Origin of the sequence: Haematospirillum sp. 15-248, assembly GCF_012102665.1 — a bacterium.
GTDB lineage: Bacteria > Pseudomonadota > Alphaproteobacteria > Rhodospirillales > Rhodospirillaceae > Haematospirillum.
This window is the reverse complement of the sequence record NZ_JAAVTF010000004.1, coordinates 56,448-114,118: the sequence shown is the minus strand read 5'-3', so window position 1 is coordinate 114,118 and position 57,671 is coordinate 56,448. Positions and strand designations below refer to the sequence as shown.

Here is a 57,671-nt window from a genome sequence, read left to right as displayed (position 1 = left end):
GACGGACACGGGCGGGACCGCCCACAGGGAAACCGCACCCTTTTCGCGGTGGGGGACCGCAAGCAGTCCATCTACTCTTTCCAGGGGGCGGACCCGGATGAATTCGACCGCAGCCGCGCCCTTTTTGCCTACATGGTCCCGCAATCCGGTTATCCGTTCGAGGATATCACCCTGGATGTTTCTTTCCGTTCCACAGCAGCTATCCTTCAGGCTGTTGATGCGGTCTTCCGGCAAAGCCACGCAGTCGATGGTGTTGCCGCAGCCGGGGAACCAGTCAGCCACCATCCGTTCCGGACGGGACAGGGGGGATTGGTGGAACTCTGGCCGCCTGTCCCTGCAACAGCCTTGGAAGAGCCTCCACCATGGAAACCGCCTGTCGAACGCATCCGGGGCGAGAGCGCACCATCCCGGCTGGCCCGGTTGCTGGCACGACGTATCCAGCGGATGACCAATGGCAGCGACACGCTGGAAAGCCAAGGACGGCCGGTTCGCCCCGGTGATATCCTGGTTCTGGTACGACGGCGCAGTGGGTTTGTTGATGATCTGGTCCGTTGCCTGAAAGATCTGGATATCCCGGTGGCGGGCGTCGACAGGATGGTCCTGACCGAACAGATGGCGGTCATGGACCTGATCGCACTGGGATACAGCCTGCTGTTGCCCGAAGATGACCTGACCTTGGCCTGTGTACTGAAAGGCCCTATTTTGGGCCTGACAGAGGAGCAGCTGTTCACGGTTTCCCACGGACGCCAACGCGGTGTCAGCCTGTGGCGATCCCTGCGCGAACACCGTGACCAAGATCCGGCCTTTGCATCGGCCTGGGCAACCCTGCGTGGATTGATGGAGAAAGCAGACTTTCTGCCGCCCTTCGAACTATTCAGCCACATTGTGGGGCCGTTGGGCGGTCGCAGCAAACTACTGGCCCGGTTGGGACCCGATGCCGCCGACCCGATAGACGAATTCCTGAACCTTGCCCTGGCCTATGACCGCGGCCACCCTCCGAACCTACAAGCCTTCCTGCACTGGCTGGAAACCGGTTCCCAGGATATCCGCCGCGATCTGGAGGAAAATGACAACACTGGCCCAGGTGCGGTACGCATCATGACCGTACACGGCTCCAAGGGCCTTCAGGCCCCGGTTGTTTTTCTGCCGGATACCCGCCAGATACCGACCCGGGTACCAGCTCTTCTCTGGGACGAGTCAAGCAATGACGAACACCCCGTCATGCTCTGGCCACCATCCGCAGCATTCCGAGAGCCTGTGACCGAGGCCCTGGTTACAGCAGAACGAACGGCCGCAGCCCGGGAATACCGTCGCCTGCTTTACGTGGCCATGACACGGGCTGAGGACAGACTCTACATCTGCGGCTGGGACACCCGGCGCGAATCCCCGGAAGACAGTTGGTACAACCTGATCCAGAGTGCCCTGGCCCCGCTGGCCGAAACAGTCCGGGACCCGTTCCTGGAAGCGGATGGAACCCTTGAGACACCAACCGTGCTGCGGTTGTCCTGCCCACAGGTTGTTCCCCCGCGAACACGGGAACACAGGGCCGAAGCCCTGGCCACGGTTTCCAAAGTTCCGTCCCTGCTGCGCATCCTGCCTGCTGCAGAACCGGTGCCCTCACGACCCCTGATGCCATCACGTCCCCCGGTCGCCGACCCACCGGCCACCTCACCCCTCCTGCATGGACCACAAGACGAAAACCGTCGGCAGCGGGGCAAGATCATTCACACCCTCCTGCAATACCTGCCGGAACGGGAACAGGCTGTCAGGGAACACGCGGCCGGAATCTTCCTGTCCCGTCCGGTCTGGAGGCTGGATCCGGCTGAGCAGGATATCATCCTGCAACAGGTCATGACCGTCCTGAACACACCCTCTTTTGTACACCTCTTTGGCCCAAGGTCCCTGGCCGAGGTTCCTGTTTCGGGTGTCATCGGAAAGACCAGTATATCCGGGGTGATTGACCGCCTTCTGGTCGAAAACGATATAGTGACAGCGGTGGATTTCAAATCCGGCCACCATCCGCCACGACATGTTCATGACGTGCCGGAAGCCTATTTGTTCCAGATGGCTGCCTACCGGGCTGTTCTGCGCAAGATCTGGCCAGAGCGTGACATACAATGCGCGCTGTTGTGGACAGAGGGCCCGTGGCTTATGCCCCTGCCCTGCGATCTTCTGGATGCAGCCCTGCCAGCCGACCCGGCGATGAACCAAACAACTTGATTGCCGGGCACGAACAGTTCACTCTGTCGCCCCCGTTTTCCCGCATGTCACCAGGACAGGCTTGTTCATGACCGAAACCATACACCATACAGATGCCCTGATCGTAGGAGCCGGCCCCGTTGGTCTGTTCACCGTCTTCCAGTGCGGTATGGTCCGCATTCGCTGTCATGTTGTGGACGTTCTCGATACCGTGGGCGGGCAGTGCACTGCGCTGTACCCGGAAAAGCCTATCTATGACATCCCGGGCTTTCCATCCGTTATGGCCGGGGATCTTGTCGATCACCTGCAACAGCAGGCGGCACCCTTCAATCCGGTCTTTCATCTGGGGCAGCAGGTCACCGGCCTGACCCGTGGGGAAAACGGACGCTGGCTGGCGACTACAAGCAAAGGGACACGGATCAGTGCTGCCGTGGTAATTATAGCCGCCGGTGCCGGTGCCTTTGGCCCCAATCGTCCGCCCCTGGAAGGGATTGAGCAGTACGAGGGGCATTCCGTTTTCTACTTTGTAGCCAAGCGGGAACACTTCCGGAACAAGCGCGTGGTGATCGCCGGCGGGGGGGATTCTGCCGTGGACTGGGCCCTGTCACTGTCAGATATTGCCGCCCGTGTCCACGTTGTCCACAGGCGGCCCAAATTCCGCTGCGCCCCGGAAAGCGCCGCCCGACTGCAGTCTTTGGCAGAGACCGGAGCCATTGATCTGGTTGTGCCCTGCCAACTATCTGCCCTGCATGGAGAGAACGGCGTTCTCCACCGTGTTGATGTTGTTGATATGGATGGACAGACCCGAAGCCTGGAAGCCGATGCGTTGCTGCCGTTCTTTGGCTTGGCGACCGAGCTGGGCCCGATTGCCCAGTGGGGCTTGGGTATGGAACGCAACACAATCCGTATCGATCCGACCACAGCGGCAACAAATATCGAGGGGATTTTCGCCGTCGGCGACGTCTGCAGTTATCCGCACAAGCTGAAGCTGATCCTGACCGGGTTTGCCGAGGCAGCACAAGCCGCGCATGCAGCCTATCCGCTGGTCTTCCCCGGTGAGGCGCTGCACTTCCAGCATTCCACATCCGGCGGAATCCCGGCACTGGCAGGAAGCTGAGGGCGGTCAGTTCAGCCGCAATTCCGTATCAACACCTCGCCATTCTCCCGGGGTAATGAGCTCGCAGCCGGAAACCCGTACAGAATGGAGGCGCCCCTCGATCTCCCGCTCCCAGAAATGAAGGAAACGGTGGAGTTCGGGGTAGCGGGGTGCAACATCGTAGAACTGCCAGACAAACTCCTGCAGGACGGAGGGGTGGTCTGGCAGGTGATACAGGATAAACGCCGTGGTCAGCCGGTAGTCCTGAAGCTGAAGACGCAGGGACATGAAGAACCTCCCGTACTGTGGGAAGACACACATGCGGCCCGCGCTGCCGCAGAATTCATTGTTCCGGATAGAACGGCAAAGTCAACGATCTGATCTGTCAGCACTCAGTCAGCTTGGCTGCCAAAAGACAGACAACAAGGACTAGCCAAGATAAAAAAGGCTGAGCAGGGCTGCCACACCGGACAGGAACAAAAGCCCGCCTGCACAAAGGTTAAGCCGCGTCAGCCACACAGGGCTAAAGCGGTGCCGAACAGCCCCGGCCAGCGCCGAAAGCGTAAACCACCACAAGGCTGACCCGGCAAAAACCCCGGCAACAAGGGTAAAGGCCCGGGCTGGGCTTTCACCGGCCCGGACCGAACCAAGAGAGGCAAACACAGCCATAAAGGCCAGAATTGTGGCTGGATTTGTCAGGGTCAGCAACAATGTGGCTGTGAAGTCACGCCAGAGACCGGGGTGAAGTCCGGATTCAGCCCGTAACTCCGGCGGTGGCTGGCGCCATGTCCTGATGCCCAGAACCAGAAGAACGGACCCGCCAACGAGCGACAACGCCTCGCGGTATTCCATCAGGAAGCCGGAAACCAGTGACAGGCCGAAACCGGCAACCGCGCCATAGAAGGTATCAGCCACAGCAGCCCCGAGACCGGCGACAAAAGCGGCGGCACGACCGTCATTCAGGGCCAGGCGGATGCACATGATCCCCACAGGTCCAACCGGAGCTGCGATCAGAAAACCAACGATCATACCTTCCAGAAACAGCATCAGGGATCGCCATTCTTCCAGTAAAAGACATGGGCTGTGGCCCAAATCGAAAAGAAGCGGGACCATATCAGCCCCATCTTACAGAAGACAGGCAAAATCAGAACGTTGTCAAAAGAAATACCAGCCGGAACATCAGGCAGGCCGGGTCCGGCGCGATTCAATGGCATCCCAGACAAGAGAGGCGATATCTGTCCCGTCAAAACGCCGAATCTCCTGGATCCCGGTCGGGCTGGTCACGTTGATCTCTGTCAGCCAGTCCCCGATCACATCAATACCGGCCAGAATCAGGCCCCGTGATTTCAGCTCCGGTCCAATGGTCGCACAAATGTACTCTTCACGTGGGGTCAGTTCAGCCGGAACAGGTTTGCCTCCCGCATGCATGTTGGACCGGGCATCACCATCAGCCGGGATACGGTTCAAGGCACCGACAGGCTTGCCATCCACCAGAATAATACGCTTGTCGCCCTTGCGTACCTCGGGCAGGTAGCGCTGGATCATCAAAGGCTCGCGGGACTGCTGGAAGAACATGTCAAGAAGTGATCCCAGATTCTCGTCATCAGGCTTCAGATGAAAGACACCCGCACCGCCATTGCCATACAGCGGCTTGAGAATAATGTCCCGGTGCTCGGCCCGGAAGGCCCGGATAGCATCTGGATCAGCAGAAACAAGGGTCGGCGGCATCAACCCCGGGAAACGGGTCAGGAACAGTTTCTCCGGGGCATTGCGCACTTCTACCGGATCATTGACGACCAAGGTGCGGGGATGAATTTTCTCCAGTAAGTGAGTATTGGTAATGTAACTCATGTCAAACGGTGGATCCTGACGCAGCAGAACCACATCCACAGCAGACAGGTCCAGGGTCTCGGCAGGCCCCAGGGTAAAGTGGTTCCCCCGCTCGCGGCGCACGATCAGGGCACGGGCACAGGCCGTAACCACCCCATCACGGAAGCTGAGATCACGTGGCTGGTAGTGCCACAGCCGATGCCCCCGGGACTGGGCGCATTCCGCCAGGGCAAACGTGGTGTCCCCATCGATGGAAACAGACTCCATCGGATCCATCTGAACGGCAACAGCAAGACTCATGTAGGCAACATCCATTCTGAACAGGACGCAAAAGGGTCCACGGTAAAAAGTGCCCCCATACTCGGCTCAAGACCGCCCCTGACGCAACTCTTCCATCACACGGGCAATACTGTCCCGGTCCGGTCCCGGAGGGGCAATACCAAGATAACGTTCCAGAGCTGTCAGGGCGCTGTCCAGGTCACCAAGACGCATATGCATCAAACCGCCTTCCCGCCACAGACGAAAATCGGACGGGGCAATCAGAAGCATTCTCTGGACCGCAGCCAAGGCTGTTGGATAGTCCCCCTCCTGCAGGGCACGCAGACGGATGTTCCCCTGTAGGCGCAACAGGATCTCGCGGTTGGTAACCGGAGCATAGGCCTCGGGGGCCAGCTCGGCTCCCTGCCCCTTGACGCTTTTGTACAAGGCTCGCAAATCAGCCGGTGAAATCTCGACACCATCGTGGAACGGATCCATGATGACACGGTCCCCGGCATTACCGCACACACGGATCAGGAAGTGCCCCGGGAACGCCAGGCCATCGGCATCCCAACCCAGTTTGCGGGCCACATGCAGATACAGGATCCCCAAGGTAACCGGCAGTCCCTTGCGCCGGTCTATCACCTGCATCAGGTCGGCATTGTCCAGATCTTCGTACGTTTCGACATCACCGTGATAATGCCAGCGGTCAACCAGAACAAACCGCAGGATCTCGCTCCGCCGGCGGGCACCCTCCGGCATTGACGCCCGGCCAGCTTCGCGCAGGGCTTCCGCAACCAGGATACCAAGATGGGTGACATAAGACTCAAAGCAACGTCCGGGCCGGGCTGTGTCTGCCAAGGCAAGGGCCGCCATGGCAAGATCCAATGCATGATCATCAACCGCCGACAAGGTGTCGAGAATATGGTCCGTGACCGGATTTGCCATCAAAGCCCTCCCTCGGGGAAATCCGTCGCCAAACGGGTTCCGGATGCAAGACGACGCCCGTCCGTACGCAGCACCGCAAGATTGACCACATCCCGCACATACCCTGCTGAACGGCACCAGTCCAGGACCCGGGACAACTCTTCCTGATTCTGGGCAATGCCCATCAGGTAGACAACGCGATCCACGACATCGACCGAGAAATTGATGGCGCGGATCTGGGCATCAAACATAAGTGCAGAGCGGATCTCTGCCGCAATCAGTGTATCTCTCAGGGTCACGACAGGGCGCAGGTATTCGGTATCCTCATCCGGAGACAAGCGGCGGATACGATCAATAACCTCGATGACCGGGCGGGGTGATGCAGCCAGACGCACAGCAACACGGGCCTTTTTGGGATCTTCGGTCATACCGGTCAGAAGCACACGGCGCTCGAAGACTGTTACATCAATGTCGGTTATCAGCGCGTGGTCCTCCTCCAGAAACAGACGCTGGATCTCTGTATAGATCCAGGCATCCGTGGCGACGCCTTCAATCCCGCGCTCTTCACGCGCCGCAGAAACAAGGGACGAGGCCGCACCAACAAGAACCCCCTGCTTGGTACACCCCGGTGTCAAAAACAGGGCAAGCAGGAGAAAAAAGACCGGGACCAAGCCGTTATACCCGCGTGCTTTTTGCCTCATACAGGCATTGTGCAGCGAATAAGAATCAAAAACTACCCCCAAGGGCGCCAAGCATCCGGAACATGTTGCGGGCATCCGGACCGCGGGACAACAACATCAAAGCGAACCCCCTGACAGGATACATCCCCATGGCAGGACATCCACATTTCTGCCGCACGCTCAAGGCGACATCGCTGACGGGATGACAGCGCCTCCAGGGCATCCGGCACGTGATCCCTCGCTTTCACCTCGACAAAGGCAACAAGGTTCTTCCGGCAGACAATCAAATCAAGCTCACCGACCCCGCTGCCACGCTCACCACGGATATTCCGGCCCAGAACGCGCCAGCCCATCAGCTCCATGAACACAGCCGCAACCTGCTCGGCCTGGCGACCACGGACTGATGACCCGGAACAGCCCTCAGTCACCATGCATGTGTCCCGGCGTTGTCAATTCCAGGGCCCGCGCGTAGACATCACGCCTCTTTACACCGGTCTGCCCCGCAACCAAGGACACTGCATCCCGTATCGACAGGGTTTGCAGCGACTGCCGCAAAAGGGCATCGATATCGTCTGCGGAGACAGGCTCGCCGGTGTCGGACGGAGGCCCTACGACTACCACAACCTCGCCACGCGGTGCCCCCTCCTGCTCATACAGGGCGGACAGCTCCGGCAGGGCCCCACGCCGTACATCTTCATACAGCTTTGTCAGCTCACGACAGACTGCGGCCGGGCGATCACCCAGAACAGCCGCCATATCGGCCAGACTTTCGGGCAAGCGATGAACGGACTCGTAAAAAACAAGTGTTGCCGGAACCGCTGCCAGGGAAGCGAACAGGTCCCGTCTTGCCTTTGAACGGGACGGCGGAAAACCGGCAAAAAGAAAACGGTCCGTCGGCAGGCCGGCAACCATAAGCGCTGTCAGCAACGCCGAAGCACCGGGAACCGGAATGACAGACAGGCCCTGATCGGCAGCGCTGCGGACCAGTTTGTATCCGGGGTCGGAAATCAGCGGTGTTCCAGCATCGGAGACAAGGACAACAGCCTCGCCACCGGCCACACGAGCCAGAAGCTGCGGACGGATCCGGTCCGCATTATGCTCGTGATAAGCCAGAAGAGGCACAGACATACCCAGCCGCTTGAGCATGGCCCCGGTGACCCGGGTATCCTCGCACGCAACAACATCTGCGCCCGCCAGAACACGACAGGCCCGTTCCGTAATATCGCCCATATTGCCAATCGGTGTGGCAACAATATACAGGCCGGCAGACAGCGTCCGTTCTGGCACAGGTTTACTAACGGCATCATGACCGCTAGCATGGCCTTCTCTTTTTCCAGTGGCACCGGAGGTTAACCGTGCACCTTTCTTCTTTCCCGGGGAGTCGGGTTTCACGTTATCCTGCCTGTCTCAAGCGGCTTGTGGCACTGGCCAGTATCATGACCCTTGCTCTTGTTGCCGGTTGCAAAGGCATAGACCTAGCATCCCCACCGCACGGGGAGAAGACCCCGTCACAGACAGAGAGCGGAAAATCTGTCACCCGGCAGGATCTCCTCCAGGGAAAAACAAAGGTCGCCATTCTGGTTCCCCTGAGTGGTGAAACCGGAAAGACCGGAGAGTCCATTGTCAATGCGGCCCAGCTGGCTCTGTTTGACATGGGCGGCGATTCAACATCCCTGCATCCCTATGATACAGCCGGTACACCTGACGGTGCCAGACGGGCTGCCGAACGCGCGATTACCGACGGGGCATCAATCCTGATCGGCCCCCTGTTCTCTTCTGAAGTCAAGGCTATTGCCACGCAGGTTCAGAGTGCCGGCGTTCCGGCCCTGACCCTGACAACAGACCCCACAGCAGCTGAACACGGCATATATGTTGCTGGTTTCCTGATTCGGGAACAAGCCACACGCGTTGTTTCCTACGCCCGTGAACAAGGGCTGACCCGCTTTGCGGTCCTGTCCACCGACACACCATTCGGACGGGCAATGGCCGGTGCCTACGAGCAGGCTGTCATGGAAGCGGGCGGCACACTGGTCAATACCCTGCTGCGCACAACGGGGGAAGATGCCCGGTCCAGAATCGCCACGCTGACATCTTTCCAAGCCCGGGTTGCCGAGCGGAACCGACAACTGAAGAGTCTGGAAAACAAGACCGATCCGGAGTCCGTAAAACTTGCCGCCGCACTGCAAATCCGTGAAACAGCGGGGGCCCTGCCGTTCGACGCCCTTCTGATGACATCTTCGGGCACAGACCTGATGGAAGATCTTGCCCTTCTGGCCAGCGTTGATGTCACATCCTCCAACGTTCGTATGATCGGCCCCATGCTGTGGAACGAAGGTACCACCCGGACAGACCCAGGCCTGCGCGGGGCATGGTATCCGGCTTCGCCTCCTGCGGCGCGGGGGCTTTTTATCAACCGCTACCAGGAAGCCTTTGGCAAGCCGCCATCGAGCCAAATTGCCAGCCTGGGCTACGATCTGACCGCACTGGCAGCACGCCTGTCCGCCATGGCAGCACACCCCGGGCAAGCCTTTCGTCCCGAGAAACTGACAGATCCGTCTGGCTTTGAAGGATGGGATGGCCTGTTCCGCTTCCGCCCCGACGGAATTGTCGAACGTGGACTGGCTGTCATGGAAATCCAGCCAGCGGGTCCACAGGTTGTTTCACCGGCCCCGGGAACCTTCAACCGCAAAAGCCCGGGAAGCTGAGGCAGGCAACATACAACGTCAGAGAATAAGCCCGGAATTGGCAGAAGCTGGTTCCGGGCATAGCGGGCATTCCGGATCACGATGCGCCGTGATTGTTCTCATCCGGGCGCACAGGGCGTCATACACAAGGACCCGGCCACACAACCCCTCACCAATCCCCAGAAGCTCTTTCAGAATCTCAGTCGCCTGCAACGTTCCCAGCACACCTGCCACAGCCCCCAGAATACCGGCCTCGGCACAGGAGGGACCGTCTCCGGCAGGGGGCGGCTCGCGGAACAGACAACGACAACACGGCCCCTCCCCACCGGGACGAACCGTCCACAACTGCCCTTGAAACTGCAGCACCGCAGCACTGACCAATGTTTTGCCGCCACGCACAGCCGTATCGTTAACCAGGAAACGGGTTTCAAAATTATCGGAACAATCGGCAATCAGGTCATAGCCGGAAAACAGATCCTGAACGTTGTCCGGCAGCAATCGTTCAACAACCGCTTCAACCCTCACATCCGGGTTCAGGTCCCGGATGGTCCGGCACGCGCTGTCAACCTTGTGCTTCCCGACACGGTCCGTTGTATGGGCGATCTGACGCTGCAGATTGGACAGGTCAACCCGGTCATCATCAACAATCCCCAACGTCCCCACACCGGCGGCAGCCAGATACATCAGGACAGGAGACCCAAGCCCCCCTGCCCCCACCACCAGGACACGGGATGACAAAAGGGCATCTTGTCCCCTGACCCCGACCTGGGGCAGGAGGATGTGTCTGGCATAACGACGGACCTGTTCTTCGGTAAAATCCATGAGAAGAACCATACAACGGCAGGAAAAAGGAAGGGCACACACGCCCGGTACAGATATGGCCCAGAGTCCTGCCCCTGTCGAGGATCAACTGTCCTCGAACAAGGCTGTTGACAGATAACGTTCGGCAAAGCTTGGCAGAATGACGACGATCTTTTTCCCGGAAAAGGCCGGGCGAGCTGCAACTTCCAGCGCAGCAGCCAATGCGGCTCCACCGGAAATACCAACGGGGACCCCTTCCAGACGGGCAACCTTGCGCGCCATGGCAAAAGATGTCTCGTTACCAATTTGCAGGATTTCATCATAAGCTGATGTGTTCAGGATAGACGGCACAAAGCCGGCACCAATCCCCTGAATCTTGTGTGGACCCGGCATACCGCCTGAAAGGACCGGGCTGTCTTCCGGTTCAACGGCAACAATATGGATCCCGGAACGCCGGGCTTTCAGAACCTCCCCGATACCGGTTATGGTCCCGCCGGTTCCAATGCCGGAAACAACAACATCGACCTCACCCGCCGTATCAGCCCATATTTCCTCGGCCGTTGTCGCCCGGTGCACGGCAGGGTTGGCCGGGTTGTCAAACTGGCGCAGCATAACAGATCCCGGGATTTCCTTCAGAAGTTCCACCGCACGGGCAACGGCCCGCTTCATTCCTTCTGCGGCCGGCGTCAGCTCCAGCTTCGCCCCCAGATGCCGCAGCATCTTGCGCCGCTCCACAGACATACTGTCGGGCATGGTCAGAATCAGGGGATATCCCTTGGCCGCAGCAACAAAAGCCAAGGCGATGCCCGTATTGCCCGAGGTCGCTTCTATCAGGACAGTCCCCCTCCGGATATGCCCCTCGGCCTCCAGGGCTTCCACCATGGCCACGCCAATGCGGTCCTTGACTGATGCCAGAGGGTTGAAGAACTCACACTTGCCCAGAATATCGGCATGAACACCGGCATCAGCCGCCAGACGCCTCAGACGAACCAGCGGCGTGGCGCCAATTGTATCGAGGATACTGTCGTAAATACGACCACGGAACGAAGCTGTCACGGATGTCATCAATATCCCCCTTGCTGTACAGTATTTCAGGTACCGTCATCACAACTCTCAGATTGTGAAATCGATACCGTGTCCCGCCTCGGGGAAAAGACCTTCCCGACGCGCACGCAAACACAAGTCATCAATAGAAACAGCCTCAAGACGCTTCATCAGGGCATCCTGCATATCATCCCAGAGCGGGCGCACCACCATCTGCCCAAGAGCTGAATCCGGAAGAGTATCGTGTGTACCTTCTTCTTCCATTTCCTGAACAGCACGCAGGACGGCACCAACCGTAATACGCCGCCTTTCAAGGGCCAGACGATACCCGCCACGAGGTCCGCGAACCCCCTGCAGCAAACCAGAACGCACCAGGTGCTGCAGGGATTTTTCCAGATAACGGCGGGGAATGCCCTGCCTGTGATTGATATCCTGGCTTTGAACAGGCTGCCCGCCCGCGTGACAGGCAATGTCGAGAACAGCCACAAGGGCAAACCACGCTTTGCGTGATGGCTTCAACACGACAGAACGACCCTGTCCTCCTGTGCACGGGTACCGGTTGACCCAAAACCACCTTCACCCCGGTCTGTTGCGGGAAGCGTTTCAACCTCGGCCCATACGGCACGGGTCACAGGGGCAAAGATGACCTGCGCAATACGCATGCCGTGTTCAATAACAAAGGGCTCATCACCCAGATTGACCAGAATAACCTTTACCTCGCCGCGATAGTCGGCATCGATGGTGCCCGGTGTATTCAGGACCGTCACGCCGTGTTTGGCCGCCAACCCGGAACGCGGGCGAACCTGGGCCTCGAAGCCAGCCGGCAACGCAAACGCAAGACCGGTCGGCACCAGGGCGCGCTTGCCGGGTTCAAGTGTCACGGCACTCTCCAAGGCCGCAAACATATCCATACCGGCAGACAGCTCCGTCGCACACGCTGGCAGGGGCAGGTCGGATCCATGCGGCAAACGAACCACGGAAACGCGAATGGTCGGAGCAGATGTTGTCATTGTCAGGAAACCTTCTCGGCAGAAGAGGAAACAGATGGGGCGCATCCAAGGGCAGAGGCAACAGACCGGGCCAGACGGGCCGCCACCTCGGTCTTGTCCATGGCAGGCCAGGATTCTTCAGTTGTTTCAGTAACAAGATACACGGTGTTGCGCATGCCCCCGAACGTACCGGTCCCCGGGGAGACATCGTTCGCACATATCCAGTCGCATCCCTTGCGTTGCCGCTTGGCGCGGGCCTGCTCAACCAGACCACCGGTTTCAGCCGCAAAGCCGATCACCAGACGTGGCCGATGTGGACCCGGTCGGGACAAGGTCGCCAGAATATCCGGATTGGGGTGCAAAGTCAGGGACAACGGCGCAGGGTCCTGCCCCTTCTTGATCTTGGACGATGTGTAATGTGCGTACCAGTCTGCAACAGCAGCCACACAAACGGCAACATCAACCCTGCCCTCCTCGATCACGGACAGGCAGGCCTGCAACATCTCGCGGGCAGACTGGACAGGCACAGCGGATACCCCAGACGGGACCGGAAGGGAGACCGGTCCGTGGACCAGGGTCACATCAGCCCCCAACGCTGCCAGAGCCGCAGCGACAGCATGGCCCTGACGCCCGGAAGAATGGTTGCTGATGAAACGCACCGGATCAATGGCCTCTATCGTTGGCCCACTGGTCACCAAGGCTCTCAGGCCCGCTAGAACAGACCTGGATTCATGCAGCCGGAAATGAGCCTCCACCGCCGCGACAATTCCGGGTACTTCGGCCATGCGGCCAACACCATACTCCCCGCATGCCAGTTCACCGACACCGGGTTCAATAATACGGATCCCACGCTCCAGAAGCGTACTGCGGTTCGCCTGCGTTGCCGGGTGTTCCCACATCCTGGTATTCATGGCTGGCGCAATCATGACCGGCTTGTCCGTCGCCAGAAGAACCGTAGACGCCAAATCATCTGCCAGGCCAGTTGCCATGCGCGCCATCAAGCTTGCCGTGCAGGGGGCAACCAGAACCAGATCTGCGTCCCGCGACAAGCGGATATGGCCCATCTGGGCTTCATCTGTCAGGGAAAATAAATCCTGGTACACCGTATCACCCGAAAGGGCCGAGACGGTGAGTGGCGTAACAAACTGGGCCGCTGCCTGGGTCATCACGCACCGCACAGAGAACCCGCGCTCACGCAGGCTCCGTATCAGGTCTGGTGCCTTGCAGGCTGCAATTCCGCCCGACAGGACAAGCAGAATGCGCCGACCACAAGCCGTTTGTTCTGGTGTGCCCACGGCACTCTCCCCGAAAAGACACGTGCGTCTTGTAGATACGGCCTTTTAACCACCGTTTCAACCGCTGTTCCGCCTTCACGCCAACCGGAACAGGGCGCATGCTGCAAAGCGGGGAGCAATACCACCAGCAACGAACCGTAGCAATCCGCCACTCTCATGCCACCGGGAGCACCAGAACACACCATGCCCACTGAACACCATGAACAAGGCCCGACCAACACGAACAGCAAGCCGACACCCAGCAACTGGGAAAAGGAGTGGGAGAAACACCAGCACCAGAACCGGACACTGCGCGCACAGCGTCCACTGTGGCGCTCTGTCTGGCGGGGGCTGAACCTGCGTTGCCCTTGCTGCGGCAACCATCCCCTGCTTGCATCCTATCTTGGTGCTGTTCCGTCTTGCACCGGATGTGGCGAAGTCTTTGACCACATCCGAACCGACGACCTGGCCCCATGGGTCACCATTCTTTTTCTGGGACATGTTCTGTTGCCCGCCGTCATTTCCGTGGAAAAACTGTTTGAGCCACCCCTCTGGGCCCACTTCCTGATCTGGATGCCGATCGGGGCCGAAATGGTCCGCACAGCCCTGCCCCGGGCCAAGGGTGCCGTGCTTGGCTTGATGTGGTCGCTGAACCTGCAGGGCGACGAGCACCAGCACTGAATTCCGTTGTCGTGATTGACAGGAGCAGGGCAGACCGCCATCCTGTCGCTGTTCCGAGGGGTGCCCCCGTCCGTTTTTCACATCCGGGCCAAGGCGCTGAGATCTGGCTGACTGGCCGGAAACCCTTTGAACCTGATCCGGGTCATACCGGCGGAGGGACAGGAACAGCAAGGAGCTGACACAGCTTCCGTGCCCCCCTGCTTCGCGTGTATCCGGTTGTGTCCGAAACTATCCGCAGGGGGAGACCTGATGAATTCTGTCCTTCAACCTTTCCAGAGCGCAGCCATTACCGTCGGACCACTCCCGGGGTCCCGGAAAGTCCACGTTCCTGGCCCATCGGGAAGCCGCATCCCGTTCCGGGAAGTCGCGCTCGACCCCTCGTGCCATGAACCCCCGGTACGGCTGTATGACACATCGGGCCCCTACACCGATCCGGATGTCCAGATTGCCATCGACAAGGGCCTGCCCGATATCCGCAGCGGCTGGATCGAGGCCCGCAAGGATACCGAAAGCTATACCGGCAGATCTGTCCTTCCCGAAGACAACGGGCATGCCGCCGGCATCCACAGCGTGCCTGAATTTCCTCACAAGCGGGCACCCCGTCGCGCCTGCAACGGACATAACGTCACCCAGATGCACTACGCCCGACGCGGCATCATCACCCCGGAAATGGAATTTGTCGCCATCCGGGAGAACCTGTTGCGCCAACAGGCCCGGGAAACCATCGACCGGCTTGGACCCCGTGACGGTGTGCCCTGGGATTCCGCCATCCCCGATGACATCACGCCTGACTGGGTGCGACAGGAAGTTGCGGAAGGACGGGCCATCATTCCGGCCAACATCAACCACACCGAACTGGAACCGATGGCTATCGGGCGGAACTTTCTGGTCAAGATCAACGCCAACATCGGTAACTCTGCCGTAACATCGGGCGTGGCCGAAGAAGTGGAGAAGCTGGTCTGGGCCATCCGCTGGGGCGCTGATACGGTCATGGACCTGTCAACCGGCCGCAACATCCACAACATCCGCGAATGGATCCTGCGCAACAGCCCGGTTCCCATCGGAACAGTCCCCATCTACCAGGCTCTGGAGAAAGTAGGTGGCATTGCGGAAGACCTGACCTGGGATATTTTCCGCGATACACTGATCGAGCAATGCGAACAGGGCGTGGACTACTTCACCATTCACGCCGGCGTGCGCCTGGCTTACATCCCGATGACCGTTGACCGCGTTACCGGCATTGTATCGCGCGGTGGTTCCATCATGGCAAAGTGGTGCCTGGCCCATCACCGCGAGAACTTCCTGTACACGCATTTTGATGACATCTGTGCGATCATGAAGGCCTATGACGTGTCGTTCTCTCTCGGAGACGGGCTGCGTCCGGGATCAACAGCCGATGCCAATGACCGGGCACAGTTTGCAGAACTGGAAACACTGGGCGAGCTGACCCGCATTGCATGGGACCACGATGTCCAGGTCATGATCGAAGGTCCCGGCCATGTACCCATGCACAAGGTGCAGGACAACATGGTCAAACAGAAGCAATTCTGCGGCGATGCCCCGTTCTATACCCTTGGCCCCCTGGTCACCGATATTGCACCCGGATACGACCACATTACCTCGGCCATCGGAGCGGCCATGATCGGCTGGTTCGGGACATCCATGCTGTGTTACGTCACCCCCAAGGAGCACCTTGGCCTGCCCGACCGTGAAGATGTACGTTCCGGCGTTGTAACCTATCGTATTGCGGCCCATGCGGCTGACCTTGCCAAGGGCCACCCGGCGGCCAGGGTCCGTGACGACGCCCTGTCACGGGCACGGTTCGAATTCCGCTGGATGGACCAGTTCCACCTGTCTCTGGATCCGGAAAAGGCGAAGGAATTCCACGACCAGACTCTTCCGAAGGAAGCGCACAAAACAGCCCACTTCTGTTCCATGTGTGGTCCGAAATTCTGTTCGATGAAGATTACACAGGATATCCGCAACGAAGCCCGACGGGAGATAGAGCAGGGCATGCAGACCATGAGCCAGACATTCCGCGAACATGGTGCGGAACTGTACACACCGGCAGACAGCTGACGTCAGGCAGGGAAGGCTCTGGACAGCAGGAGCCTTCCCGTCAGCGTGCAGGCAGCATGGCCCAACGGTCCCGACGTATCCAGCGGACCATCAGCATCAGGGCAACACATCCCAGGCCAATTGCCAACCCATACCATATTCCAGCCCCCCCCAGACCAAGGGGGAACGCCATCAGGGCAGCAAGGGGAAGACCAAGCACCCAGAATCCTGTTCCCATGCAAATCATCGGGACCGTTGCATCCTTGAGGCCACGCAAAACACCCGACGAAACACTCTGGATTCCGTCAAAGATCTGGAACAGGGCACATATCTGCAAATACGCCGTTGCAAGGCCAAGAACCTGTTCCGACCCACGTGTGTTTTTCCCCATAAACAGGGCTACAATCACATCGGGAAACAGAACAACACACGCTGCACACAGGGCCATGAAAGCCATACCCATGGACAGGGGAACCCAGCCTGCGCGGGTTATGGCCGCTGTATTCAGGGCACCACGAGCCAGACCAACCCGAACAGTTGCCGCCTGTGACAAACCCACGGGCACCATGTACAGAACTGTGATGGCATTGATAACAATCGCGTGTGCCGCCAGCTCCAGTGGCCCCACAAGGCCCATCATGAATGTCGCTGTTGTAAAGGCACAAAACTCAAGACCGTATGCTGCCACAACGGGTACAGCAAAACGGAGAAGTTCAAAGAAACGAGACCAGTCATGCCTCCAGATCTCAACAAACAAACCAAAGCGCCGCAGCCTTGGATGAAGAAGAACATACAACAACAACGCCAGGCACATCAGGATATCCACGGTGACCGTCGCCAGGGCAGCCCCCCTGATACCAAGCGGCTCACAGCCTGCATTGCCATAGATCAGTATCCAGTTGAGTGCTGCATTCAAGGGAATAGCCACCGCTGTCACCACCATGGACACAAGTGGATACCCCAAGGTCGTACACAAGGAGCGCAAAACCAGAAAGCCCCATAGCGGCAACATACCCCACAGGCTTACCTGAACATAGTCCGCAGCCATCACGGCCAATAAGGGCTGCTGCCCGATCGCAAGGAAGAAGTTCTCAGCGTAACTCATACCGAACCAGACCGGTATGACAGACAGCACGACAATCCAGAATGCCTGGCGCGCTGTTCTTCGGGTTTCACGAATGCGATGGAGTCCCCTTCCCAAGGCAATGGCAACCATGGCTGATACCGCAGCACCAAGACCAAAACCGACAGGAATAGCCAGACAGAGAAAGCTGGTGGCAAGAGAAGAGGCTGCGACAGCATCGGGCCCCAGGCGTCCGATCATCATGACACCGACAGTGCCCATGACAACCTGGGTCAGCCCGCCCAGAATCAGGGGCCAGGCAAGAACCGAGGTGGCAACCAGCTCGGACCGCCATGATACAGGCAGCATGCAGACACCCTCCGGACCCATATGAAGAGTTGTACGTGTGCCACGAAACCGTGTTGATGTACAGCACCCCGGTCCATTCATGGAGCCGTGCACGATTCTATGCTTGGCGATCCATCACACCAGAAAAGACAGAAGAGCCCGCTTCCGCCCCATCAACCGGCAACCCGGATGACAACATCCACACCGACAATGCGGCATCCGTCTGGCGGATCAGGCAGCTGGGCCAGAACAACCTGGTTCCACTGGACGTCGCGCAATTCACCGGACTGTTCAAAATAAAAGTGATGGTGCGCACCAGTATTCGTATCAAAACAGGACCGTCCGGATTCAACCGTTATTTCCCGCAATAACCCCGCATCCGTAAACTGGTGCAACGTGTTGTAAACCGTTGCCAAGGACACACGAACCTGATGGTCCATGGCTTCTGTATGCAGCTCCTCGGCGGATACATGGCGATGGCGGGAACCATCTCCGAACAGAAGCCGGGCAAGGGCCAGACGCTGACGGGTCGGCCGAAGCCCCGCAGCCCGCAGCTGCTCCGACAAGGCGGGGCGATCTGTCTGTGCTTTTATCGGCATGCCATTACTCTTGTCCACATCCTGCAACCCTTCCGGCACCGGGGTACACCCCGGCACCGGAAGATCTGCAATCAGTCGCCAGCCAGGATCCGTTCCACAAGCTGGGAAACTGTTGGTATGAACCCATTCTGGTAGAACGGATCCTCCCCGAAACGATACGCATTATGCCCTGCAAACATCAACTCATGTTCTGGATCTGCCCCATGAGCAATGCTCTGCAGGGTTTTCTGTATACAGAAGCTGCGCGGATCTGCCGGCCTGCCCGTTGAGTACCCGTCGCCATGCTGGGACCAGTTGGAGAATGAACAGGCAGAAAGACAGCCCATACAGTTCTTCTGGTCTGTCATGATCTGCCGGGCATCAGCCTCGGTCACAAAAACCATTGTATTATCGGGGGTTCGTATTCCCTGCGTAAAGCCTTGCTCCACCCATTCAAGAACCTTGGCGCGATCTTGGGGCGCAACATAAATGTCACGCCCACGGGCACCAACTTGAACCGCCTCGCTGAGGCCCTCAGCAGCTTCACGGGCATAAGAAATCTGCCGCCCACTGCGCACTTCCAGATCCTGCAGGAATGGATTGCGAACAGCCGATGAATAGAAGCCCGTTGGACTGAAGCGATGCAAAAGGATATCGCCCTGCTTGAGGGTCAGCAAGCGACGCTTCCAAGCATCGGATATCGGGCTTTCACGGGTCAACAGAGGCCGGGTCCCGAACTGGAATGCAACCGGCCCGATCTCTGGATTATCAAGCCAGTCCGCCCATTCCCGCAGGAACCAGACACCACCCGCCATGAAGACCGGAACTTCAGGAGCTCCAAGAGAACGCATCATATCCCGCAGCTCCCGTACACGGGGGTACGGATCCTGGGGTTGCAGCGGATCTTCAACATTGGAAAGACCGTTATGACCACCAGCGAGCCACGGATCCTCGTAAACAACACCGCCCAGCCATTCGGGGATCTTGTGATAGCTGCGCTTCCACAGCGCCCGGAACGCACGGGCCGACGAGACAATCGGGTAGTACCAGACCTTGTGGGCTGCGGCAATTTCGGCAACCCGATAGGGCATACCCGCACCACACGTTACGCCGTGTATCAAGCCGGACGCACCAGCCAGCGCCCCTTCCAGGATACGCTCTGCCCCACCCATTTCCCACAGGACATTCATGTGCAGCCGTCCTTGGCCACCTGATATGTCGTGGGCTATACGCGCCTGGGCAACAGCACCACGTATTCCCATGGCAACCAATTCTTCGTGACGTTCAGCACGAGTCTTGCCGTTGTAGACAGCGGGCACAAGCTTCCCGTTCTCGTCATAGAAGTCAGCATTGACACCAGAGAAAGTGCCAACCGCCCCGGCTGCGGCAAAAGCCCCGGCGGAGGTTCCGGTTGAAACGGCAATGCCCTTGCCGCCCTCAACAACGGGATGAACCTCACGCCCCGAAATAACAACGGGGTTTACAGGTTTCACAGTTCTTACTCCCATGCTTCGGATGCCTCAGACTGAAAACGGATCGCATGCCTTGACGGTCCAGTTATTCAACACTGCTACACCCAGGGGCCTTCGTGGTCCCTTGTTATGATAAGTCGGAACAACCCGGCCACAGCGCATACAACGCTTGAGCCGAACTGACCCGGGAGAATAACGGGGAATCAAGGGGACCCTACCCCTTTACCCCAACCCCGGCACGCAAAAGCGCACCCGGATCATCGCTGATGATGGCGGAGACACCGCTGCAAAGCAACTCTTGTGCACGAACCGGATCATTTACCGTCCAGATGGCAACCTCATACCCGACCTTGCGAACGGTTTGCACTGCCGCCATATCCAACCCCTCATACCCAAGATTGACAGACTTCAATCCAAGGTCACGGGCCAGCGCCAGCCAGTCATCCGGCAAACGGTCCGCAATCAACCCCAGAGGCCACCCCGGTGCAAGGTCAGATGCATATTCCAGGATCGTGCAGTCAAAGGAAGAAAGAAGAGGCAACAAACGATCGGAAGGCCACATGGACTCCAGAACAGAAACAACAGCCCGGACCATGTCAGCCTCATAACCCGGGGAAGGCTTCAGCTCCAGGTTAAGACCCACTCCCAGCTCCAGAAGAAGATCAATGGTCTCTTCCAGAGTTGGAACAGACTCACCCCGAAAATCGGAGGAAAACCAAAGACCCGCATCCAAAGCAGAAAGATGATCAAGGTATGCCGAAGAAACCGGCCCGCAACCGTCTGTTGTCCGGTCCAGGGTATCGTCATGCAAGAGCACACAGCGCCCATCTGCCGTCAGCCTGACATCAAGCTCGACCATACCAGCCCCGTCAATCGCCGCACGGCGTATGGAGGCGAGGGTGTTTTCAGGGGCAAGGGCACAAGCCCCCCGATGCCCGACAACACGGGGGAAAGCATATGCCGGAGAAGGTACAGGGGTCATGGCTGTGACAAAAACTCCCTCCCCCGGATTAGACTACAAACAGAGGGGTGGGAACGCAGCAGCCTTCCCACCCCGTTACACGGGAACCAAATCAGCCCGACGTTTCTTCCGTCGCGCACACCTTGGCCTTGCCTGTTACTTGATCAACCTGCTTCATCGACAGCTTGATCTTGCCACGGTCATCAAAGCCGATGCACTTCACCCAGACCGAATCACCCTGATTGACATGGTCAGACGGCTTGCTGCCGCGCTGATCCGACATCTCGGAGATATGAACCAACCCGTCACGCTTGCCAAGGAAGTTAACAAACGCGCCAAAGTCCATCAGCTTGACCACCTTGCCCTGGTAAATCTCGCCAAGCTCGGGCTCTGCAACAATACCACGGATCCAGTTGACAGCCTTCTGGGCTGCTTCGTTATCAACCGCTGCAATCTTGATGGTTCCGTCATCATCAATATCGATCTTGGTGCCTGTCTGCTCGGTAATCTCGCGGATAACCTTGCCACCAGACCCAATGACATCACGAATCTTGCCGGCATCAATTTTAAGGGTGGTGATACGCGGAGCGGTCGAGGAAACCTCACTCCGTGCCGTGCCAAGTGCCCTGGACATCTCGCCCAGGATATGCAGACGCCCTTCACGGGCCTGACGCAGGGCAATTTCCATAATATCCCGGGTAATGGACGTGATCTTGATGTCCATCTGCAAGGATGTCACACCCTGATCGGTCCCGGCAACCTTGAAGTCCATGTCACCCAAGTGATCTTCGTCACCAAGAATGTCGGACAGCACAGCAAAACGCTCGCCTTCCTTGATCAACCCCATGGCAATACCGGCAACCGGACGCTTCAGCGGAACACCGGCATCCATAAGGGCCAGGGACGAACCGCACACCGTGGCCATCGATGACGAACCGTTGGACTCGGTCACCTCTGACACAACGCGAATGGTATAAGGGAAGGCATCACGGTCCGGGAGCATGGGATGAACCGCACGCCACGCCAGTTTGCCATGGCCGATTTCACGGCGACCGGGCGACCCCATGCGACCTGCTTCCCCGACAGAGTAAGGGGGGAAGTTGTAGTGAAGCATGAAGTTTTCACGGTACTCACCACCCAGAGCATCAATGACCTGCTCGTCCTGCCCGGTGCCCAACGTGGCAACGACCAGAGCCTGGGTTTCACCGCGGGTAAACAGGGCCGATCCATGCGTGCGCGGCAGGATACCAACCATTGACTCAATCGCACGGACAGTACGGGTATCACGCCCGTCGATACGCACACCGGTATTCAGGATATTGGAGCGGACAACATCAGCTTCCAGCACCTTGAACACTTCAGGGGCTACCTGAAGGGCTGCCTCGTTGGAGGAATCCAGGGCGGCGAACGCTTTCTCCTTCACAGCAGCAACCGCATCCTGGCGCGCAGCCTTGGCAGGAATGCGATAGGCCGTCTCCAGATCCTTGCGGAACGTTTCGAACAGGGCACTTACCGATGCCTTTTCCGGCGAGGATGGCGGCAGGTCGCGTGGCTCGCGGGCGCACTGTTCAGCCAAGTCAATTATGGCATCGATAACGGCCTGGCAGGCTTCATGACCGAAAGCAACAGCACCCAGCATGATATCTTCAGACAGTTCCTGAGCCTCGGACTCGACCATCAGCACCCCTTCAGAGGTACCGGCCACCACCAGATCCAGAACGCTGTCCTTCTGGGCTGACACCGTCGGGTTCAGAACGTACTGGCCGTTTCTGTAGCCCACGCGCGCCGCCCCGATTGGCCCAAGGAACGGCAGACCCGACAGGGTCAGCGCCGCCGAAGCACCGATCATGGACACGATATCCGGGTCGTTCTCCAGGTCATGGGACAGAACCGTTGCAACAACCTGCGTCTCACACTTGTAATCGTCATGGAACAGAGGACGAATCGGACGGTCAATCAAGCGCGAGGTCAGTGTCTCCCGCTCGGACGGGCGCCCTTCACGCTTGAAGAAACCACCCGGGATCTTGCCGGCGGCAAAACTCTTTTCCTGATAGTTCACGGTCAGCGGGAAAAAGTCCTGGCCCGGCTTGGGTGCCTTGGCCCCAACAGCGGTACACAAAACAGAGGTTTCGCCATAGGTCACCAGAACAGCCCCGTCGGCCTGACGGGCAATACGACCGGTTTCCAGCACCAAGGGCCGTCCACCGAACTGGATTTCCTTGCGATACACCTTGAACATTGACATGCGTTTGCTTTCCTTACGTCTGAAACCGGTGCCCCAATTTCGGCACGGAAGCCCCTTGCAAACCTTACTCTGCGCAAAAGGAGACCCCCGCAACCGCCCGGTTCCGGCCTTGTTCTCTTCAAATCATTGGGTGAATATAAGGCCAATTGCCCCGGCAATCATGCGAAAAACAGGGGTAAGGGCAAAATACTGCCTAGTTTCGGCCATAAATAAAGGGGGGTGCTGTATGCACCCCCCTTCAAAACGTCGCTTACTTGCGGATATCAAGGCGCTGAATCAAGCCCTCATAGCGCTTCTGGCTTTTCTTCTTGAGATAGTCCAGCAGGCTGCGGCGGCTGCTGACCAACATCAGGAGCCCACGGCGGGAGTGGTTGTCCTTCTTGTGGGTCTTGAAATGCTCGGTCAGATTACGGATCCGCTCGGTAAGAATGGCAACCTGAACCTCGGGGGAACCGGTATCGCCTTCTTTTGTGGCAAAATCCTTGATCAATTCCTGTTTACGCACAGCGGTGATCGACATCAAATGACTCCATTCTGTCAGAGATTCATGACACGGACCGGACGAATCACTCCATCCTCAATCCGTACGATTGCCACCGGGCGGTCTTCCTGCATGGCATAGGCCACACTCGCAGAGGCATGAATACCGTCCGGACCATCCCCCGTACGGGCTAGCACCGGCAAAAGATCCACCGGAAGCCCGGACAACAGGCGGCGAGCTTCTCCTTCTGTCAAGGCCAGCACCGGGATGTCGTCCAGCGCGGTCGTAACAGAAAGCAGGAAACCCGCAGGGCCGGGACTATGCCCGAGCTCATCCAACTTATCCAGAGAAATCGCGTTGCTCTCGGAGAAAGGGCCGCACTGACAGCGCCTAAGCATGGAGACATGACCAACAGACCCAACGGATCGGGCCAGATCCCGGGCCAAGGAACGAACATAGACGCCTTTTCTGGTTTCAACGCGGAATGTTGCCGAATCGGCCCCATCCCAACTCTCCAGCACAAATGAATCCACGCGAACGGATCGCGCCTTCAGCTCTACATCCACACCACCCCGGGCAAGGTCATAGGCCCGGCGCCCGTCAAGCCGGATCGCGGAAAAACGAGGGGGAACCTGTTCGATAGTACCAACAAAAGCAGGCAAGGCCGCCTCCAGCTCGGCACGGGAGGGACGATAGGCAGATGTTGCTGTCACCTCTCCTTCCCGGTCGTCCGTAGAACGCTCTTCTCCGAAATGAACGGTAAAGCGATAAACCTTGCGGCCATCCATAACGTAGGGAACCGTCTTGGTAGCTTCCCCCAGGGCAACAGGCAAAATACCGGATGCCAATGGATCCAGTGTCCCGCCATGACCGGCTTTCTGCGCCCCGAAAGCACGGCGCACACGCGCAACAACAGCCGTCGAGGTTATCCCCTCCGGCTTGTCAACAGCTACCCAGCCATGAACCGGAATACCACGCCGTGTCCGCCCCATTCAGGATTCCTCACCTTGGTCCTCATCATCGGCATGACGCATGGATTCTGTATCCCGGACAACATCCGGGCGCTTCAACAGATTGGCAATATAGGCATATTCATCAAAACTGGTGTCGATCTCGAACGACAGGCGCGGAACGTACCTCATCTCCACACGACGGGCGATCTCATGACGCAAGAAGGGTTGAACCCGAATCAAGGCCGCCCGTAGCGCCTGCGCATCCCCTATACCGCCAAGCGGCGTGAAAAACGCTGTTGCATTGCGCAAATCAGGGCTGCACCGGACCTCAGTAATCGTGATCGCGGTCGATGCCAGCAAGGGATCACGCAGCTCCCCACGCTCGAAAACATGGGCAAGAGCATGACGAATTTCCTCGTTGATGCGACGCTGCCTTTGCGTTGGGGCCTGGCCGCGCACTTTGCTCATGAGAACCTCGAAGCAGAAATAAAAACACTTCCCTGCACGCCAACAGTACGTTCTCCCTTGCCGGGAATATACTGTTGGCGCCTGCAGAAGAAATCAGGAACAGGGCGTGAACCGCTCTCAGAGCTGGGCCGCAACCTCTTCCATTTCAAAGCACTCTATGACATCGCCCACCTGGATGTTGTCATAGTTTGCCAGGGACATACCACAATCAAAGCCAGACTTGACCTCGCGGGCATCATCCTTGAAGCGCTTGAGCTGGGACAGGTTTCCTTCGTGGATAACCACGTTGTCCCGCAGCAAACGAACCTTGCAACCACGCTTGATGACGCCTTCGGTCACCATACAGCCCGCAACCTTACCAACCTTGGTGATATTGAACACCTCACGGATCTCGGCGTAGCCAATGAACTTCTCGCGATAGGTCGGTGACAGCATACCGGTCAGGGCCTGTCTCACGTCCTCTGCCACATCGTAGATGATAGAGTAGTAGCGGATGTCAACAGCATCACGCCGGGCCAGCTCGCGGGCCTGTGGATTGGCACGCACGTTGAAGCCAACGACAAGTGCACCGGACGCACGCGCCAAGGTAATGTCAGACTCATTGATGGCACCAACCGCAGCATGCAGAACCTTGACCTTGACAGCTTCGGTTCCCAGCTTCTCCAGAGTACCGATCAAGGCCTCGACAGAACCCTGAACGTCACCTTTGATAACAACCGGGAGTTCCTTTGCCTCACCAGCCTGGATACGGGCAAACATTTGCTCCATGGTTCCACGGGCAGATTTTACGGCCTGTGCCTCACGTTCCTTGCGCTGACGATAGGCCGCGATATCACGCGCCTTTGTCTCATCTCCCGTCACAACAAAGTCGTCACCGGCAGAAGGAATACCATCCAGCCCCAGAATTTCGACCGGAACAGCGGGCCCCGCTTCTTCAATGCGGTTCCCTTTGTCATCGATCATGGCACGGACACGCCCGGACTCTTTCCCGGCAACGAACACATCGCCAACCCGCAGGGTACCGCGACGGATCAGAACCGTAGCAACAGAGCCACGCCCACGCTCCATCTTGGCTTCAACAATGGTTCCTTCCGCCATACGATCAGGGTTGGCTTTCAGATCCAGCATTTCGGCTTGCAAGAGAATAGCTTCTTCAAGCTTCTCCAGGTTCAGGCGCTGCTTGGCCGACACCTCGACGGTCTGGATGTCCCCACCCATTTCCTCCACCACAACCTCGTGCTGAAGGAGTTCTGTCCGTACACGACCCGGGTTGGCACCCGGCTTGTCCATCTTGTTGATGGCAACAACGATCGGCACCTCTGCCGCACGGGCATGGCGAATGGCCTCAATTGTCTGGGGCATAATGCCATCATCAGCCGCAACAACCAGAACAACGATATCCGTCACCTTGGCGCCACGGGCACGCATGGCCGTAAAGGCTTCATGGCCCGGTGTATCAATAAAGGTAATCTTGCGCCCGTTGGACATGCTGACCTGATAGGCCCCGATGTGCTGTGTAATACCACCGGCTTCACCGGAAACAACGTTGGTTTCACGCAGGGCATCCAGCAAGGATGTCTTGCCGTGGTCAACGTGACCCATCACGGTAACAACCGGAGCCCGAGGTGCCATGGCTTCATCGGAATCAGGACCGGCTTCCAGTCCAATTTCAATATCAGCTTCGGAAACACGCTTGACCGTGTGACCAAATTCCTCGGTGACCAGCTGTGCCGTATCGGCATCGATGGTCTGGTTGATGGTCGCCATGACCCCCAGCTTCATCAGAACCTTGATCAGGGCACCGGAGCGCTCTGCCATACGGTTGGAAAGCTCCTGGACTGTAATAACGTCCGGGATGATAACCTCGCGCACGATCTTTTCAGGAGCCTTCTGCTGTGCCTGGGCCTTGCGCTTTTCTTTTTGGGCCGCACGCCGCATAGCCGCAACAGAACGCCCGCGGGAAGAGCCTTCCTCGTCACCGGACAGAACAGCAACAACACTCAGCTTGCCGCGCCTCTTGTCCATTCCAGGAGCACCAGGAGCAACAGCAGCCCGCTTTGAAGCAACCTTCCCGGTAGCTCCACGGTTACGCCCACTGTCATCCCCCTCGTCATCACGCTCACGGGGCGCATGACGGACAACAGAGCGGTCATCGCGTGACGGCGGCCGACCGACCAGGTCATCCGGAGCAGCGGCGGGACGCACCACCCCAAGAGCGGGCTGGGCAGATGCAGGACGCGGCCCATGGGAAACACCCTGTGCCGGACGGGCAGATCCCGACCCCGAAGGAGCGCCACGCCCGCCGGGCCCACGAGCAGGAGCCGACCTCTGGGCGTCACGATTCTGGACAGAACGCGGCGTCCAGCCTGGTCCCTGGTTCGGAGAAGGACGTGGACCGGTCCAGCTTCCGGACTGGCCACCCGCACGGGCTGTTGGCGCAGGCGCTACAACATCCCGCACCGGAGACGGTGACAAAGGCGCAGGCTCCACGTTTGCAACAACAGCCGAGACCGCTGGCTCAGGAACAGGCTCGGGCTCTACCGGAACATGGTTTGCACTTTCCGCACGCAGGCGGGCCTCTTCTTCAGCAGCCTTGACCCGGGCAATATCTGCCAAGCGACGATTTTCCTCATCCACCTTGCGCTGCTCTTCAGCCCGAATCAGGGCCTGAAGGCGCTGCTGACGTTCATCCTCTGTCAGATGGGCACCACCCAGAGATCCCCGTCCATCACCGGAGCCAGATCTGCGGGCATCCGGACGCGTACCGGCTGCGGGACCAAAACTGCGCTTCTTCTTGTGTTCCACCGCCACAGATTTGGATCGACCATGGGAGAAGCTCTGGCGAACCTGTCCGGATTCAGCGCTCTTTTTCAGTTCCAGCTTCCCACGCGGTGAAACGCTAAGGGGCTTTTTTTCATTTTCGTTCGACATGCGTACCGGTTGTCCTGGCGTCTATTCCGTATTCCCCGGCGCCACTCCTGGCTCCGGCTCGGGCACAGTCGCCGCTGTCGGCGACCGCAAATGTTCATCCACTGCTTCCAGCGGCCGTGTGACCTTCCCGCAACAGGCCGCGAGCCGGTCAAGTTCCCTGACAAGCCGGTCAACCAGCATACGCTGCTCCGGCTTTCCGCAGGCGACAGCAACATGCACCACGTGCTCCCGCCCCAGAACAGAGGCCATATCAGGCCCCGTCAAAATATCAACCACACGCGCAACACCGCTGGTGTGGTGCATCAGCGCCTCCAGCTTGCGGCGCCCGTCGGTTGCTCCTTCTGTCGCCTCCAGCAACAGGGCAACCTGACCGGAACGGACAAGGGCCTGTACCTTGTCAAACCCGGCAACAACCAGACCAGCACGACGGGCAAAACCCAGAAGTGCCAAGCAACGCTTTCTGACAAGCCCGGCAATCCTGTCAGGAAGATCGCGGGGAATATCAATCTGGCGGCGTGCAGCACGCAAAAAAACTTTTTTCTGCACTGCCGTTTCTAACACATCCCGCCGTGCACTCAACCAGAATCCCCGTCCGGGCAAACACGCCTCGAGATCGGGAACCAGAATACCATCGGGACTAATGACAAAACGCAACAGATCATCCCGCGAACAACTGGTACCCGTCACCAGACAACGACGCTGCGGACTGGAAGACATCACAGGCTTGGCACGATCACCGGCAGAACCCGGTGATGCCCCTTTCCGGTGGGGGCGCCGCCCTGAAGAGGACGGCGCAACCGATATGCCGGAACGAAAAGCCACCCTGGCGCTCTCCCTTATGCCTCATCCCCGGCAGCGCCAAAGGGATCTTCATCACCAAACCAACCCGCCTGGACGCGCGCTTCCATGATCATACGATTGGCATCACCCTCGGAAACGGAACCAGCAGAGAACTCAACCAACTCGTCCGACGCCAGATCAGCAAGATCATCGATGGTCTTCACATCATTACGACCCAAACAGACCAACAGCGCAGGCGTCATACCCGAGAACGCAGCCAGTTCATCGGAAACGCCCAAGGCACGACGCTCATCCTCCGCAGCCCGGTCACGCTCTTCCAGGAACTCGCGGGCACGCTGCTGCAACTCTGCCGCAACATCGGCATCAAGACCTTCGATCGAGGCGATTTCTTCCAGATCGACCCAAGCGACTTCCTCCACAGAGCCGAAACCTTCGGTCACCAGCAAGTGAGCCAAGACGTCATCGACATCCAAAGCTTCCATGAAGGCACCGGACACACGACGGAACTCTTCCTGGCGACGCTCGGATTCCGCTTCTTCCGTCAGAATATCAATGTCCCAACCGGACAACTGGGAAGCAAGCCGGACATTCTGGCCACGACGCCCGATGGCAAGCGACAGCTGCTCATCAGGCACTACCACCTCCATGCGCCCGCTGTCCTCGTCGATCACGACCTTGGCAACCTCGGCCGGGGCAAGGGCATTGACAACAAAGGTGGCCGGATCAACAGACCACGGAATGATATCGATCTTTTCGCCCTGAAGCTCTGCCACAACGGCCTGAACACGGGACCCACGCATACCAACGCACGCACCAACCGGATCAATACCCGAGTCCCTGGAGACCACGGCAATCTTGGCCCGGGACCCGGGATCACGGGCAACAGCCTTGATTTCTATGACGCCGTCATAAATTTCGGGAACTTCCTGCGAAAACAGCTGGGCCATAAAGCCAGCATCGGTACGGGACAGGAAGATCTGCGGCCCCCTTTGCTCCCGGCGGACATCCTTGACAAAGGCGCGTACGCGGTCACCGTTCTTGAAGTGCTCGCGCGGGATCAATTCATCACGACGCAACAAAGCCTCGGCACGACCCAGATCCACAACAACGTTGCCAAACTCAACACGCTTCACAAGGCCGTTGACCACATCGCCAACGCGATCCTTGTACTCGTTGTACTGACGGTCGCGCTCGGCATCGCGCACTTTCTGGACAATAACCTGTTTGGCGGTCTGGGCAGCGATACGCCCGAAATCAATCGGCGGCAGAGGATCAACGATAAAGTCACCAACAACAGCACCCGGCTTGCGGCGCTGCGCCTGTGAAACCGTGACCTGCGTGTTTTCGTCTTCGACGTCCTCGACAACCTCAAGATAACGGGCCAGCTTGATCTCACCATTACGACGGTCAATACGGGCGCGAATATCATGCTCGTGACCATACTTGGAGCGTCCGGCCTTCTGGATGGCCTGCTCCATAGCAATGAACACCTCTTCGCGATCAATGCTCTTGTCGCGGGCGACGCTGTCGGCGACCATGATCAGCTCCGGTCGCGCCATGCCAACAGTACGTTCCATCTTTTCCAAGCCCTCGAGTTACTGTCTTCGCGGTATTACATCAGGTGCAGACCAAATCCGGCGAACCGACACGCCGCACGCTGTTCCTTACTCAGTGCTCCGCCTCCTGGCGGGTCACAAATTCTATCAACTCATCAGTCAGGACAAGCTTGGCCTTCCAGACCGCATCCAGCGGCACCAACCAAGCCCCCTCGTCACCTTGTATCCGAATATTCTCATCAGGATCCAAGCCAAGAAGGCGACCGGAAAAGCGCTTGCGCCCGTCCAGAAGCTGACGCGTCTCCAGCTTGATGTCAAAGCCGGCCCAGACCTCATAATCCTTGGCACGGGTCAAGGGACGGTCAATGCCCGGCGAGCTGACCTCAAGGTTATAGGCCCCGGCCACAGGATCTTCCACGTCCAGGACGGCGGACAGGGCGCGGCTGATATCCGCACAGTCTTCCACCGTCATGGGAACCGAATCCCGGCGCTCTGCCATAACCTGCACTGTCTGGCGCCGCGTTCCCTGTATAAGAACCCGCACCAGTTCATATCCCATATTGTCAAGGGTTGGCCCTACAATACCAACCAGTCGCTCGGCAAGATCCATACCGGTACCCAAACACCCCAAGAAAACATCAAGACCGGACACGCCCAGAGCAGTTTAACTGCCCGGGAATCCTTGATCCACATAACAAAAAAGTGGGCCAGTGGCCCACCCTCGAAAGTCCCGGACAGGACAAACCAGAGAATGTCATCGATGGGTTGTACACCGCTTCACAGGCGAAGGCAAGAGCTACCTTACAGCCTGTGAAGGCCCTTCATCTCAGTCAACAATCTCGCCTTTGTAAATTCCCCAGATTTCACCACGACGCAACCATCCCTGATACCCCTCAACCTCAACCCGGCAATACTCGCTACCCGGCGGGCACTGATGCAGGCGCAAAACAACACCGGGGTCCAGCCAGGCCGCAGCAGAAGAGCTATCATCTGCCGTGCGGCGCAGCATAGCTTTCCGACCGCGAACCACGGCCATCCGTCGCCCGGCCAGCATGCTCTGGTGCACCCACCCTTCCGTACCATCCGGATCGCGGATCTTGCGCCAGGTTTCATACTCGGCAATGACTTCCACGGGTAAATCCCGCCGCATATAAACCCAGTCAACCGGATAGCGGGCACCGGGACCAGCCCGCATGTTCACTTGGTCCGCGCGCAGGGAGACAAAGCGGGGCAAGGGAAGAACCCCGCTGGATGATGCCGCAACAGCCACTCCCGCATAAAGCGACACACCGCCCCAGAGAATGCAGAAGGCCGCAAGAGATAACGAAATAAAACGGAGAAAAAACAGTCGTCGCACGGAGAGTCGCACACCTCATACCTTTGGCCGCAGCGGCAAGGAAGCCCTGAACAGCGCACATGGACCCAAATTTTCTGGCCACAGGAACACCGATACAAGCCTGATCTACCCACCTTCAATACAGGCTCCTGCGCGTTTTTCAAGACACACTCAACAGGACGACCCGGAAGGCATGGACAAACCAAGGTAGCGGTGGTACCGGATTATCATCTTGCGATGTATGGTCGGAGTCCCCTTGATGGCAGCAAAAAAACCGCTGGTGATCGTAACACGCCGCCTGCCGGATGTCATCGAAACCCGCATGATGGAACTTTTTGACTGTCGCCTGAATATAAACGACACCCCCCTTGGGCACGATCAGCTGATCATGGCCGTGAAAGAGGCGGATGTCCTGGTGCCGACGGTAACAGACCGCTTGGACAAGACAATCCTTGAACAATCAGGCAGTCGGCTCCGGTTGATTGCCAGCTTTGGCAACGGAACCGATCACATTGATCTTGGCACGGCACATGAACGGGGAATCGTTGTCACCAACACCCCGGACGTTCTGACCGACGATACGGCTGACATGACCATGGCATTGATCCTGGCTGCTCCACGGCGCTTGGCAGAGGGCGAACGCCTGGCCCGCTCGGGGCAATGGACAGGATGGAGCCCGACCCACATGCTGGGCAGTCGCATATCCGGGAAGCGACTGGGTATTATTGGCATGGGGCGCATAGGGCAAGCCGTCGCCCGGCGGGCGCGAAGCTTTGACATGACCATCCACTATCACAACCGCAACCGCTTGCACCCCGAAATAGAAGCCGAGCTGGAGGCAACATGGTGGCAAAGCCTGGACCAGATGCTGGCCCGCGTTGATATTCTCAGCGTCCATTGCCCACAGACCCCTGCTACCTATCACCTGCTGTGCGCACGACGACTGAGGTTATTGCGGGACCACGTCTGCGTCATCAACACCGCACGGGGTAATATTGTTGACGAAGAAGCCCTTGTCACCATGCTGCAACGACAGGAACTGGCAGGGGCAGGACTGGACGTTTTCGAGAATGAACCGCACATAAACCCGAAACTGCGAAACCTGGAAAATGTCATCCTTCTGCCCCACATGGGATCATCAACCGTGGAGGGACGCATTGCGATGGGAGAAAAGGTACTGTGCAACATCCGCGCCTTCAGCGATGGGCACTGCCCACCGGACCGGGTTCTGTCATCCTGATTTCATAACGCAGGGCTCGCCTTCCGTAGCGGAAGGGACTATACCCTCTCACCATGACAGCATGCGAAATTCCATGGCGAGACCCTCTGACCGCTTTTGCCCCCCTGTCGGGGCAGGAGGGCGCTGTTCTTCTTGACTCCGCAGCAGAAGCTGGAGGCCGCGGCCGCTGGACTATTCTGGCAGCCTACCCACAAAAGCTGGTTATAGACCCTGCCAACCCGTTTGATACGCTGGAACAGACCATACAAGCGATGCGGGAGCCTGCTCTGCCCAGGCACCCCGAAGCTCCGCCCTTCCACGGCGGACTTATTGGCTGGATCAGCTATGAAGCCGGACGGCATCTGGAAACATTGCCTGTTCCAAAAACCGATGACATTAGCGTGCCAGAAGTGGCGTTTGGCGTGTACAAGGCTGCACTTGTTTTCGATACCAGCTGTCGCCGGGCTTTTCTCACCCACACACCGGACGGCAAAGATACCGCCAAAAGGCTTCTTGATGCAGCGGGAACCACGCCCCTGCCCCCACCACGAACCGACGGCATACTGCTTTACCCTGAGCAAGACGACGAAGAAGCAGCTCAAGCCATTGCACAGGTTATCGATTTTATCCGGGCCGGCGATATTTTCCAGGCCAACTGGACCCGTCGTTTCATGGGGCATCTTCCGGATGGCTTTCCTGTTTTTGACCTCTACCGCCGCCTGAGGCAGGCATCGCCAGCCCCGTTTGCTGCCTTTGCGCACTTCGGCGGGGCAACTGTATTGTCTGCATCACCGGAACGCTTCCTTAAAGTACAGGCAGACGGCACGGTTGAAACACGCCCCATCAAGGGAACCCGCAAACGCGGACAAACACCTGCGGAAGACAAGGCATTGCTGGATGAACTGATCAACAGCAAGAAGGATCAAGCCGAGAACCTGATGATTGTTGACCTTATGCGTAATGACCTTTCACGCGTCTGCCGGACCGGCAGTGTGAAAGTGCCGGTCCTGAACGGGCCAGAAACGTTCGCCAGCGTCCACCATCTTGTCTCGGTCGTGCGCGGGCGCCTGAGGAAGGGTGAGAATGCCATTTCCCTGCTGAAAGCCACCTTCCCGGGGGGGTCCATTACCGGCGCACCGAAAATACGGGCCATGGAAATTATCAATACCCTGGAACCAGGGCGGCGCGGTCCATACTGTGGCAGCATCTTCTGGATCGGGGCTGACGGGTCCATGGACAGCTCGATTGTAATACGAACCTTGGTCGCCGGACGTACAGGGCGGCTGGTAGCACAAGCCGGAGGTGGCATTGTCGCGGATTCCAGCCCAGCCGATGAAGTCGAGGAAGCACGGACAAAAGTCGCGCCGTTGTTACAGGCTGCCGCCGGAACAGCACCCTGAACAATCATACCCCGGACATCAAAACAAGCGGAAAAAACCGGAATGACAAAGCGTTTCATTACGATAACAACCATTGTACTCACATGCTTTACCGGGCTGTATGCTGCCTGCTGGTTTCTGGCATCTTCCATGATCACCCGGGCATGGAATGAAACGCAAGGCCAGCTTCCTGACGCAGGCTGGACCGTTTCATCAACACCCGTAACCCTGTCCGGCTTTCCCGGTATCATGACATTTGATACTGGTGAGATCGAGATCGGTCATACCTCCGGCTTCCATGTTGCCTTGGATCAAATGCAGATCCGCGTGCGGCCATGGGCCCTCTTATCCCCTGAAATCCGGACATCAGGCCCCGTCAGAGTTACAGCACCATCCGGAGAAAACTACCACCTTCAGGCAACAGACTCCGTTCTGGCTGTGAATGTCACAGCCTCAGGGGCGCTGACGGACCTGCACCACGAACTTCACCATGTTGTTCTGGACGGGGGCAAAACAGCACCCTTGATCAAGGCTGATCTTATGAAACTGTCAGCCCATATCGAACCAGAGGAAAAAGGCGTCCAGAACCCTGCCTTGGGGCAAATCTCCCTTATCCTGGACCGACTTGATATCCAGGACCAGAATGGCCGCAGCCATACTGCAATACCGGAAGACGCAGCCATTGACCTTGAGCTGTTCGGTATTCTTCCAAAGTCCGGAACCTGGCAGGATCGTCTGGATGGCTGGAGACAAAACGGCGGAACAGTGGAAATCAGGCGTATCGGCCTGCAATACAAACATGCCAGTGCAAACATCCGCGGCACCTTGGCCCTGGATAAAAGACTACAGCCCGAAGCCGCTGTCACAGCCGAAATTCATGGTACACAGGAATTACCGGGTATTCTCTTGGGGCAAGGTATTCTGAAACCGTCAGAAGCCGCCATCCTGGGCATGGTTCTGGCCGCCCTGAGACACAACACGACCGGCAGTGCACAGAACCCGGTTATTCCCCTGACCCTGCAGGACAACACACTGCGTGTCGGCTCTTTCAAGATTTCCCGCATTCCAGATATCCCTTGGTCACCTGCAAGAAATCCAGAAGAAAAAGAAGCAACACCATACTAACAATGCATTCAATATTATTGCTTTTCGATGGTCAGAATATGGGGGCCATAAGGGTCCCCTGTATTTTCAGGATGACATGAAAGAATAAGATGACCTTCTGACCGTACAGAATCCGGGACATTCTTTATGGACTCGGCTCCGGAAAGACGAACACGGACTGTAGAACCTCTCTCCACCCTATCTAGAAGAATCTTGGTCTTCACAAACGTAAATGGACAAACCTCTCCTGCTATATCGATAAAGTGATCTTTTTTATCCACATTCATATCATACACTCACTTTATTTGGTTTTTGTGTGTTGCTAAACTTCCAGCACCAGAATATACAGCGGGAAAAATAGCGCAAACACGAGGATGTGTTTTTATGGACGAACAAATCACCGACAAGGAAGTGCTGGCACTGACGGTCGAAATTGTCGCAGCTCACGTAGGGAACAACAGCGTTCAGACCAATGAACTGCCGCTCCTGATTTCCGAGGTACACCGTGCCCTGACGTCCTTGGGGGCACCACTGGTCGAGCCGGAGCGCCCGCAACCTGCTGTCCCTGTCAAGAAGTCGGTGACACCGGAGTACATCATCTGCCTGGAAGATGGCAAGAAGCTGAAGATGCTCAAGCGTCATCTGAAGACAGCCTACAACATGACCCCGGAAGAATATCGTGATCGTTGGGGGCTTGCCGCTGACTACCCGATGGTCGCACCCAATTATGCGAACCACCGCTCGACACTTGCCAAGAAAATCGGCCTTGGCACAAAGTCGCGGCGGCGGACAAAGCGCTGATAAAAGGCGGGACTGCTGATACAAAGCGCCACGTGCCAACGGTCGTGGCGCTTTGTGCTGGGTCAAGCCGGTACAAGGCTGTGCACACATGACGGAACACGGTACACTCGGCAAGCGACGCTGCCCGCAGTCAGCAGCCTGACCCTGATACAACAAACACAATGGACCGTCCGCCCTATCCACCCAACACGTAAGGGACAAGACTATGGACAGAGGCTTCCAGCCGATTTCCCGCATTGAGCAAATGTGTATCGATAAAGGAATGAAGATGACCGACCAGCGCCGGGTCATCGCCAAGGTTCTTTCTGATGCCACAGATCATCCGGATGTGGAGGAGGTATACCGCCGCGCCACAGCAATCGATCCCAAGATTTCCATTGCAACCGTGTATCGTACCGTACGCCTGCTTGAAGAAGCACAGATCCTGGCACGCCATGACTTTGGTGACGGGCGGGCCCGTTACGAGGAAATACAGGACGAACATCACGATCATCTGATCGACATGAAATCAGGCCGGGTTTTCGAATTCCACAATGAAGAAATCGAGGAACTGCAAAGGCGTATTGCCGAAAAACTGGGCTATCGCTTGGTAGGGCACAGGCTTGAGCTGTACGGCGTCCCCCTGGACGACCCGGAAACGTAAGCCTGAACCAACAACAGATGCCCTGTAACACACCGGGCACAGCTTGCTCTTTGTGTGACAGCCGTGCATTCTGTCGCCGTGCGCACCAGAAAAACAGGGCAGCGGGAACAGCCCGAACAACAGGATACGTTTATGGTAATGCTGGAAACCCTTACGACAGGGGATCAGGAAATACGGCTGGCCACCAACGATGTGGAGATAGAAGCAGCGCAAGCGCTTCGCTACCGGGTTTTTTTCCAGGAGATGGGCGCACGACCCACGCCGGAGGTTGCCGCTACCGGCCGGGATTTTGATCGGTTTGATCCGTTCTGCGACCACCTTGTTGTCATTGACCATACCAAAGGGGATGGTCCCGAAGCTGTTGTCGGAACCTATCGTTTGCTCCGACGCTCCCAGGCGCACAAGGCCGGACGTTTCTATACAGCCGATGAGTACGATATTGCACCACTTGAAGCCCTCTCCGGTGAGATCATGGAGCTGGGCCGGTCCTGTGTTGATGCCGCCTATCGCACAAAAGCAACAATGCAGCTGCTGTGGCGAGGCATTGCCGCCTATGTGTTCCACTATGATATTACCATGATGTTTGGCTGTGCCAGCCTGCAGGGTACGGATCCATCAAAGCTGGCACTTCCGCTTTCCTATCTTTACCAGCACCATCTGGCTCCGGAATCCATGCGTCCGGTTGCCTTGAAGGACCGCTACACTGCTATGGACCTTTTGCCCCCTGATCGCATTCATCCGGCACGGGGGCTTGCGTCCGTTCCACCGCTGGTCAAAGGGTACCTCCGCCTGGGAGGCTTTGTTGGCGACGGAGCTGTCATTGACCATGATTTCAACACGGTTGATGTCTGCGTGATGGTCAAGACGGACCTGATCTCAGACAAGTACTTCAAACATTATGACCGGAAATCGAGACCGGCAGGCAACCTGAGAGGGAATCCGGGCTGAATGCTCACCACAATTGGCGCTGTAACAAAACTGGCCCTTTACGTCCTGTGGACGGGGTTGTGTCTGATAGCCTACATACCGGCCCTTTTTTTGCGCTGCCGCTACAGGAACATATCCATGTTCTACTGGAAGGTTGCCCTGTCGCTGATATTCGGCGTAAAGGTCGTTGTCCGGGGAAAACTGTCACAGCACCGGCCCTTGCTGTGTGTTGCCAATCATGTCAGCTACATCGATATCATGATCCTGTGCGCCCTGATTCCGGGTGCTTTCGTTTCAAAAGCCGAGGTACGACAGTGGCCCGGGATCGGGTTTCTGGCCTCCATTGCCCGCACAATCTTTGTCGAGCGGCGGGTCAGCGCCACGGCACAGCATCGCGATGTCATTGCCGAGCGCCTGCAGGAGGGGGAACCCATCATTCTTTTCCCTGAGGGAACCTCATCGGATGGAAACCGGGTTCTGCCGTTCAAAAGCAGCCTGTTCAATACCGCAGAGAAAGCGGTAAACGGAGAAGCGGTCCACGTACAGCCGGTCAGCATTGCCTATACACGCTACAAGGGATTACCGATGGGACGCAGTATGCGCCCGTTTTTCGCGTGGTACGGGGACATGGAGCTTTTCCCACATCTGATGGACTTCCTGAGGCTCGGCAGCCTGACGGTCGAGGTTGACTTCTTCCCGACCGTCACCATTGCGGAAACAGGCAACAGGAAGGCCTTGTCACGACACTGCGAAACCATCGTCCGCGACGGACTGAACGCTGCCCTGTCCGGAAACAGGCCCGAACAGGAATAAGGGCCTGAAGGATCAAATCCCGCCAGCCATGGAAGCTGCCGAACCCGCTCCATGGTCACCCTCGTGCGGGATGATGAGATCCCCTGCTCCACCACTGTCACCAAGGCCAGCCAGGTCAAGGCCACCCCCGGCAACGGCACCATCAACCATTCCACCGGACACATCGCCGGCGCCAGTATCAAACGTATCACTGCCAAGGGTCACCAGCTGGTCTGCCGCAGCCACACCACCATCATGGCCGACCACCGGTACACTGTCATCGGACAGGAAGGTATTCCAGGCATCCCCCCCTGCATCCGGCAGGAAGAACATGGCGGAAACCAGTGGTGTATCGGGCACAGGGGCATCCGGGACTGTCACCGTAAAGTCAGCACTGGTCTGGGCGGTCGAGCCATTGGACTCTGTTGAAACAGCGGTCAGGGTCATCGGAAACTCAGCCGCATCACCGGATGGCGGCGTGAAGGTCAGATCCGTCAACTCGGATTGCTGGAGTTGATAGCTGGAAGTCGAAGCATCCCACGTTCCCGCTGACAGACTCCCCTCCGGAGCACCGGTCAGGGTCAGTGACAGCGTCTCGGAGCTGTCAACAAGATTGGCGGCAAGGGACAAGGCAACCGGGGCACCGCTGTCTGCCACGACGGATTGTGCAGAAACATCGGGGGGATCGGCAACAGGGTCAACAGTAATGGTGAACGAGTCTGAAGTCGTTGCAGTATCACTATTGGCTTTCTCTGTTGACGTTGCAGACACAGAGAATGTCCAGGTACCACTTTCATGTTCAGGGGCAGTAAAGGTCAGGCCCGTCAGTTGCGCCGAGGTCAAGGTCCAGCTGCCGTCTCCATTGTTGGTTCCCGCCGACAGAGCAGCACCATGCGGCACGCCAGAAACGGTAACAGACAGGGTCTCGGAGCCATCTGTATCGACAAGAGCCGCCGCAATATCAAGCGCAATAGGCTGGTCTTCCTGCCCGGATACATTCGATACAGACAGGGAAGGAGCATCAGCCACAGCATCAATCGTCACATGTACCGGGCGGTAGGGACTGTCCCCCAACCCGGCTGAGGATGCTGTCGTGTCGCCATCCGTACTGATGGCGCGCACCCCAAGAGTAAAGCTTTCATCACTGTCAGCGGGGGGAACAACCTTGAAAGCCCCGGACCCGGCTGCCATGATCTGGGCAACCTCGGCTGCCGAGAACGTCCAGGCACCACCAGCCCCATGGGTTCCAACCGCATTGTCGGACAGGGTGAAAGACGCACCAGCAGGCACATCAACAATTTCCAGCGTCAGGGACTCAGGCGTAGCATGAGGGCCTGTTGTCCCATGCGCAAGCCCCAGATCAATGGCGATACCCGTATCTTCCTGCCCATGTACGTGGGCAGGGGGTTCGATATCCGGTGTATCTGCCTGCGCGACAACCTCAACAGCAAAGGACTGGCTTTGCGATACGGCACCACTGCGCAGGCCGTTCTCCCACGCTGTGGCCGTCACATTGACCGTCATGGAGCCGTTGTAATCCTGAGGCGGCACAATGTGGAGACCCGACAGGTCCGACGTATCCAGCACCCATTTCCCATTGCCTGTGTTGGCTCCGGCAACGGTCATGGCCCCGTCAGCCGCCACATGCACCAGCGTGGCCCCTACGGGGACATCCAGAACCAGGGACAGGGATTCCGATCCGTCGGTATCAGTCAGGGATGCGGCAATATCCAGGGCAATCGCCGTATCCTCCGTCCCGGAGAAGGCAAAGGGACCAGACTGGGACGGGGTCACAACAACAGACGGCATATCCGCTACCGGCGTGATATGCACCGTCACCACATGCTGGGTTTCCTTGGTATCTGCACCATCGGCCGTTACCGCTTTCAGGACAAAGCTGACATCACCGGCCACATTGGCTGCCGGCAGAACATGCAGATCCTGCACCTGGGCCAAGGTCAAGGAAGACAGGTCGGGCACCGGCTGTCCTGCACCATCAACAAATGTCACCTTTGACGCATCGGCACCAAGCACCGCAAGTGATGTCAGGGTCTCGCTGCTGTCGATCAGGCTGGCCGACAGGTTCAGGGCAATGGCCCCGCCATCTTCAGTGCCGGTTGCCGGAGCTGCAGACAACGCCGCACCATCAGCAACCGCCGTCACATCCAGCGTGAAGTCCTGCTCCACGCTGGCCTGCCCTCCCTCCAGCTCTGTTGCAACACCGGTCACATAGATCTTCAGGGGCCCTGAATAATGCTCGGCAGACGGAACAGACGGATCCCGCACCAGGGTCAGGCTGGATATGTCAGCCGCCGCAACAGAGTAAACCGCATACACAGCGGCGCCACCGGCATTGAGGGCAAAGGCCGGCTGTCCGTCGCCACCACCAACGGTATCGTAGCGCAGCGGCGGGGCATCAACCGACAACACAAACCCCTGTGGCACCTTGATCAAGGCACTGGCGGTCTCCGAACCATCCACGTCGTTGGTTGTAACCGTAATGCCGGACAGGGACAGGGGAGCATCCTCGCTGCCCGACAACGGGGTGCCGGATAGCGTGGGAGTGTCGGCTTCCGGTACCAAAGACACGGCGCGGATAAAGGCGCCGCCCGCAACCGGATCACCGCTGCCGTTATACCCTTCCACGGTCAGGATGATGGTCCCGCCATACATCCCCTTTCCCAGACCAAGCGCCAGACCGGGAGGCGAAAAACCAGAAGGCGTCACATGGTTCAGCCCTTCAACGGCCGTACCACTTCCGCCCAGATCCTCTGGTGGGGTGAAGACAAGGGATGGAATATCTGCCGCGGCAATTTTCCACACCCCGTTGCCCATATCCGTCCCTGCGGAGAACGAAGCCCCGGCCGGAACACCGCTGATAACCACCTCGGCCACATCAGAAGGCATGTTGCCCAGATTAAGCGAAGTAACCGGCACATCTTCCACGCCGTGTATAACGCCGTCCCCACCCCAATGGACTGAGCCATCATGGCCATTGCCATTGCCACCACCATGATGACCACCGCCACCGCCGTGGTTCCAGTTCAGGTTCAGGGTTGTCTCGGTGCTGGCCACGCGGTCAGCCCCGGTTCCGTCCGGTTCCACCGCAATGGCTTTCAGGCCCAAGGTCAGGGACGAAACGGGGGTGTAGGTCCCGCCTCCGCTCATCTCACCCCATGGGGCCCAGACTTTTATGATGCCATCGGGGATGGATCCGTCCGAAGCACGCAGACTGTCCAAAGTTTGCGGATCCAGGGTCCAGGTTCCGTCGCCGTTGTTGCGGCCGATCTGGTTCAAGCTGCCGTCGGGCATTTCCTGCACCAGGACAACCCCGTTGACCATGCCGCTGACCTGAAGACCAACTTTCTCAGATCCGTCGGGAACATAGGTTCCACCAACCAGATGACCAACCTCGCCACTGGCAACGGACAAATGAACATCCAGAGGCGACCCGATCGGGGCTGTACCCTGAACCGAGGCTGAAAGCTCCGGCGTATCGGCAACCGGATTGACCACAATGGTCCGCCCGACATTGAAGGTTGCCTGCACACCTCCGGCATCCCGAACCGTTACCTGAAGGGTGTAGGGAACATCAGCACCGTCCCCCCCCAGATCCTGACGCCCGTCCAGGGGCTGCAACTTCAGAACCGTCTGCCCGGACAGATTGGCATCATAACGCCCAAGAGAGGCGTTCCACGTCAACTCTGCCCCGGATCCATTGGTCACCTTGAAGCCAGACAAGTGTGTTGTCAGATACAGGCTGCTGACTGTCTCCGAGCCATCGCTGTCGCCGGCACTGACCGTCAGGGGAATGGTCAGCGGGCTGTCCTCGCGCCCTGCATCCGGGCTGGCCACATGCGGGGCATCAACAACCGCATTGACGTGAATGTCCAGGGGATGGTTCTCGACCCGTACACTGCCGTCATTCTCCGTACTGCGTATCTCCAGCCCGATACGCACATCGGTACCACCCGGGAAGGCATTGGAGAAATCCTTGGGTGGCACAAGCTTCAGATTCCCGGCCTCGGACGCCGCCACCGACCAGCGATCACCACCCAGGGGCACCAGAGCCTTCTCCGGAACACCGGTCAGCGTGAAGCCGGATGGAAGCGCTGACAGATCCAGAACATAGCTGGCTTTTTCCGATCCATCGGTATCCACCATCGGAATACCACTGATATTCAGGTCAATGGCCGTATCCTCGGATCCAGTCCGGGTTATGACCGTACCATCCGCCAGGGCACTGCCATCTGCTACCCCACGCAAGTCAACGGATATTGTTTTTACTGTACTTGCCACGTTGTCCGCATCCGCCGGACCACCGGTTTCCGTCGTGCGTATTTCCGCGGTGAAGGTAAAATCCTTGTTGGAGTTGGCCGGGGGCATCATGTGCAAACCCGACAACTGGGCTTCGGAGAGGGTCCAGACCGTCTGCCCGCCAACACTGGATGTCACACCGGTCAGTTCTTGGAAAACCCCGCCAATCATGTGGCCAAACGTCACACCATCGGGCAGGCCGGACAGAATGACGGAGATCACTTCCGAGCCATCGTTGTCCGGTGTCTGCGGGTCGATATAGACCGCCAGCGGCGTATCTTCATTGCCTACAACGGTTTTGATGACAGCAACAGGTGTATCAGCAACCGGATCAACTGTGACCTTGAAATCCGTACTCTGCGCACGCGCAGCGCTGGCACCTGCCCCCCCTTCTGTACCCGGATCATACCAGGACACGCGCATGGTCAGGGAGACCGGGTCATTGGTTGACGCATGCTCCGGCAATTCCAGACGCAGCCCTGACAAATCAGGGCTGCTGTTCACACCGCCATGGTCAGCCGGGGAATACCGCCATACTCCCCCCCCGGCATCAACGATACCCGCAGCTCCCGCCAGCTTCCAGCCATTGGGAACACCCATGATCTCCACGGCATAAACACGTTCGGAGCCATCGGTATCGTGCAGGGTGGCAGACAGGTTGAGGGGAAACACATTGGCACCGCCAATTCCTTGATCTTCCTTGCCGGTTACATCAGCTGCTGTCAGGACAATATCATCAGCAACAGCCGTAACCTTGACAGCTCCACTGACATTCGTCACCCGACTGGCCGTCATCCCACTGGCTGTGTCTTCCGTGCCGACACCAAAGACCACACTGATATCACGGTCACTGTCCGGAGACGGCCTGACCGTTAAACCCTCAACTGCAAACCGGTCGGCAGCAGCCCCATCAGCCACCTGAATGGCGTCCGTCGGAATATCGATCTTGTACTGGTAAACGGTTGATCCGCTGCCGGTGGAAAAAGACCCGGTCTGGATGGTCAATACCTGTTCGGGTTGACCGGGAAGCGCAACCTTCCACACGCTGCCCACCATATCGGGATCATTGGAGTATATGGAAACGGTCGTGACCTTCTCCTGCCCCGGTGCCCCGCTGGCATCGCCTGATGTTGCGTTGTCACGGTCAACAAGGGTAAAGACCGGCCGCCAGGCAATCGTCGTATCTTCAAGACCGGACACACTCTGTCCGGACGTACTGACACCATCAGATACCGGCGCAACCACAACAGGGACTGTCATGACAGACGGAACCGACACGCTACCATCCTGCTCGACAGACACAGCACTGACCGTCAGGGTATAGGAGCCGGCATAATTCCCGGATGTACTTCCCTTGGCCAGAACAGACAGGGATGCAACATCACCTGCGGGCAAGGGCGCCAAGGTCACCGAGCCATCCGGATTGACGGTGGCGGGAACAGCAGGGGCAGTCCCGGATGTACCAAGATGGAATGTGCTCCCTTCCGGCATCCCCGACAGGGTCAACACCACCTTTTCAGACCCATCATTGTCCGACAGGGAAGCAGACAGATTCAACGCAACATGGGTATCTTCGTTACCGGCTGCCGGTGCACTGGCGGACACCACAGCCCCATCCGCAACCCCGGTAACCGAAACAGAAACCAGGGTCACCTCACTGGCAGACTGAGGTCCCAGGGCAACCGGCTGACCTTCGGTTGAAGTTGCCGTCACTGTGGCATTGATGGTGCCGCTGAAATTCAGCGGTGGTGTCAGCAGAAGCCCGGGCAGATCCGCCGAAGTCAGTGACCAGGATCCATCCGGCTGCTGTGTCCCGCTGCTCAGGGTCGTTCCAGAAGGAAGGCCAGAGACCGTGATTGTCAGGCTTTCCGAACCATCGGTATCAGTGAGGGCCGCCTGAATATCAAAAGGTACTGCCGTATCTTCATGGCCAGAGACCGGAAGTGACGCAGTCAAGGTCGGTGCATCCACAACCGGAGCAATCGTAACCGGAACCGTTTGCAGGATGCTGGCTGTATCACCATCCTGTTCTGTTGATACAGCAGTCACAACCAAGTTGAACGAGCCGCTGTAGTTTGGCGGAGGATTAAGCTGCAAGCCGGCCAGCTCTGCCGGCGACAGGGTCCAGCTTCCATCCGCACCCTGTGTTCCCTGGTTGAGGGTTGCGCCAGCCGGAAGCCCGGAAATCACAACGGACAGCGTTTCTGAAGTGTCCTGAAGATTGGCATTGATCGTCAAAGGAAGGGCCGTATCTTCAACGCCGGAAGCAGGAGGCGCGACCGCCAGTGTCGGCGTATCGGCAACACCGGTAATGGTCAGTGACACAGATGTATCAACAGAGGCCGATTGCTGTTCCGGCAGGGCTGCTGGCTGGCCTTCGGTCGAGGTTGCCTTCACCGTGGCATTGATGGTGCCGCTGAAATCAGCCGGAGGTCTCAATGTCAGGCCCGGCAAATCACCCGGGGACAGGGTCCAGGACCCGTCGGCCTGCTGCGTTCCCTTGCTCAGGGTCGTCCCCGCCGGCAGGCCGGACACTGTTATGCTCAGGCTTTCCGAACCATCGGTATCTGTCAATGAAGCCTGAATATGAAAGGGAACGTCTGTATCCTCTGCTCCAACCGTCAAGGCAGGAACATCCAGAGCCGGGGCGTCCGCTACCGGTGTCACGGTAACTGGCAATACCGTTGCAGTGCTGGCCGTATCGCCGGCCGTTCCGGTGGTCGTTGCCGTCACAGTCACCGCAAGCTCGCCGCTGAAATTCGACGGCGGTGTCAGCTGAAGGCCAGCGAGATCAGCAGCAGAAACCCGCCAGCTGGTCGCATCAATGGGAGTGCCTGCGCTCAGCACAGTCCCTGCCGGCAGATTACTGATCACAATATCCAGGATCCCCACCCCCGGGCTGGACAAGGTAATTGACAGAGCAATACCATTATCTTCAGCACCTATAGCCGGAACAAGGGACACAACCGGAGCCACAGCCGGAATCTGAACCGTTTGTTGCTGATCTTCAGGAACGACAGGGGCCGTGGCCACAGTGGTATCCTGCGTATCCCCGGGCACTGGTGGGGCATTGGCCTGCTCCGGAGCAACGATAACAGGGGCACCCTGTACCGCAGCAACCGGTGAAGCTGGCAGGTCCGGCTGCAGGGGTTCAGCCCCGGCAGCTGCCGATGGTGAAAGAGGGTCTACAGAAGAAGGCGTGTTCTCGGAACTGGCAGGCGGCGGGTTAACTGCCCCGGCATCAATGATACCGTCCGGAATACCCTGGTTTCCACCTTCGGTCGCAGCAACACCGGGAGCGGGCGTTGGCACCGTATCAAGCTCACCGCCAATAACCTGTACGTCGGCCTCCGACCGGCTGCCGGTGTGCAAGACACCCAAGTTACCCACGTTCTGGGGTGAATCCTGCTCTGGCTCATCGATAGACCGGGCGAGCGCATCCATCTCGCCATCGACTTCATCATCCCCGACAGCGGCAGACACGGCTGCACGCTCACCTGTCGACTGCCCATCGGTGACAGGTGTTTCGGAGCTCAGGATTTCTATTTCCTCAGGCTCAACCAGACGGGGAGCTTCATCGGCCATCGCACATTCCTTGCACTGACCCCTCCAGCGGGGATAGCCCAATCCCGTATCCCGGCAGCATCACGGGCTGGAAAACCCGCCATACCGGATACGATACGCACACCCAGGAAACAACACTCCGGGGCAAGCACCGCGGCGCGCCGATACAAACAAGGCCGCACCATGCAGCTCGTCTGGATTCAGAAGCGACGACAGGAACACGATATCCTGCCCATACGCGAATCCCGCATACACAGCCGCACCACATTGTAGCATCAGCACAGCCGTGCTTTCAGCCCAACCGGTACATTTATTGTCTGCATAGAAACGTATTTGTTCATGAAGAACAAAAACAAGGGATAACAAGCATCCTAGTTACGGTCTTCGCCCAGACTCATGATGCCGATACCCATGCTGACACTGCCAAAGGTAACAAAAAGACCGAAAAAAAGCAGCCCCGTATAAAGAACCGGGTGATCAGACCGAAAAGCAAGTGTACGAATATTTCCAATATCAAGCCACAGTATCATAATGCCGCACAACAAAGCCCCTGCACACCCTGCCAACAGATGCTGGAACAGGAATTTCAGGGCCTTCTTTTCCTGAGGACTCACCGGCACACCGCACTCTCCCTCAGGATGATCCATCAGCCGCAGCGGCGTGGTCGGCAAAGAACGGCTCAACACCAAGCGCCCGCATGGCATCGGCAACGGCAGCAGCAGCCTGATCCAATCGTTCCGGATCCGTGCCACGGGCAACAATACTGACGCCATAGCCTGTCGGGGTCATGAAAGGGTAGCTGCCGATGTCAACATCAGGAAACGACGCCTGTATCCCCCCCAAGGACGCAGCAAGGTCGCTTTCACGTACCGCGGCTGAAACAGCCCTGGAAACAATCGCAGCCCCGCCAGCCAGCCCCGGTTTCAACAGGTCAAAGCAGGCTGCCGCAATGCGGGGAACACCAGCCAGAATATACACGTTCCCGATACAAAAGCCCGGAGCTGCACTGACCGGATTGTCCAGAAGAGCCGCCCCGACAGGAATACGGGCCATACGAAGCCGTGCCGGGGTCAAGTGTTCGGGACCGTAATAATCACGCAACCGCTTTACTGCATCGGGGTTTTGCTCCAGCTCAACCCCGAAAGCCGCTGAAACAGCCTCAGCCGTAATATCATCGTGCGTTGGGCCTATACCCCCGGTTGTGAGAACAAGATCGAAACGATCCCGGACATCGTGCAAGGCTGAAACAATCGCCTCGTGCATATCGGGTATGATACGGGCCTCTTTCAAGGCAATACCAATCCCGGCCAGACCTGTTGCAATCATGGGAATGTTCGCATCACGCGTTCGCCCGGACAGGACCTCGTTGCCAATAACAAGAACACAGGCTGTACGGTCGGGCATGATACGACACTCCGCAAGACAGGGATATCAATGGTCAGAGCCATGCAGGATCTTGCTTTTCAGCCCGGTTTCATAGGTCATCCCCGGAGCTGTGACCGAAATGCCATAAGGCCAGCGCGACATGGCCAACCCCTTGCGGGTCAGGGCCTTCCAAACGGCCTCATTGCGCAGGCCCGTGGCATCAGAAGAAGAAACGACCCAAGATCCAAGGTGAAAATGGTTCCCGTGGGGATCAGGAAACGCGGTAACCATGGGGTCTCCGGTTTCCGGGTCCGGCTGGCTGGCATCGGGCATCCCGGCCAGGACCTGAAGCAAGGTCAGGGTCTTCAACTGCAGGGAATTGAGCTTCAGAGGGTTATTCTTCGGTGGCATCAACAGGTTCCTCGATAAAAATAGCCGACAGCCTATCCGGGAACACGTGGAATGAAAAGAGACTGCACACGATACCCACCCCAAAGTGCCTTGGCCTGGCCTTGACGACATCAACGCCGCTCCCTAGAGTCCAAGATACAAGCCGACCATGATGACTAAGGAAGAATACACATGAAGCAGGTGACGGATGACAGCTTTGAAAAAGATGTCCTGAAAGCAGAAAAGCCGGTTCTGGTTGATTTCTGGGCAGAATGGTGCGGCCCCTGCCGGACCTTGGCCCCTCTGCTGGACGAACTGTCAGCCGAAATGGGCGAAACGCTGGAAATCACCAAGATCAACATTGATGAAAACCCGGTGACGCCCGGCAATTACGGGGTCCGTGGCATTCCGACCCTGATGTTGTTCCACAATGGAAAGCTCACAGCAACAAAGGTTGGCGCGCCCCCGGTGAAAAGCTTGCTGGAGGACTGGATCAAGACATCGATGCCAAAGTAAGGCATGAATCCCGACTTGGTCTGCATATTGCTGACACAGAAAGCCGCCGCTGGCGGCTTTCTCTTCGATCAAAGGGGACACATGGCGTGACGTGCAAGGAAACAAGGCCCGTCCTGTCCGCCAGTTACAAGACCGACATACCGGCCTTTTATGGAGACTGGTTCATCAACCGGCTGCAGGCCGGGCACGTCACGGTATACAATGTCTGGAACAACAGGCCCTTTACGGTCGACCTTCGTCCGCAGGCCCTGTCCGGTCTTGTTCTGTGGACCCGGAACATCAAGCCGTTCCTGCATCACTTGCCAGCCGTCGATGCCCTGGGCCTACCGACTGTTATCCAGTTCACAGTTACCGGCTATCCCCGCGACATGGACCGCTTTGTCCCGGATTCACACCACGCGGTTGAGATGATACGCACCTTGGCCAGAGCCCGCGGGCTTGATGCCATTGTCTGGCGTTATGACCCCATTCTTTTCACATCCCTGACACCACCCTACTGGCACCGTGAGACATTTTCCCGCTTGGCCCGGGATCTGAAAGGTGCCGTCAACGAAGTTATTGTCAGCTTTGCCCAGTTCTACAGCAAGACACGGCGATCCCTTGAGAGGGCAGCACAGCACAGTAACCTGACCTGGCATGATCCGGATGATGACACCAAGAAGGCATTGCTGGGGGACTTCCTCGCCATCGCCCAGGATAACGGCATGGCTCTGTCCCTGTGCGCCCAGCGCCACCTTCTGGTTCCCGGCCTGCACGATGCTGCCTGCATCGACACAGAACGTCTGTCACGCCTGGCAGACCAATCTATTGTCACTGGATCCCGCAGCCACCGCGCGGCCTGTGCCTGTGCCGCCAGCAAGGATATCGGGGCCTATAACACCTGCGCACAAGGCTGCATTTACTGCTATGCGACAACAACGCACGAGAAAGCATGCGAGGCCGCGCAGTCTCACAAAGCAGACCAGGCCGCCCTGTAGCATCAGGCGGAAACGCAAGCTTCCGGAAGGCGTCGGGAAACAGGCATATCAAGACGCATCACCATCTCCCGGGGCACAATCTGCCAGAAATTCCCGATTTGACAGTGCCACTCGGCCAGTATTTTCTCGGCAAAGCGAGACCCTGTTTCACAGGTATGTTGGCGGACCAGCTCCTTCAGGCGATTTGCGTAGTAATCCATTTCGATCCGCTGACAGATTACGGAATCCGGGTTGAGCAGATGATCAAGACTGTCATCGCACAAAACATAAGCCATACCACCGGTCATACCGGCGGCAAAATTCGGACCAACAGGCCCAAGAATTACAACCTCTCCGCCCGTCATGTACTCGCAGCCATTTGATCCACACCCCTCGATCACGGCAACAGCCCCTGAGTTACGTACGGCAAAACGCTCCCCAGCCTGGCCTGCTGCAAAAAGAGTTCCCGCCGTTGCTCCATACAGGACCGTGTTTCCGATAATGGTATTATCCTGGGACAATAGCGGACTGGACACCGGGGGGCGCACAACAATGGCCCCACCGGACAATCCCTTGCCAACGTAGTCGTTGGCATCTCCGAAAACTTCCAGCTTCAGGCCCTGCACGGCAAAGGCCCCAAGGGACTGCCCGGCAGACCCACGCAGGCGAACCGTAATGTGGCCCGGCTGAAGCCCCTTCATCCCATAGCGGGTCACAATTCTGTGGCTCAACCCGGTTCCAACCGCACGGTGCGTATTCTGCACATGATAGGTCAGCTGCATCTTCTCCCCGTCCTCCAGGGCAGAGCGGGCATCCTCGATCATACGGGCATCAAGGGTTTCATCAACCTCGTTACGCCCCTGGACAGCACAAACAGTCGGCAGCCCCCCTGTATCTGCCTTGACCAGAAGGGAGTTCAGGTCCAGGTCATCCAGATACCAAGCCCCTCGTGAAACCTGGTACAGCAGGTCGGTCCGGCCGATAATCTCGTTCAGGGTCCGGAAACCCAGCTCGGCCAGAATTTCTCGCACCTCTTCAGCCATAAAGGAGAACAGGTTGACAACCTTTTCCGGTGTACCGCCGAACTTGGCCCGCAGGGCCTCATCCTGCGTGCAGACACCGACCGGACATGTATTGGAATGACACTGGCGCACCATAATGCAGCCCATGGCAATCAGGCTTGCCGTGCCAACCCCGAATTCCTCGGCCCCGAGAATGGCGGCCACAACCACATCCCGGCCTGTCTTGATGCCGCCATCCGTGCGCAAAAGAACCCGATGACGCAAACGGTTGAGGGTCAGGACCTGGTGAACCTCCGACAGGCCAAGCTCCCACGGCAGCCCGGCGTAGCGGATCGATGTCATCGGGCTGGCCCCGGTCCCGCCCGCATGCCCGGAAATATGGATAACATCGGCCTTGGCCTTGGCCACACCGGCCGCAATGGTCCCAATGCCGGAACGGGAAACCAGCTTGACTACAACGCGGGCCTTTGGATTGATCTGCTTCAGGTCATAGATAAGCTGGGCCAGATCCTCGATGGAATAAATATCGTGGTGGGGGGGAGGAGAGATCAGCGTCACCCCCGGTGTTGAATGGCGCAGGGCCGCAATCTGGGCTGTCACCTTGAAGCCAGGCAACTGCCCTCCCTCGCCAGGTTTGGCGCCTTGTGCAACCTTGATCTCAATTTCACGGCACTGGTTCAGATACTCCGCCGTCACACCAAAACGCCCGGATGCCACCTGTTTGATTGCTGAATTGGCATTGTCGCCATTCGGGCGGGGACGATACCGCTCCGGCACCTCGCCACCCTCACCACTGTCTGACTTGGCACCAATCCGGTTCATGGCAATGTTCAGGGTGCCATGGGCTTCTTCCGACAAAGCCCCAAGTGACATGGCCGGCGTTACGAAACGGCGGCGCAGCTGGGTCACGGATTCCACCTCATCCGGAGGCAACGGACGCTCCGCCCGGCGGAAATCCAGCAAATCACGCAATGAAATCGGCGGTAACGCACGAACCCCACGGGTATAACGCTGATACAGGGCATAATCCTCCCGCGTCACAGCCATCTGCAACATATGGATCAGGGTCCCCTCAAAACCGTGCGTCTCGCCAGAACCACGCCGATAGCGATACAGGCCACCGACAGGAAGAACAGCCGAAGGAGCCTTCCAGGCCCGGACATGCTGCTCCAGAACCATTTTCTGGATCCCTGCCATCCCGATACCGGAAATCCGGGACGGCATACCGGGAAAGAATTCCGCGACCAGGGCACGGGACAGACCAACAGCCTCGAAGTTCAGCCCCCCACGATACGAGGACACAACGGAGATACCCATCTTGGACATGATCTTCCGCAAACCATCATCCTGGGCCTTGCGAAAGTTTCTCAGTGCCTGCTCCAGCGAAATTCCGCCCAGAAGACCCCGGCGGACACGGTCATGGATAGCTTCCTCAGCCAGCCAGGCGTTGACCGTGGTAGCACCGACACCGATCAGAACAGCAATGGAGTGTGTATCCAGACATTCACCAGACCGGACATTCAAGCTGGTAAATGTACGCAGCTTCTGGCGGATCAACCAGGTGTGCACAGCCCCTGCAGCCAAGATCATCGGCATGGGAGCACGGTCTGCAGACGCAGACTCATCCGTCAGGATAACGTGAGTACAACCACCCCGAACAGCGTCCTCGGTTTCGTTCTGGATACGACGCACAGCCTCACGCAGGGCATGCTCACCACCATGAACGTCGAAGGTACAATCCACAAAAGCGGCTGCATCACCCATATAGGCGCACATGGCCCAAAATTCGGCATTGGTCAGGACCGGGCTCTCGATCTGCAAAATATCACACTGGGATGGATCTTCATCCAGGATATTGCCCAAATTGCCCAGACGGGTCCCCAGGCTCATGACCCGTGTTTCCCGTAGTGGATCAATGGGTGGATTGGTCACCTGGCTGAAATTCTGCCGAAAGAAGACATGCAATCCACGATAATGATCCGAAAGCACGGCCAAGGGCGTATCATCCCCCATCGAGCCAATGGCTTCCTTGGCTTCCTCGATCATCGGAGCCAGTATCAGCTCCATGTCTTCCAGGGTCATGCCATGAGCAAGCTGCCGACGGCACAGCGTACCGGCATCAAGCGTTGGACTGGACATCCCCGATCCCTTTATCAGGCTGTCCAGATGCGTCATCCGGGATGTCCAGGCCCCAAAGGGAGCACGGGAAGCCATGGCGGTTTTCAGCGCATCATCACCGTAGAAGCGCCCTTCCAGCAGGTCTATGCCAATACACTGCCCGGGACCAACACGCCCCTTGGCCCGAACACTGGCTTCATCAATGCGCACCATGCCCGTTTCCGAGCCCACAATCAGCAGATCGTCACCGGTTATGGTGTAGCGCAAAGGACGAAGGCCATTACGGTCCAAGCCGGCAATAACCCAGCGCCCGTCATAGGCACAAACAGCAGCCGGGCCATCCCACGGTTCCATCACGCAGTTGCTGTAACGGAAGAAATGCCGGTGTGCATCCGGCATGACCGATCCGGAAGAAAGGCTCTCCGGAATCATCATGGCCTTGACCGCAGGTGCCGGGCGCCCGGCACGCACCAGAAGCTCAAACACATTGTCCAAGGCAGCCGAGTCAGACCCGCCAGGCTGAATAACCGGCTTCAGGTCACGAACACGAGCACCAAAGACAGGGCTTTCCAGACGGGTCTCATGCGCCCGCATCCAGTTGATGTTACCGGAAAGAGTGTTGATCTCTCCATTGTGGGCCAACATCCGGAACGGCTGGGCCAGACGCCACGTCGGGAATGTATTGGTGGAGTAACGCTGGTGATAGATGGCAAACGGGGACTCAAACCGCTCATCAGCCAGATCTGGATAGAACGTGTCCAGCTGCTCGGCCAGGAACATGCCCTTGTAAATCACGGAACGGCAGGACAGCGAGCAAACATAGAACTCGGCAATATTCTCGGCCGATGCCTTGGCCTCCATCCGGCGACGCAGAACATACAAGTCTGTTTCAAACTGCTGTTCGGGGACATTGCGGGTATTGGCAATCATGATCTGTTCGATCTCGGGACGCGTCGCGTTGGCTTTTTCCCCGATCACATCGATATCAACCGGCACCTGGCGCCAGCCATAGATCCCGTACCCACAGCGCAGAATCTCGGCTTCAACAATCATCCGGCACCGTTCTTGTGCCAGCATGTCGTTCTTGGGCAGAAAAATCATGCCCACCGCCATCACCCCATCCAGCGGCTTGTGACCAATGCGTTCAACGTGAGCCTTGAAGAAGGTTTGCGGGACAGCAACGTGAATGCCGGCACCATCACCCGTTTTTCCATCCGCATCGACAGCCCCGCGATGAAACAGAACCTTCAGGGCGCTGATACCAGCCTCGACCACCTGGCGCCGGGGCTTTCCGTCAAGAGCTGCTACCAGACCAACACCGCAAGCGTCATGCTCCTGAAGCGGAAAGTAAAGGTGTGCTTCTTCCAGGGTCCGGACATTGTTATGCCAATCGTCTGGAAACGGCTTGCCTGTCTCGGCTACAGACTGGTTTCCCATTATACCCGCACTCCTTCACCAAAACTGGCAACAGCCCCTGTATCCGACCGTTTCTCAAGGTAATCGGCGATTGAGGCTGCAACCTCCCGCCCGTCACGAATAGCCCAGACCACCAGGGATGCGCCGCGCACGATGTCGCCGGCAGCAAACACACCTTCCACCGAGGTCATCGCGGTCTGCGGATCAACCACCAGTGTTCCATACTCCGTTACACGCAATGCAGACTCCCCGAAGAGGGTCGGCACATCCTCGGGATCAAAACCTAGGGCCTCGATCACAAGACCAGCTGGCAGAACAAAATGGGAATCCCCAACCGGGCGGGGTGTCTGGCGGCCACTGGCATCCGGAACACCCAGATACATCGGCACAGCCCGCACCCCTGATACATGGCCGGGCGTTCCTTCATCCAGGAAAGCCTCTGGCGCTGACAGCCAGACAAATTCCACGCCCTCTTCCTCGGCATTGGAAACTTCACGCAGGGAGCCGGGCATATTGTCACGATCACGCCTGTAAAGGCACTTGACGCTGCGTGCCCCTTGACGGATGGCTGTACGCACACAGTCCATCGCGGTATCACCACCCCCGATGACGACAACATGCCTGTCCCGCGCATCCAACCCGAGGTCCACAGCAGCATCCCCAAAGCCGGCACGACTGGATGCAATCAAATAGTCCAGGGCTGGAACCACTCCACGCAGGCCAGACCCCGGTGTTGAAAGATTACGTGCCCGGTACACGCCCGTGGCAAGCAGGATGGCGTCGTGGCGCTCCCTGAGAGTGGAAAAGGCAAGATTGCCCCCAACATCCACGCCAAGATGAAACACAATGCCGCCGTCCTGCAGTCGCTGGACACGACGGCGTACCACATCCTTTTCCAGCTTGAAGCCGGGAATACCATAAACCAGCAACCCGCCGGCACGATCGTAACGATCGTAAATATCCACATCAAAGCCACGAAGACGAAGCTCTTCTGCAGCAACCAGTCCGGCCGGACCGGCACCAACAATCCCGACGCTCTGCCCCCGGGCCGGGCCAGGCTGCAAAGGCTTCACCCACCCCTGCGCCCATGCTGTATCGGTGACAAAACGTTCAACTGCACCGATGGTCACTGTGTGATGGCCAGATTGCTCCAGAACACAGGATCCCTCGCACAGACGATCCTGCGGACAGATACGACCGCAAATTTCCGGCATGGCATTGGTTGCGGAGGCCAACTCGTATGCCTCGCGCAGGCGACCTGCTGCGGCCATGGCCAACCAATCGGGAATATTGTTCCCGAGCGGACAATGAATCTGGCAAAACGGAATGCCACACTGCGTGCAACGCGAAGCCTGCTCACTGGCCTTGTCCGGGTTAAACACGCTGTAAATTTCGTCAAAGTCACCGCATCGCTCCTGCGCGGAACGCTTGTCAGGTATCTGCTGATCCAGACGGACAAACTGCATCATCTTTGACGGCATGCAAAAACCTCCCCGATCAAGCGGTACCGGCACAACAGCACCGCAGAAGAGAATCGCTCTCAACCCACAGGAGGAATACGAGCAGTAACCCAACTATTCGGGTATACGGGTTACCATGCTCTCACGCAACAATAAAGCCGCAGAAATGGTCAGCAATACTGGCCATTCGCATGGCCCTTGAAACCATAATGAACCGCAACCAAGGCGCTGTAAACGCCATGCTGGCAGAACTAGGCCCATATCCTTACGAAAGCATCAAGGGGAAGCGCGCCCCAGATCATACACTCCGCGACCGCCCGCCATACGCCCCAGCTCCTGCCAGGCCGTTGCCAGATGATAGCCCGTACTGGCACGCAGCGTTTGATCAAATGGCTCAAGGGAGCGGCTGCACGCTTCAATCCAGAAGCCACCCGGGCGCAAATAGGTGCGACCAAGAAAATCCAGGAATTCCTTTTCCTGCCCCGGTCGCAGAACAGCCAACGCCTTGAGCAATTCAGTCAAGGGCCAGATGCGCTTTCCCTCGTCCGTCACACGACCGTGCGCATCCACACTGTTGAAAACGCCACCGAACGCACGATCAATCCCGCACGTCATGCCACGTTCCAGAAGGTCATGAGCCTGGTCCAGCCAGCGTTGCTGCACAGGACCAGGTTCGTGGAAGCGCACCGCATATTCATGCAACAACCAAGCCCACTCGAACTGATGACCCGGTTCAATCTGGGCCCGGGCCGCAAGCTCGGGAGATCCGTCTTCCCCAAAGTATTCCGCAACCATTCCGGCCTGGGGGTGCAGAAGCGATGGAAACAAAGCAGCCAGATGGTGAGCCATATCGGCATCCTGACTGCGACCCGAAACCAGGGCAAAAGCCATAGCAGCCTCAAACAGATGCATGTGCGGGTTTTGCAACAGGCGTCTGTCTGGCCCTGATCCATCCGGGTCTGCCCCGGCTGCAAACCACGAACAGTCGGGAAGAGTAAACAGCGTCCGGATGTCATCGATTGTCCGCCGCGCCAGGAACAGTGCGCGATCATGACCAAGAAAAGAGGCCGCAACCGCTGTCGCCAGAACAACAAAGGCATGGGCATACAAATCCTTGCGCCGGTCCGCAGCCTCGCCATCCGGCATGATACTGAACCACCATCCCCCGTTCAGGGGATCGGCATACAGGGTGTCCAGTCTCTCCAGAAGACGCCCCCCCTGATCACGACACAAGACGGGATCAATCGCATACAAGGCACAGCGGACATAGAGCTGGCGGCACAAAGCCATCACACGACGGGGCGTCTGACAGCGCGGTGTACCGTCTTCCTCCAGGATCTCGACGGTTGACCCTGTTTCCCTGTCCCATCCGGGCCCCGCCCAGATATCAAGATGACCAGCCATAAAAGCCCTGTCGAGAGAACGTACAGAAAGTGTCATCAGAAAAATCCGGTATCTGTAAAAGAGGGCAACAAAGGCCGGGGAGAAGCCCGAACGCAACAACTTTACACCATGACACTGCGCTGTCGCAGGACAAACCTTGCATCACCGGATCACGATACAACCGTGATCAAGAGACGCCAAAAAGATAAGAAAACAAAATATGTCAACAGCAGGACAAGTTATCGACTCATTCATATCAATGCTGAATCCGCCCTGATCAACAAGATGTATGCATAATAAAAATGAAAAATTTGGCAATGGGTTAGTTAAACTTATTATTTCTGCTACAAAATAGTTAAAACAAGGTCGCATGCCCATGGAGCAGCAGGTCAGGAGATGGTTCTTCTATCTCCTGACGGTGAGGGCTGTTTCCTGTAGCGGGGCTGTGTCCAAAAAAAGAGCTGATAAACCCATGCCAACAGAAGTGGAAATCCACCATCTGTTGCTTACACCCTGATGACACGGGGCCGTCGCGGTCTGGCCCGGGTTAACCTTGCTCGCATCTCTTCACCATCCATCAGCAAG

At 57.9% G+C, this 57,671-nt stretch carries 47 protein-coding genes and 1 riboswitch (1 of these 48 only partly in view); of the genes, 14 read left to right on the top strand and 33 right to left on the bottom strand.

All coding sequences use genetic code 11. From position 1 onward, the window contains the following. Both addA and HEQ72_RS05820 read left to right on the top strand, forming a co-directional pair. Positions 1-2,220, top strand: partial view of a double-strand break repair helicase AddA gene (addA, locus tag HEQ72_RS05825; RefSeq protein ID WP_168022841.1) — the 3' portion only. It extends 1,272 nt beyond the left edge of the window; only the last 2,220 of its 3,492 coding nucleotides appear in the window; its start codon lies off the left edge, out of view; its stop codon occupies positions 2,218-2,220. A 67-nt stretch (positions 2,221-2,287) separates the two neighbouring features. Then, positions 2,288-3,316, top strand: a complete 1,029-nt coding sequence (locus tag HEQ72_RS05820; RefSeq protein WP_168020578.1) for an NAD(P)/FAD-dependent oxidoreductase — start codon at positions 2,288-2,290, stop codon at positions 3,314-3,316. 6 nt (positions 3,317-3,322) lie between these two features. Here HEQ72_RS05820 and HEQ72_RS05815 read toward each other — a convergent pair whose 3' ends face one another. The 7 genes from HEQ72_RS05815 to rsmI all read right to left on the bottom strand — a co-directional run bounded on the left by HEQ72_RS05815 (position 3,323) and on the right by rsmI (position 8,277). Further along, a complete protein-coding gene (locus tag HEQ72_RS05815) occupies positions 3,323-3,583 on the bottom strand; it encodes an usg protein (protein WP_168020577.1) in 261 nt (86 codons plus the stop codon). A gap of 141 nt (positions 3,584-3,724) precedes the next feature. Further along, positions 3,725-4,408 carry a LysE family translocator gene (locus HEQ72_RS05810; RefSeq protein WP_322099221.1) on the bottom strand — a complete coding sequence of 228 codons (684 nt, stop codon included), beginning with the start codon at positions 4,406-4,408 and terminating at the stop codon, positions 3,725-3,727. A 66-nt stretch (positions 4,409-4,474) separates the two neighbouring features. Next, a complete protein-coding gene (gene gshB, locus HEQ72_RS05805) occupies positions 4,475-5,425 on the bottom strand; it encodes a glutathione synthase (protein ID WP_168022840.1) in 951 nt (316 codons plus the stop codon). A gap of 66 nt (positions 5,426-5,491) precedes the next feature. Then, positions 5,492-6,331 carry a SirB1 family protein gene (locus HEQ72_RS05800; RefSeq protein WP_168022839.1) on the bottom strand — a complete coding sequence of 280 codons (840 nt, stop codon included), beginning with the start codon at positions 6,329-6,331 and terminating at the stop codon, positions 5,492-5,494. Next, positions 6,331-7,053 carry a BON domain-containing protein gene (locus tag HEQ72_RS05795; RefSeq protein ID WP_168022838.1) on the bottom strand — a complete coding sequence of 241 codons (723 nt, stop codon included), beginning with the start codon at positions 7,051-7,053 and terminating at the stop codon, positions 6,331-6,333. The genes HEQ72_RS05800 and HEQ72_RS05795 overlap by 1 nt, the downstream gene beginning before the upstream one ends. Further along, positions 7,044-7,421: a YraN family protein gene (locus HEQ72_RS05790; RefSeq protein ID WP_168022837.1), complete on the bottom strand. Its 378-nt coding sequence runs from the start codon at positions 7,419-7,421 to the stop codon at positions 7,044-7,046. The genes HEQ72_RS05795 and HEQ72_RS05790 overlap by 10 nt, the downstream gene beginning before the upstream one ends. Further along, positions 7,411-8,277: a 16S rRNA (cytidine(1402)-2'-O)-methyltransferase gene (gene rsmI, locus HEQ72_RS05785; protein ID WP_322099222.1), complete on the bottom strand. Its 867-nt coding sequence runs from the start codon at positions 8,275-8,277 to the stop codon at positions 7,411-7,413. Before rsmI ends, HEQ72_RS05790 begins: the two co-directional genes overlap by 11 nt. 68 nt (positions 8,278-8,345) lie before the next feature. Between rsmI and HEQ72_RS05780 the strand changes: the two genes are divergently transcribed. Next, positions 8,346-9,695: a penicillin-binding protein activator gene (locus HEQ72_RS05780; RefSeq protein ID WP_168022836.1), complete on the top strand. Its 1,350-nt coding sequence runs from the start codon at positions 8,346-8,348 to the stop codon at positions 9,693-9,695. Positions 9,696-9,713: 18 nt separating this feature from the next. Here the strand turns inward: HEQ72_RS05780 and HEQ72_RS05775 are convergent, their stop codons facing one another. The 5 genes from HEQ72_RS05775 to coaBC form a co-directional block, all read right to left on the bottom strand. After that, positions 9,714-10,496, bottom strand: coding sequence for a HesA/MoeB/ThiF family protein (locus HEQ72_RS05775; protein ID WP_168020570.1), 783 nt, complete (start codon positions 10,494-10,496; stop codon positions 9,714-9,716). Between the two features lie 84 nt (positions 10,497-10,580). Further along, positions 10,581-11,540, bottom strand: a complete 960-nt coding sequence (cysK, locus tag HEQ72_RS05770) for a cysteine synthase A (protein ID WP_168020569.1) — start codon at positions 11,538-11,540, stop codon at positions 10,581-10,583. A 48-nt stretch (positions 11,541-11,588) separates the two neighbouring features. After that, positions 11,589-12,041 carry an RrF2 family transcriptional regulator gene (locus HEQ72_RS05765; protein ID WP_168020568.1) on the bottom strand — a complete coding sequence of 151 codons (453 nt, stop codon included), beginning with the start codon at positions 12,039-12,041 and terminating at the stop codon, positions 11,589-11,591. Next, positions 12,035-12,529, bottom strand: coding sequence for a dUTP diphosphatase (dut, locus tag HEQ72_RS05760; RefSeq protein ID WP_168020567.1), 495 nt, complete (start codon positions 12,527-12,529; stop codon positions 12,035-12,037). Before dut ends, HEQ72_RS05765 begins: the two co-directional genes overlap by 7 nt. Positions 12,530-12,531: 2 nt before the next feature. Beyond that, positions 12,532-13,803 carry a bifunctional phosphopantothenoylcysteine decarboxylase/phosphopantothenate--cysteine ligase CoaBC gene (gene coaBC, locus HEQ72_RS05755; RefSeq protein ID WP_168020566.1) on the bottom strand — a complete coding sequence of 424 codons (1,272 nt, stop codon included), beginning with the start codon at positions 13,801-13,803 and terminating at the stop codon, positions 12,532-12,534. A gap of 183 nt (positions 13,804-13,986) precedes the next feature. Here coaBC and HEQ72_RS05750 point away from each other — a divergent pair, with 183 nt between their 5' ends. After that, a complete protein-coding gene (locus HEQ72_RS05750) occupies positions 13,987-14,463 on the top strand; it encodes a DUF983 domain-containing protein (protein WP_168020565.1) in 477 nt (158 codons plus the stop codon). A gap of 46 nt (positions 14,464-14,509) precedes the next feature. Next, a riboswitch (TPP riboswitch) is annotated at positions 14,510-14,639 on the top strand. Positions 14,640-14,712: 73 nt separating this feature from the next. Further along, positions 14,713-16,542: a phosphomethylpyrimidine synthase ThiC gene (gene thiC / locus HEQ72_RS05745; protein ID WP_168022835.1), complete on the top strand. Its 1,830-nt coding sequence runs from the start codon at positions 14,713-14,715 to the stop codon at positions 16,540-16,542. A 40-nt stretch (positions 16,543-16,582) separates the two neighbouring features. On the opposite strand, the gene HEQ72_RS05740 is transcribed toward thiC, so the two are convergent. The 13 genes from HEQ72_RS05740 to HEQ72_RS05680 all read right to left on the bottom strand — a co-directional run bounded on the left by HEQ72_RS05740 (position 16,583) and on the right by HEQ72_RS05680 (position 31,666). Continuing rightward, a complete protein-coding gene (locus HEQ72_RS05740) occupies positions 16,583-17,953 on the bottom strand; it encodes an MATE family efflux transporter (protein ID WP_168022834.1) in 1,371 nt (456 codons plus the stop codon). 152 nt (positions 17,954-18,105) lie between these two features. After that, positions 18,106-18,531 carry an iron response transcriptional regulator IrrA gene (gene irrA / locus HEQ72_RS05735; protein ID WP_168020562.1) on the bottom strand — a complete coding sequence of 142 codons (426 nt, stop codon included), beginning with the start codon at positions 18,529-18,531 and terminating at the stop codon, positions 18,106-18,108. Positions 18,532-18,602: 71 nt separating this feature from the next. After that, positions 18,603-20,003: an NAD(P)H-dependent flavin oxidoreductase gene (locus HEQ72_RS05730; RefSeq protein ID WP_168020560.1), complete on the bottom strand. Its 1,401-nt coding sequence runs from the start codon at positions 20,001-20,003 to the stop codon at positions 18,603-18,605. 193 nt (positions 20,004-20,196) lie between these two features. After that, entirely contained in the window at positions 20,197-20,964 is a 768-nt protein-coding gene (locus tag HEQ72_RS05725; protein ID WP_168020558.1) for a glycerophosphodiester phosphodiesterase family protein, read from the bottom strand. A gap of 91 nt (positions 20,965-21,055) precedes the next feature. Continuing rightward, positions 21,056-23,188 (bottom strand): polyribonucleotide nucleotidyltransferase, encoded by a 2,133-nt coding sequence (gene pnp, locus HEQ72_RS05720; RefSeq protein ID WP_168022833.1) that lies wholly within the window; start codon positions 23,186-23,188, stop codon positions 21,056-21,058. A 250-nt stretch (positions 23,189-23,438) separates the two neighbouring features. Further along, positions 23,439-23,708 carry a 30S ribosomal protein S15 gene (rpsO, locus tag HEQ72_RS05715; RefSeq protein ID WP_168020554.1) on the bottom strand — a complete coding sequence of 90 codons (270 nt, stop codon included), beginning with the start codon at positions 23,706-23,708 and terminating at the stop codon, positions 23,439-23,441. Between the two features lie 17 nt (positions 23,709-23,725). Then, a complete protein-coding gene (truB, locus tag HEQ72_RS05710; protein ID WP_168022832.1) occupies positions 23,726-24,661 on the bottom strand; it encodes a tRNA pseudouridine(55) synthase TruB in 936 nt (311 codons plus the stop codon). Then, the gene (gene rbfA / locus HEQ72_RS05705) at positions 24,662-25,090 is read right to left on the bottom strand and encodes a 30S ribosome-binding factor RbfA (RefSeq protein ID WP_168020551.1); all 429 of its coding nucleotides are present in this window, start codon (positions 25,088-25,090) and stop codon (positions 24,662-24,664) included. Between the two features lie 117 nt (positions 25,091-25,207). Next, positions 25,208-28,021, bottom strand: coding sequence for a translation initiation factor IF-2 (gene infB, locus HEQ72_RS05700; RefSeq protein ID WP_168022831.1), 2,814 nt, complete (start codon positions 28,019-28,021; stop codon positions 25,208-25,210). A gap of 21 nt (positions 28,022-28,042) precedes the next feature. Further along, the gene (locus HEQ72_RS05695; RefSeq protein WP_168022830.1) at positions 28,043-28,843 is read right to left on the bottom strand and encodes an RNA-binding protein; all 801 of its coding nucleotides are present in this window, start codon (positions 28,841-28,843) and stop codon (positions 28,043-28,045) included. A gap of 14 nt (positions 28,844-28,857) precedes the next feature. Then, positions 28,858-30,399, bottom strand: a complete 1,542-nt coding sequence (gene nusA / locus HEQ72_RS05690) for a transcription termination factor NusA (RefSeq protein WP_168022829.1) — start codon at positions 30,397-30,399, stop codon at positions 28,858-28,860. A gap of 91 nt (positions 30,400-30,490) precedes the next feature. Continuing rightward, positions 30,491-30,988 carry a ribosome maturation factor RimP gene (rimP, locus tag HEQ72_RS05685; protein WP_168020614.1) on the bottom strand — a complete coding sequence of 166 codons (498 nt, stop codon included), beginning with the start codon at positions 30,986-30,988 and terminating at the stop codon, positions 30,491-30,493. Between the two features lie 216 nt (positions 30,989-31,204). Further along, a complete protein-coding gene (locus HEQ72_RS05680) occupies positions 31,205-31,666 on the bottom strand; it encodes an SH3 domain-containing protein (RefSeq protein ID WP_322099224.1) in 462 nt (153 codons plus the stop codon). 307 nt (positions 31,667-31,973) lie between these two features. Here HEQ72_RS05680 and HEQ72_RS05675 point away from each other — a divergent pair, with 307 nt between their 5' ends. The 3 genes from HEQ72_RS05675 to HEQ72_RS05665 are packed head-to-tail and all read left to right on the top strand — an operon-like array spanning position 31,974 to position 35,437. Next, complete coding sequence (locus HEQ72_RS05675; protein WP_168020543.1) at positions 31,974-32,954, top strand: 2-hydroxyacid dehydrogenase; 981 nt, start codon at positions 31,974-31,976, stop codon at positions 32,952-32,954. 53 nt (positions 32,955-33,007) lie between these two features. Further along, positions 33,008-34,333: an aminodeoxychorismate synthase component I gene (gene pabB, locus HEQ72_RS05670; RefSeq protein WP_168022828.1), complete on the top strand. Its 1,326-nt coding sequence runs from the start codon at positions 33,008-33,010 to the stop codon at positions 34,331-34,333. Positions 34,334-34,375: 42 nt separating this feature from the next. Further along, positions 34,376-35,437, top strand: coding sequence for a DUF2125 domain-containing protein (locus tag HEQ72_RS05665; RefSeq protein ID WP_168022827.1), 1,062 nt, complete (start codon positions 34,376-34,378; stop codon positions 35,435-35,437). 14 nt (positions 35,438-35,451) lie between these two features. Here HEQ72_RS05665 and HEQ72_RS05660 read toward each other — a convergent pair whose 3' ends face one another. Further along, positions 35,452-35,703 (bottom strand): sulfurtransferase TusA family protein, encoded by a 252-nt coding sequence (locus HEQ72_RS05660; RefSeq protein ID WP_168020537.1) that lies wholly within the window; start codon positions 35,701-35,703, stop codon positions 35,452-35,454. Between the two features lie 97 nt (positions 35,704-35,800). Here HEQ72_RS05660 and HEQ72_RS05655 point away from each other — a divergent pair, with 97 nt between their 5' ends. The 4 genes from HEQ72_RS05655 (at position 35,801) to HEQ72_RS05640 (ending at position 38,600) form a co-directional block, all read left to right on the top strand. After that, entirely contained in the window at positions 35,801-36,217 is a 417-nt protein-coding gene (locus tag HEQ72_RS05655) for a MucR family transcriptional regulator (RefSeq protein WP_066133752.1), read from the top strand. Positions 36,218-36,479: 262 nt separating this feature from the next. Then, the gene (locus tag HEQ72_RS05650) at positions 36,480-36,860 is read left to right on the top strand and encodes a Fur family transcriptional regulator (protein WP_168020612.1); all 381 of its coding nucleotides are present in this window, start codon (positions 36,480-36,482) and stop codon (positions 36,858-36,860) included. A 132-nt stretch (positions 36,861-36,992) separates the two neighbouring features. Continuing rightward, complete coding sequence (locus HEQ72_RS05645; RefSeq protein WP_168022826.1) at positions 36,993-37,808, top strand: GNAT family N-acetyltransferase; 816 nt, start codon at positions 36,993-36,995, stop codon at positions 37,806-37,808. A 117-nt stretch (positions 37,809-37,925) separates the two neighbouring features. Further along, positions 37,926-38,600: a lysophospholipid acyltransferase family protein gene (locus HEQ72_RS05640; RefSeq protein WP_245183188.1), complete on the top strand. Its 675-nt coding sequence runs from the start codon at positions 37,926-37,928 to the stop codon at positions 38,598-38,600. A gap of 12 nt (positions 38,601-38,612) precedes the next feature. Here the strand turns inward: HEQ72_RS05640 and HEQ72_RS05635 are convergent, their stop codons facing one another. The 4 genes from HEQ72_RS05635 to HEQ72_RS05620 all read right to left on the bottom strand — a co-directional run bounded on the left by HEQ72_RS05635 (position 38,613) and on the right by HEQ72_RS05620 (position 48,236). Next, positions 38,613-46,481 carry a hypothetical protein gene (locus HEQ72_RS05635; protein WP_168022825.1) on the bottom strand — a complete coding sequence of 2,623 codons (7,869 nt, stop codon included), beginning with the start codon at positions 46,479-46,481 and terminating at the stop codon, positions 38,613-38,615. Positions 46,482-46,831: 350 nt separating this feature from the next. Beyond that, complete coding sequence (locus HEQ72_RS05630; protein WP_167805519.1) at positions 46,832-47,080, bottom strand: hypothetical protein; 249 nt, start codon at positions 47,078-47,080, stop codon at positions 46,832-46,834. Between the two features lie 13 nt (positions 47,081-47,093). Continuing rightward, positions 47,094-47,864, bottom strand: a complete 771-nt coding sequence (locus HEQ72_RS05625) for a competence/damage-inducible protein A (protein ID WP_168022824.1) — start codon at positions 47,862-47,864, stop codon at positions 47,094-47,096. 27 nt (positions 47,865-47,891) lie between these two features. Further along, a complete protein-coding gene (locus tag HEQ72_RS05620; protein WP_168020525.1) occupies positions 47,892-48,236 on the bottom strand; it encodes a hypothetical protein in 345 nt (114 codons plus the stop codon). A gap of 171 nt (positions 48,237-48,407) precedes the next feature. Here HEQ72_RS05620 and trxA point away from each other — a divergent pair, with 171 nt between their 5' ends. Both trxA and HEQ72_RS05610 read left to right on the top strand, forming a co-directional pair. Beyond that, positions 48,408-48,731 (top strand): thioredoxin, encoded by a 324-nt coding sequence (gene trxA, locus HEQ72_RS05615; protein ID WP_168022823.1) that lies wholly within the window; start codon positions 48,408-48,410, stop codon positions 48,729-48,731. An 86-nt stretch (positions 48,732-48,817) separates the two neighbouring features. Continuing rightward, positions 48,818-49,708, top strand: coding sequence for a DUF1848 domain-containing protein (locus tag HEQ72_RS05610; RefSeq protein ID WP_168022822.1), 891 nt, complete (start codon positions 48,818-48,820; stop codon positions 49,706-49,708). Between the two features lie 2 nt (positions 49,709-49,710). On the opposite strand, the gene gltB is transcribed toward HEQ72_RS05610, so the two are convergent. The 3 genes from gltB to HEQ72_RS05595 form a co-directional block, all read right to left on the bottom strand. Beyond that, on the bottom strand, positions 49,711-54,264 hold the full coding sequence (gltB, locus tag HEQ72_RS05605) for a glutamate synthase large subunit (RefSeq protein WP_168022821.1): 4,554 nt from the start codon (positions 54,262-54,264) through the stop codon (positions 49,711-49,713). Beyond that, positions 54,264-55,724, bottom strand: a complete 1,461-nt coding sequence (locus HEQ72_RS05600; RefSeq protein ID WP_168020520.1) for an NAD(P)-dependent oxidoreductase — start codon at positions 55,722-55,724, stop codon at positions 54,264-54,266. Before HEQ72_RS05600 ends, gltB begins: the two co-directional genes overlap by 1 nt. A 255-nt stretch (positions 55,725-55,979) precedes the next feature. Then, on the bottom strand, positions 55,980-57,143 hold the full coding sequence (locus tag HEQ72_RS05595; protein WP_168022820.1) for an AGE family epimerase/isomerase: 1,164 nt from the start codon (positions 57,141-57,143) through the stop codon (positions 55,980-55,982). Positions 57,144-57,671: the final 528 nt, after the last annotated feature.

Excerpts from the sequence above, each read along its gene's own strand:
- HEQ72_RS05820 (WP_168020578.1), top strand. The coding sequence starts at position 2,288 with ATGACCGAAACCATACACCATACAGATGCCCTGATCGTAGGAGCCGGC.
- HEQ72_RS05815 (WP_168020577.1), bottom strand. The coding sequence starts at position 3,583 with ATGTCCCTGCGTCTTCAGCTTCAGGACTACCGGCTGACCACGGCGTTT.
- HEQ72_RS05810 (WP_322099221.1), bottom strand. The coding sequence starts at position 4,408 with ATGGTCCCGCTTCTTTTCGATTTGGGCCACAGCCCATGTCTTTTACTG.
- gshB (WP_168022840.1), bottom strand. The coding sequence starts at position 5,425 with ATGAGTCTTGCTGTTGCCGTTCAGATGGATCCGATGGAGTCTGTTTCC.
- HEQ72_RS05800 (WP_168022839.1), bottom strand. The coding sequence starts at position 6,331 with ATGGCAAATCCGGTCACGGACCATATTCTCGACACCTTGTCGGCGGTT.
- HEQ72_RS05790 (WP_168022837.1), bottom strand. The coding sequence starts at position 7,421 with ATGGTGACTGAGGGCTGTTCCGGGTCATCAGTCCGTGGTCGCCAGGCC.
- HEQ72_RS05775 (WP_168020570.1), bottom strand. The coding sequence starts at position 10,496 with ATGGATTTTACCGAAGAACAGGTCCGTCGTTATGCCAGACACATCCTC.
- cysK (WP_168020569.1), bottom strand. The coding sequence starts at position 11,540 with ATGACATCCGTGACAGCTTCGTTCCGTGGTCGTATTTACGACAGTATC.
- dut (WP_168020567.1), bottom strand. The coding sequence starts at position 12,529 with ATGACAACATCTGCTCCGACCATTCGCGTTTCCGTGGTTCGTTTGCCG.
- HEQ72_RS05750 (WP_168020565.1), top strand. The coding sequence starts at position 13,987 with ATGCCCACTGAACACCATGAACAAGGCCCGACCAACACGAACAGCAAG.
- thiC (WP_168022835.1), top strand. The coding sequence starts at position 14,713 with ATGAATTCTGTCCTTCAACCTTTCCAGAGCGCAGCCATTACCGTCGGA.
- HEQ72_RS05740 (WP_168022834.1), bottom strand. The coding sequence starts at position 17,953 with ATGCTGCCTGTATCATGGCGGTCCGAGCTGGTTGCCACCTCGGTTCTT.
- irrA (WP_168020562.1), bottom strand. The coding sequence starts at position 18,531 with ATGCCGATAAAAGCACAGACAGATCGCCCCGCCTTGTCGGAGCAGCTG.
- HEQ72_RS05725 (WP_168020558.1), bottom strand. The coding sequence starts at position 20,964 with ATGACCCCTGTACCTTCTCCGGCATATGCTTTCCCCCGTGTTGTCGGG.
- pnp (WP_168022833.1), bottom strand. The coding sequence starts at position 23,188 with ATGTCAATGTTCAAGGTGTATCGCAAGGAAATCCAGTTCGGTGGACGG.
- rpsO (WP_168020554.1), bottom strand. The coding sequence starts at position 23,708 with ATGTCGATCACCGCTGTGCGTAAACAGGAATTGATCAAGGATTTTGCC.
- truB (WP_168022832.1), bottom strand. The coding sequence starts at position 24,661 with ATGGGGCGGACACGGCGTGGTATTCCGGTTCATGGCTGGGTAGCTGTT.
- rbfA (WP_168020551.1), bottom strand. The coding sequence starts at position 25,090 with ATGAGCAAAGTGCGCGGCCAGGCCCCAACGCAAAGGCAGCGTCGCATC.
- infB (WP_168022831.1), bottom strand. The coding sequence starts at position 28,021 with ATGTCGAACGAAAATGAAAAAAAGCCCCTTAGCGTTTCACCGCGTGGG.
- nusA (WP_168022829.1), bottom strand. The coding sequence starts at position 30,399 with ATGGAACGTACTGTTGGCATGGCGCGACCGGAGCTGATCATGGTCGCC.
- rimP (WP_168020614.1), bottom strand. The coding sequence starts at position 30,988 with ATGGATCTTGCCGAGCGACTGGTTGGTATTGTAGGGCCAACCCTTGAC.
- HEQ72_RS05675 (WP_168020543.1), top strand. The coding sequence starts at position 31,974 with ATGGCAGCAAAAAAACCGCTGGTGATCGTAACACGCCGCCTGCCGGAT.
- pabB (WP_168022828.1), top strand. The coding sequence starts at position 33,008 with ATGACAGCATGCGAAATTCCATGGCGAGACCCTCTGACCGCTTTTGCC.
- HEQ72_RS05665 (WP_168022827.1), top strand. The coding sequence starts at position 34,376 with ATGACAAAGCGTTTCATTACGATAACAACCATTGTACTCACATGCTTT.
- HEQ72_RS05660 (WP_168020537.1), bottom strand. The coding sequence starts at position 35,703 with ATGAATGTGGATAAAAAAGATCACTTTATCGATATAGCAGGAGAGGTT.
- HEQ72_RS05655 (WP_066133752.1), top strand. The coding sequence starts at position 35,801 with ATGGACGAACAAATCACCGACAAGGAAGTGCTGGCACTGACGGTCGAA.
- HEQ72_RS05650 (WP_168020612.1), top strand. The coding sequence starts at position 36,480 with ATGAAGATGACCGACCAGCGCCGGGTCATCGCCAAGGTTCTTTCTGAT.
- HEQ72_RS05645 (WP_168022826.1), top strand. The coding sequence starts at position 36,993 with ATGGTAATGCTGGAAACCCTTACGACAGGGGATCAGGAAATACGGCTG.
- HEQ72_RS05640 (WP_245183188.1), top strand. The coding sequence starts at position 37,926 with ATGTTCTACTGGAAGGTTGCCCTGTCGCTGATATTCGGCGTAAAGGTC.
- HEQ72_RS05635 (WP_168022825.1), bottom strand. The coding sequence starts at position 46,481 with ATGGCCGATGAAGCTCCCCGTCTGGTTGAGCCTGAGGAAATAGAAATC.
- HEQ72_RS05625 (WP_168022824.1), bottom strand. The coding sequence starts at position 47,864 with ATGCCCGACCGTACAGCCTGTGTTCTTGTTATTGGCAACGAGGTCCTG.
- HEQ72_RS05620 (WP_168020525.1), bottom strand. The coding sequence starts at position 48,236 with ATGCCACCGAAGAATAACCCTCTGAAGCTCAATTCCCTGCAGTTGAAG.
- trxA (WP_168022823.1), top strand. The coding sequence starts at position 48,408 with ATGAAGCAGGTGACGGATGACAGCTTTGAAAAAGATGTCCTGAAAGCA.
- gltB (WP_168022821.1), bottom strand. The coding sequence starts at position 54,264 with ATGGGAAACCAGTCTGTAGCCGAGACAGGCAAGCCGTTTCCAGACGAT.
- HEQ72_RS05600 (WP_168020520.1), bottom strand. The coding sequence starts at position 55,724 with ATGCCGTCAAAGATGATGCAGTTTGTCCGTCTGGATCAGCAGATACCT.
- HEQ72_RS05595 (WP_168022820.1), bottom strand. The coding sequence starts at position 57,143 with ATGACACTTTCTGTACGTTCTCTCGACAGGGCTTTTATGGCTGGTCAT.